General features: G+C 61.9%; 61 protein-coding genes and 2 pseudogenes (2 of these 63 cut by a window edge). 22 read left to right on the forward strand and 41 right to left on the reverse strand.

The window, feature by feature from the left end:
- From ACZ9BX_RS09855 to ACZ9BX_RS09865, 3 genes are all read right to left on the reverse strand, one after another.
- Positions 1-682 carry the 5' portion of a porin gene (locus tag ACZ9BX_RS09855; protein WP_476217495.1) on the reverse strand. It extends 416 nt beyond the left edge of the window, so the window shows 682 of its 1,098 coding nt (coding positions 1-682); the start codon lies at positions 680-682; its stop codon lies off the left edge, out of view.
- A 370-nt stretch (positions 683-1,052) separates the two neighbouring features.
- A complete protein-coding gene (locus ACZ9BX_RS09860; protein ID WP_476217497.1) occupies positions 1,053-1,814 on the reverse strand; it encodes a hypothetical protein in 762 nt (253 codons plus the stop codon).
- A gap of 333 nt (positions 1,815-2,147) precedes the next feature.
- Positions 2,148-2,759, reverse strand: a complete 612-nt coding sequence (locus tag ACZ9BX_RS09865) for a class I SAM-dependent methyltransferase (RefSeq protein WP_476219958.1) — start codon at positions 2,757-2,759, stop codon at positions 2,148-2,150.
- A gap of 176 nt (positions 2,760-2,935) precedes the next feature.
- Here ACZ9BX_RS09865 and ACZ9BX_RS09870 point away from each other — a divergent pair, with 176 nt between their 5' ends.
- Together ACZ9BX_RS09870 and ACZ9BX_RS09875 are read left to right on the forward strand one after the other, a co-directional pair.
- On the forward strand, positions 2,936-4,276 hold the full coding sequence (locus ACZ9BX_RS09870) for a calcium-binding protein (protein ID WP_476217498.1): 1,341 nt from the start codon (positions 2,936-2,938) through the stop codon (positions 4,274-4,276).
- A gap of 239 nt (positions 4,277-4,515) precedes the next feature.
- Positions 4,516-5,481 (forward strand): phytanoyl-CoA dioxygenase family protein, encoded by a 966-nt coding sequence (locus ACZ9BX_RS09875; protein ID WP_476217500.1) that lies wholly within the window; start codon positions 4,516-4,518, stop codon positions 5,479-5,481.
- 68 nt (positions 5,482-5,549) lie between these two features.
- Here the strand turns inward: ACZ9BX_RS09875 and ACZ9BX_RS09880 are convergent, their stop codons facing one another.
- Together ACZ9BX_RS09880 and ACZ9BX_RS09885 are read right to left on the reverse strand one after the other, a co-directional pair.
- A complete protein-coding gene (locus tag ACZ9BX_RS09880; RefSeq protein WP_476217502.1) occupies positions 5,550-5,783 on the reverse strand; it encodes a hypothetical protein in 234 nt (77 codons plus the stop codon).
- 90 nt (positions 5,784-5,873) lie between these two features.
- The gene (locus tag ACZ9BX_RS09885; protein ID WP_476217504.1) at positions 5,874-6,761 is read right to left on the reverse strand and encodes an NmrA/HSCARG family protein; all 888 of its coding nucleotides are present in this window, start codon (positions 6,759-6,761) and stop codon (positions 5,874-5,876) included.
- Between the two features lie 99 nt (positions 6,762-6,860).
- Here ACZ9BX_RS09885 and ACZ9BX_RS09890 point away from each other — a divergent pair, with 99 nt between their 5' ends.
- The gene (locus tag ACZ9BX_RS09890) at positions 6,861-7,790 is read left to right on the forward strand and encodes a LysR family transcriptional regulator (protein ID WP_476217506.1); all 930 of its coding nucleotides are present in this window, start codon (positions 6,861-6,863) and stop codon (positions 7,788-7,790) included.
- 7 nt (positions 7,791-7,797) lie between these two features.
- Here the strand turns inward: ACZ9BX_RS09890 and ACZ9BX_RS09895 are convergent.
- Positions 7,798-8,326 (reverse strand): annotated as a pseudogene (locus ACZ9BX_RS09895) (AAA family ATPase).
- Positions 8,327-8,383: 57 nt separating this feature from the next.
- Complete coding sequence (locus ACZ9BX_RS09900; RefSeq protein WP_476217508.1) at positions 8,384-9,901, reverse strand: carboxylesterase/lipase family protein; 1,518 nt, start codon at positions 9,899-9,901, stop codon at positions 8,384-8,386.
- Positions 9,902-10,186: 285 nt separating this feature from the next.
- Here ACZ9BX_RS09900 and ACZ9BX_RS09905 point away from each other — a divergent pair, with 285 nt between their 5' ends.
- Entirely contained in the window at positions 10,187-11,080 is an 894-nt protein-coding gene (locus tag ACZ9BX_RS09905) for a LysR family transcriptional regulator (RefSeq protein WP_476217510.1), read from the forward strand.
- Positions 11,081-11,152: 72 nt separating this feature from the next.
- Here the strand turns inward: ACZ9BX_RS09905 and ACZ9BX_RS09910 are convergent, their stop codons facing one another.
- Both ACZ9BX_RS09910 and ACZ9BX_RS09915 read right to left on the reverse strand, forming a co-directional pair.
- Positions 11,153-12,082: a peptidoglycan-binding protein gene (locus ACZ9BX_RS09910; protein ID WP_476217512.1), complete on the reverse strand. Its 930-nt coding sequence runs from the start codon at positions 12,080-12,082 to the stop codon at positions 11,153-11,155.
- A complete protein-coding gene (locus ACZ9BX_RS09915) occupies positions 12,054-13,598 on the reverse strand; it encodes a sensor histidine kinase (protein ID WP_476217514.1) in 1,545 nt (514 codons plus the stop codon). Before ACZ9BX_RS09915 ends, ACZ9BX_RS09910 begins: the two co-directional genes overlap by 29 nt.
- A 451-nt stretch (positions 13,599-14,049) precedes the next feature.
- Here ACZ9BX_RS09915 and ACZ9BX_RS09920 point away from each other — a divergent pair, with 451 nt between their 5' ends.
- Complete coding sequence (locus ACZ9BX_RS09920; RefSeq protein WP_476217516.1) at positions 14,050-14,532, forward strand: DUF5330 domain-containing protein; 483 nt, start codon at positions 14,050-14,052, stop codon at positions 14,530-14,532.
- A 211-nt stretch (positions 14,533-14,743) separates the two neighbouring features.
- Here the strand turns inward: ACZ9BX_RS09920 and ACZ9BX_RS09925 are convergent, their stop codons facing one another.
- A complete protein-coding gene (locus ACZ9BX_RS09925) occupies positions 14,744-15,112 on the reverse strand; it encodes an antibiotic biosynthesis monooxygenase family protein (RefSeq protein WP_132559904.1) in 369 nt (122 codons plus the stop codon).
- A gap of 53 nt (positions 15,113-15,165) precedes the next feature.
- Positions 15,166-15,795 (reverse strand): methyltransferase family protein, encoded by a 630-nt coding sequence (locus ACZ9BX_RS09930; protein ID WP_476217518.1) that lies wholly within the window; start codon positions 15,793-15,795, stop codon positions 15,166-15,168.
- Positions 15,796-16,010: 215 nt separating this feature from the next.
- Here ACZ9BX_RS09930 and ACZ9BX_RS09935 point away from each other — a divergent pair, with 215 nt between their 5' ends.
- A complete protein-coding gene (locus ACZ9BX_RS09935) occupies positions 16,011-16,487 on the forward strand; it encodes a MarR family winged helix-turn-helix transcriptional regulator (RefSeq protein ID WP_476217520.1) in 477 nt (158 codons plus the stop codon).
- 154 nt (positions 16,488-16,641) lie between these two features.
- Positions 16,642-17,064, forward strand: coding sequence for a SufE family protein (locus ACZ9BX_RS09940; RefSeq protein ID WP_476217522.1), 423 nt, complete (start codon positions 16,642-16,644; stop codon positions 17,062-17,064).
- Between the two features lie 8 nt (positions 17,065-17,072).
- Here ACZ9BX_RS09940 and ACZ9BX_RS09945 read toward each other — a convergent pair whose 3' ends face one another.
- Genes ACZ9BX_RS09945 through ACZ9BX_RS09955 form a run of 3 tightly spaced genes read right to left on the reverse strand, consistent with a single transcriptional unit; the run spans position 17,073 to position 17,993 of the window.
- Positions 17,073-17,429, reverse strand: a complete 357-nt coding sequence (locus ACZ9BX_RS09945; protein WP_476217523.1) for a hypothetical protein — start codon at positions 17,427-17,429, stop codon at positions 17,073-17,075.
- On the reverse strand, positions 17,426-17,668 hold the full coding sequence (locus ACZ9BX_RS09950) for a hypothetical protein (RefSeq protein ID WP_476217525.1): 243 nt from the start codon (positions 17,666-17,668) through the stop codon (positions 17,426-17,428). The genes ACZ9BX_RS09945 and ACZ9BX_RS09950 overlap by 4 nt, the downstream gene beginning before the upstream one ends.
- Positions 17,669-17,687: 19 nt before the next feature.
- On the reverse strand, positions 17,688-17,993 hold the full coding sequence (locus tag ACZ9BX_RS09955) for a hypothetical protein (protein WP_476217527.1): 306 nt from the start codon (positions 17,991-17,993) through the stop codon (positions 17,688-17,690).
- A gap of 457 nt (positions 17,994-18,450) precedes the next feature.
- Between ACZ9BX_RS09955 and ACZ9BX_RS09960 the strand changes: the two genes are divergently transcribed.
- Positions 18,451-18,843 carry an ArsR/SmtB family transcription factor gene (locus ACZ9BX_RS09960; RefSeq protein WP_476217529.1) on the forward strand — a complete coding sequence of 131 codons (393 nt, stop codon included), beginning with the start codon at positions 18,451-18,453 and terminating at the stop codon, positions 18,841-18,843.
- Positions 18,818-19,033: a hypothetical protein gene (locus tag ACZ9BX_RS09965; protein WP_476217531.1), complete on the forward strand. Its 216-nt coding sequence runs from the start codon at positions 18,818-18,820 to the stop codon at positions 19,031-19,033. Before ACZ9BX_RS09960 ends, ACZ9BX_RS09965 begins: the two co-directional genes overlap by 26 nt.
- 216 nt (positions 19,034-19,249) lie before the next feature.
- Here ACZ9BX_RS09965 and ACZ9BX_RS09970 read toward each other — a convergent pair whose 3' ends face one another.
- Positions 19,250-19,708: an Rrf2 family transcriptional regulator gene (locus ACZ9BX_RS09970; RefSeq protein WP_476219959.1), complete on the reverse strand. Its 459-nt coding sequence runs from the start codon at positions 19,706-19,708 to the stop codon at positions 19,250-19,252.
- A gap of 170 nt (positions 19,709-19,878) precedes the next feature.
- On the opposite strand from ACZ9BX_RS09970, the gene ACZ9BX_RS09975 reads away from it, so the two are divergent.
- On the forward strand, positions 19,879-20,772 hold the full coding sequence (locus tag ACZ9BX_RS09975) for an NAD(P)/FAD-dependent oxidoreductase (RefSeq protein ID WP_476217533.1): 894 nt from the start codon (positions 19,879-19,881) through the stop codon (positions 20,770-20,772).
- 186 nt (positions 20,773-20,958) lie between these two features.
- On the opposite strand, the gene ACZ9BX_RS09980 is transcribed toward ACZ9BX_RS09975, so the two are convergent.
- Positions 20,959-21,576, reverse strand: a complete 618-nt coding sequence (locus ACZ9BX_RS09980; RefSeq protein WP_476217535.1) for a TetR/AcrR family transcriptional regulator — start codon at positions 21,574-21,576, stop codon at positions 20,959-20,961.
- A 91-nt stretch (positions 21,577-21,667) separates the two neighbouring features.
- Between ACZ9BX_RS09980 and ACZ9BX_RS09985 the strand changes: the two genes are divergently transcribed.
- Both ACZ9BX_RS09985 and ACZ9BX_RS09990 read left to right on the forward strand, forming a co-directional pair.
- Complete coding sequence (locus ACZ9BX_RS09985; RefSeq protein ID WP_476217537.1) at positions 21,668-22,288, forward strand: NAD(P)H-dependent oxidoreductase; 621 nt, start codon at positions 21,668-21,670, stop codon at positions 22,286-22,288.
- Positions 22,289-22,360: 72 nt separating this feature from the next.
- Positions 22,361-22,939 carry a cysteine hydrolase family protein gene (locus ACZ9BX_RS09990; protein WP_476217539.1) on the forward strand — a complete coding sequence of 193 codons (579 nt, stop codon included), beginning with the start codon at positions 22,361-22,363 and terminating at the stop codon, positions 22,937-22,939.
- On the opposite strand, the gene ACZ9BX_RS09995 is transcribed toward ACZ9BX_RS09990, so the two are convergent.
- The 13 genes and pseudogenes from ACZ9BX_RS09995 to ACZ9BX_RS10055 form a co-directional block, all read right to left on the reverse strand.
- Positions 22,878-23,420, reverse strand: a complete 543-nt coding sequence (locus tag ACZ9BX_RS09995) for a hypothetical protein (RefSeq protein ID WP_476219960.1) — start codon at positions 23,418-23,420, stop codon at positions 22,878-22,880. The two genes, ACZ9BX_RS09990 and ACZ9BX_RS09995, sit on opposite strands and share 62 nt — an antisense overlap.
- Positions 23,395-23,646, reverse strand: coding sequence for a DUF6456 domain-containing protein (locus tag ACZ9BX_RS10000; protein ID WP_476219962.1), 252 nt, complete (start codon positions 23,644-23,646; stop codon positions 23,395-23,397). Before ACZ9BX_RS10000 ends, ACZ9BX_RS09995 begins: the two co-directional genes overlap by 26 nt.
- Positions 23,607-24,014 (reverse strand): hypothetical protein, encoded by a 408-nt coding sequence (locus tag ACZ9BX_RS10005; protein WP_476217541.1) that lies wholly within the window; start codon positions 24,012-24,014, stop codon positions 23,607-23,609. Before ACZ9BX_RS10005 ends, ACZ9BX_RS10000 begins: the two co-directional genes overlap by 40 nt.
- 8 nt (positions 24,015-24,022) lie before the next feature.
- Positions 24,023-24,460, reverse strand: coding sequence for a helix-turn-helix domain-containing protein (locus ACZ9BX_RS10010; protein WP_476217542.1), 438 nt, complete (start codon positions 24,458-24,460; stop codon positions 24,023-24,025).
- A gap of 216 nt (positions 24,461-24,676) precedes the next feature.
- Positions 24,677-25,108, reverse strand: a complete 432-nt coding sequence (locus ACZ9BX_RS10015; protein WP_132559880.1) for a Ros/MucR family transcriptional regulator — start codon at positions 25,106-25,108, stop codon at positions 24,677-24,679.
- 431 nt (positions 25,109-25,539) lie between these two features.
- Complete coding sequence (mnhG, locus tag ACZ9BX_RS10020; RefSeq protein WP_476217544.1) at positions 25,540-25,872, reverse strand: monovalent cation/H(+) antiporter subunit G; 333 nt, start codon at positions 25,870-25,872, stop codon at positions 25,540-25,542.
- Positions 25,869-26,225 carry a cation:proton antiporter gene (locus tag ACZ9BX_RS10025; RefSeq protein WP_476219963.1) on the reverse strand — a complete coding sequence of 119 codons (357 nt, stop codon included), beginning with the start codon at positions 26,223-26,225 and terminating at the stop codon, positions 25,869-25,871. The genes mnhG and ACZ9BX_RS10025 overlap by 4 nt, the downstream gene beginning before the upstream one ends.
- A complete protein-coding gene (locus ACZ9BX_RS10030; RefSeq protein ID WP_027507550.1) occupies positions 26,225-26,698 on the reverse strand; it encodes a Na+/H+ antiporter subunit E in 474 nt (157 codons plus the stop codon). Before ACZ9BX_RS10030 ends, ACZ9BX_RS10025 begins: the two co-directional genes overlap by 1 nt.
- Positions 26,695-28,245: a Na+/H+ antiporter subunit D gene (locus ACZ9BX_RS10035; protein ID WP_476217547.1), complete on the reverse strand. Its 1,551-nt coding sequence runs from the start codon at positions 28,243-28,245 to the stop codon at positions 26,695-26,697. The genes ACZ9BX_RS10030 and ACZ9BX_RS10035 overlap by 4 nt, the downstream gene beginning before the upstream one ends.
- A gap of 237 nt (positions 28,246-28,482) precedes the next feature.
- Positions 28,483-28,860: a Na+/H+ antiporter subunit C gene (locus ACZ9BX_RS10040; protein WP_476217548.1), complete on the reverse strand. Its 378-nt coding sequence runs from the start codon at positions 28,858-28,860 to the stop codon at positions 28,483-28,485.
- Positions 28,860-29,279: a Na(+)/H(+) antiporter subunit B gene (locus ACZ9BX_RS10045; RefSeq protein ID WP_027507553.1), complete on the reverse strand. Its 420-nt coding sequence runs from the start codon at positions 29,277-29,279 to the stop codon at positions 28,860-28,862. Before ACZ9BX_RS10045 ends, ACZ9BX_RS10040 begins: the two co-directional genes overlap by 1 nt.
- Positions 29,280-29,805: 526 nt before the next feature.
- A complete protein-coding gene (locus ACZ9BX_RS10050; protein ID WP_476217551.1) occupies positions 29,806-32,169 on the reverse strand; it encodes a putative monovalent cation/H+ antiporter subunit A in 2,364 nt (787 codons plus the stop codon).
- Positions 32,170-32,294: 125 nt separating this feature from the next.
- Positions 32,295-32,490, reverse strand: a pseudogene (locus tag ACZ9BX_RS10055) (hypothetical protein); the annotation flags it as partial.
- Positions 32,491-32,748: 258 nt separating this feature from the next.
- Here ACZ9BX_RS10055 and ACZ9BX_RS10060 point away from each other — a divergent pair.
- Both ACZ9BX_RS10060 and msrB read left to right on the forward strand, forming a co-directional pair.
- Positions 32,749-33,156, forward strand: a complete 408-nt coding sequence (locus tag ACZ9BX_RS10060; RefSeq protein WP_476217553.1) for a lysozyme inhibitor LprI family protein — start codon at positions 32,749-32,751, stop codon at positions 33,154-33,156.
- A 129-nt stretch (positions 33,157-33,285) separates the two neighbouring features.
- Positions 33,286-33,696, forward strand: a complete 411-nt coding sequence (gene msrB / locus ACZ9BX_RS10065; protein ID WP_476217555.1) for a peptide-methionine (R)-S-oxide reductase MsrB — start codon at positions 33,286-33,288, stop codon at positions 33,694-33,696.
- Between the two features lie 315 nt (positions 33,697-34,011).
- On the opposite strand, the gene ACZ9BX_RS10070 is transcribed toward msrB, so the two are convergent.
- The 3 genes from ACZ9BX_RS10070 to ACZ9BX_RS10080 form a co-directional block, all read right to left on the reverse strand.
- Complete coding sequence (locus tag ACZ9BX_RS10070; protein ID WP_476217557.1) at positions 34,012-34,518, reverse strand: N-acetyltransferase family protein; 507 nt, start codon at positions 34,516-34,518, stop codon at positions 34,012-34,014.
- A gap of 88 nt (positions 34,519-34,606) precedes the next feature.
- On the reverse strand, positions 34,607-35,275 hold the full coding sequence (gene trhA / locus ACZ9BX_RS10075; protein WP_027507559.1) for a PAQR family membrane homeostasis protein TrhA: 669 nt from the start codon (positions 35,273-35,275) through the stop codon (positions 34,607-34,609).
- Between the two features lie 105 nt (positions 35,276-35,380).
- Positions 35,381-35,791: a universal stress protein gene (locus ACZ9BX_RS10080; RefSeq protein ID WP_476217560.1), complete on the reverse strand. Its 411-nt coding sequence runs from the start codon at positions 35,789-35,791 to the stop codon at positions 35,381-35,383.
- 272 nt (positions 35,792-36,063) lie between these two features.
- Between ACZ9BX_RS10080 and ACZ9BX_RS10085 the strand changes: the two genes are divergently transcribed.
- Positions 36,064-36,924 carry a VOC family protein gene (locus ACZ9BX_RS10085; protein WP_476217562.1) on the forward strand — a complete coding sequence of 287 codons (861 nt, stop codon included), beginning with the start codon at positions 36,064-36,066 and terminating at the stop codon, positions 36,922-36,924.
- Positions 36,925-36,946: 22 nt separating this feature from the next.
- Here ACZ9BX_RS10085 and ACZ9BX_RS10090 read toward each other — a convergent pair whose 3' ends face one another.
- Positions 36,947-38,008 carry a class I SAM-dependent methyltransferase gene (locus ACZ9BX_RS10090; RefSeq protein WP_476217564.1) on the reverse strand — a complete coding sequence of 354 codons (1,062 nt, stop codon included), beginning with the start codon at positions 38,006-38,008 and terminating at the stop codon, positions 36,947-36,949.
- A gap of 175 nt (positions 38,009-38,183) precedes the next feature.
- Between ACZ9BX_RS10090 and ACZ9BX_RS10095 the strand changes: the two genes are divergently transcribed.
- The gene (locus tag ACZ9BX_RS10095; protein WP_476217565.1) at positions 38,184-39,350 is read left to right on the forward strand and encodes an AI-2E family transporter; all 1,167 of its coding nucleotides are present in this window, start codon (positions 38,184-38,186) and stop codon (positions 39,348-39,350) included.
- A gap of 302 nt (positions 39,351-39,652) precedes the next feature.
- Here the strand turns inward: ACZ9BX_RS10095 and ACZ9BX_RS10100 are convergent, their stop codons facing one another.
- Positions 39,653-40,042 (reverse strand): DUF930 domain-containing protein, encoded by a 390-nt coding sequence (locus tag ACZ9BX_RS10100; protein ID WP_027507564.1) that lies wholly within the window; start codon positions 40,040-40,042, stop codon positions 39,653-39,655.
- A gap of 246 nt (positions 40,043-40,288) precedes the next feature.
- Between ACZ9BX_RS10100 and ACZ9BX_RS10105 the strand changes: the two genes are divergently transcribed.
- The gene (locus ACZ9BX_RS10105) at positions 40,289-42,397 is read left to right on the forward strand and encodes a S9 family peptidase (RefSeq protein WP_476217567.1); all 2,109 of its coding nucleotides are present in this window, start codon (positions 40,289-40,291) and stop codon (positions 42,395-42,397) included.
- Positions 42,398-42,554: 157 nt separating this feature from the next.
- Complete coding sequence (locus ACZ9BX_RS10110; RefSeq protein ID WP_476217569.1) at positions 42,555-43,079, forward strand: DUF1697 domain-containing protein; 525 nt, start codon at positions 42,555-42,557, stop codon at positions 43,077-43,079.
- On the opposite strand, the gene ACZ9BX_RS10115 is transcribed toward ACZ9BX_RS10110, so the two are convergent.
- From ACZ9BX_RS10115 to ACZ9BX_RS10125, 3 genes are all read right to left on the reverse strand, one after another.
- Positions 43,076-43,201, reverse strand: coding sequence for a hypothetical protein (locus ACZ9BX_RS10115; protein ID WP_476217571.1), 126 nt, complete (start codon positions 43,199-43,201; stop codon positions 43,076-43,078). The genes ACZ9BX_RS10110 and ACZ9BX_RS10115 overlap by 4 nt on opposite strands.
- A gap of 123 nt (positions 43,202-43,324) precedes the next feature.
- Positions 43,325-43,537, reverse strand: a complete 213-nt coding sequence (locus tag ACZ9BX_RS10120) for a hypothetical protein (RefSeq protein WP_476217572.1) — start codon at positions 43,535-43,537, stop codon at positions 43,325-43,327.
- A gap of 56 nt (positions 43,538-43,593) precedes the next feature.
- Positions 43,594-44,223, reverse strand: a complete 630-nt coding sequence (locus tag ACZ9BX_RS10125) for a TetR/AcrR family transcriptional regulator (RefSeq protein ID WP_476217574.1) — start codon at positions 44,221-44,223, stop codon at positions 43,594-43,596.
- Between the two features lie 208 nt (positions 44,224-44,431).
- Here ACZ9BX_RS10125 and ACZ9BX_RS10130 point away from each other — a divergent pair, with 208 nt between their 5' ends.
- From ACZ9BX_RS10130 to ACZ9BX_RS10140, 3 genes are all read left to right on the forward strand, one after another.
- Positions 44,432-45,388 (forward strand): homocysteine S-methyltransferase family protein, encoded by a 957-nt coding sequence (locus ACZ9BX_RS10130; RefSeq protein WP_476217576.1) that lies wholly within the window; start codon positions 44,432-44,434, stop codon positions 45,386-45,388.
- Positions 45,389-45,396: 8 nt separating this feature from the next.
- The gene (locus tag ACZ9BX_RS10135) at positions 45,397-45,636 is read left to right on the forward strand and encodes a hypothetical protein (protein ID WP_476217578.1); all 240 of its coding nucleotides are present in this window, start codon (positions 45,397-45,399) and stop codon (positions 45,634-45,636) included.
- A gap of 69 nt (positions 45,637-45,705) precedes the next feature.
- A complete protein-coding gene (locus ACZ9BX_RS10140) occupies positions 45,706-47,208 on the forward strand; it encodes a protein adenylyltransferase SelO (protein WP_476219965.1) in 1,503 nt (500 codons plus the stop codon).
- A 6-nt stretch (positions 47,209-47,214) separates the two neighbouring features.
- Here ACZ9BX_RS10140 and ACZ9BX_RS10145 read toward each other — a convergent pair whose 3' ends face one another.
- The gene (locus tag ACZ9BX_RS10145) at positions 47,215-47,718 is read right to left on the reverse strand and encodes a GNAT family N-acetyltransferase (protein WP_476217580.1); all 504 of its coding nucleotides are present in this window, start codon (positions 47,716-47,718) and stop codon (positions 47,215-47,217) included.
- A gap of 479 nt (positions 47,719-48,197) precedes the next feature.
- Here ACZ9BX_RS10145 and ACZ9BX_RS10150 point away from each other — a divergent pair, with 479 nt between their 5' ends.
- Positions 48,198-50,537: a glucose/quinate/shikimate family membrane-bound PQQ-dependent dehydrogenase gene (locus tag ACZ9BX_RS10150; RefSeq protein ID WP_476217582.1), complete on the forward strand. Its 2,340-nt coding sequence runs from the start codon at positions 48,198-48,200 to the stop codon at positions 50,535-50,537.
- Positions 50,538-50,940: 403 nt separating this feature from the next.
- Here the strand turns inward: ACZ9BX_RS10150 and bla are convergent, their stop codons facing one another.
- The 3 genes from bla to dmeR form a co-directional block, all read right to left on the reverse strand.
- A complete protein-coding gene (bla, locus tag ACZ9BX_RS10155) occupies positions 50,941-51,831 on the reverse strand; it encodes a class A beta-lactamase (protein WP_476217584.1) in 891 nt (296 codons plus the stop codon).
- A 77-nt stretch (positions 51,832-51,908) separates the two neighbouring features.
- Entirely contained in the window at positions 51,909-52,871 is a 963-nt protein-coding gene (gene dmeF / locus ACZ9BX_RS10160) for a CDF family Co(II)/Ni(II) efflux transporter DmeF (protein ID WP_476217586.1), read from the reverse strand.
- A gap of 20 nt (positions 52,872-52,891) precedes the next feature.
- A protein-coding gene (gene dmeR, locus ACZ9BX_RS10165; RefSeq protein ID WP_039844305.1) for a Ni(II)/Co(II)-sensing transcriptional repressor DmeR crosses the window boundary here: on the reverse strand, positions 52,892-52,981 show its 3' portion. Its footprint extends 183 nt past the window's final position; only the last 90 of its 273 coding nucleotides appear in the window; its start codon lies beyond the right edge, outside the window; it ends in the stop codon at positions 52,892-52,894.

Genomic DNA, 52,981 nt, shown 5'->3' on the forward strand with positions numbered 1-52,981 from the left:
CGTAGGTGAAGCCGCCGAGCTTACCGCCGATGGAACCGTCGATACCGAGGTTGTTGGCGTTTCCACCGTCCGTCTGAACGAGTTCTTCGAGAGCGATACCGGCATAGAAGTCGCCAGCGTCGTACTGATATCGGATGGAGTTCTGCTTCGTCGAACCATCGAGGGTCGTCATGATGTCGGTTTCGCCCGAGAAGTCGTCATCCCACCAGTTGGCAAACTTACCAACGCGGAAGCCGGCGAGGTCGATGTAAGCTTCGTCGATGACCGTGCTGTTCTGAGAACCGCCGAACGTGGAAGATGCACCAGCCGTGCGAGCGTCGCTGTCTACACCGTTCGGACGGAAGTTGGATTCAAGAATGATCGCGCTCGTGAGAGTGCCGTATTCCGTATCGTTCTTTGCGACGACGTTGATGTGCGCACGCGTGCGGGCATCCCAGTCCTCGGAGGAATTGTTGTCGAGTGCATCGCCGAAGCCGAAGCCGACGTCGAAGCGGAGGTAGCCGCCGATCTGGAGGCAGGTTTCGGTGCCCGGAATGTAGAAGTAGCCGGTGCCGTAAGCGTCGCAGACGCGGACATACTCAACCGGTTCCGGTTCGGCAGCGACGATGGCGTCGGCGGCCTGAGCACCGGAAACTGCTGCGAGAGCAGCAGCGGAGCCGAGAAGAAGGCTCTTAATATTCATTTTTGTCTCCGTTCCAGAGGCCAACCCCAAGGTTGGCTCTTGCTAGCGCGATGGATGCGGTCCCCTGAAATTTCAGTCCGCCAGGAGTTACCGGCGATTTGCCCCGGCAACGCGACCTTTAGAACAGGCGATGCGCCAACCCGTCAATTATTTAATAAACGTCTTCGTACCAAAAATAAGCTCGAACCGACGGGCGTTGTATTTTTGCCACAATCAGGCCTGTCCGAGCCACGATTTCACCATCAAGATTGCCCGGCATGGGCAACTTCAAGATATCGCTGAGAGAGATTCCAACAGAGGAACGCCGAGCGCACGGCGGCTCACGAAAGAAGGTGAACGGCCGTCGGCAGCGCCATGTCCGGCTCATCGGTCAGGCGGCCTGCTTATAGCGACAACCTCTCACGAAGAGATGGATGCAGTCCTTGAGATAACCAATAAGGCTCGGTCTGTCCGGCAACCCGCCACCTGCGGTCATGCGGGATGCCATTCCCCCAAACATCATCGAGATGAGCATCGTTGCCGCGTGGTCCGGATCTTCGATGTCAAGCACGTGTTTTGCGTCCTGGAACGACAGCCAGTCCGCGAGCTGCGCTATCGCTTTCTGGCCGTTATAGTCGTCCCCCTGCAATCGCGGACCGGAGGGATAGAGTGCGCCGATGCATGCCATGATCTTTCGTTCAGCTTCGACCTGGTCGGCCTGATCAAGATGGAAGATCATCATCAGCACATCGTCGGGAGCCCGCGTTTCATCCAGCGGACGCGGAAGCTGAAGAAGCTCCCGTGGAGGCGGGATGCGCGAGGTGTTCCACTGAAGAGCAAAACCCTTGATGTATTTCTTTGCCCGTGAGTTCAACGATCGGGTGATCGAGGCAAACCGGGAAATGTCGGAATAGACAATCTCGAAGGTGATATCCTTCGACCCTCGAAGGAGCCGAAAAGTCTGATCGCCCCCCAAGTGAAACTCGGCCGCGCTCGATTTGGCGATTGCCGGGTAGAGGGACGAGAAATGGTCGAAAAGGACCTTGTAGAGTCGCGGGTTGTCCGCACTGCTCAGGGAGGCGATTGATTTATACATGACACGATCAGCAATATGTGTTTCGGGTGTGGCGTTGCCGGAATCTTCGAACAACATTCGAACTATCCCGACAGGCAAAATCTCCAGCCAGACCGGCAATGAGGCCGGCCCGGCGAGCGGTATCGAGCAAGAAAAGATACCATAAGTATGGTATCTTTCGAGCGGATTGACCGCCGTCTTTAGCGCGCCTTTTCGCCCCCGAAACCAGCGGCCACTGACAATCGAAATTACATTTCGATATTGCCCTAATGAATTTCAAGGCCCAGCAGGCACGTTGTCGCAGCATTTTTTTGCAGGTGCGAAGCCCGCACGCGAAGTGATCAAATCACCGAGCTTTCGCTATTTTCCGGCAGGCCGTTCGTGCTTGCGAAAACGGCGGGGTGCTGCGATCTAAGCAGTCTTCTCGAATGTGCTGAACTGGAACTGCTGCACCGATCGCCGTGGAGTCCTATGCTGATGCCGGCACGTTGCGGCGAGCTTGAACCCACTGCCGAGAACGGCCTGCAGGCCTTCGGCATCGTAGCGGGCAACCGGCAGGCCGCTGCACCTTTCCGGTCCGTCAGGTGCAAAGGTGCCAATCACGGCCTTGCCGCCGTTCCTGAGAGCTTGCGCCAGTACGCGAACATAGGCCTGCTGGTCGGCCGCCTCCGTCAGGAAGTGAAAGGTGGCGCGGTCGTGCCAGAAGTCATATTGGCGGGTGGGCATCCATTCAGTCACGTCCGCGATGATCCACTGCACCTGCTTGGCGCCCGGCAGCCGCGCCTTGGCCGTTTCGAGGGCTGCTGCGGAGAGATCGAGAACGCTGACATGGGCCTGGCCGGATGCCACGAGGGCATCGACCAGCCGCGAGGTCCCGCCGCCGATGTCGATGACGGACATGTCCGGCGTCAACCCGGCCTGGCGCAGCAGAACCATCGAGAGGTCCGGCGCATCCTCGTACCAGCTAACTTCGGTCTCCGCCTTTGTCGTGTAGACAGTCTGCCAATGGGCTTGCGCGGTCACTTGTGGACATATCCACTCCTTTCGAGGAAGAAAATTTACCAGATTTCGAGCGAGCGTGCCGAAGGAAGCGTCGGCGTGATCGCCGCGCTTGATCACCCTGTGCGTCGGGCTATCCTGCCTCTCCGTAAAGATGTCCACGGAACCGTTTCCCTTTCCCTGCAACGAAGGAAAATACGATGCCCACTTTGAGCAATGGCAGTGAGCTTAGCGTATGGGAAGACATCAACAACGAGAGCCCCGATGCGATCCTCTTCAGTATAGCGGAAACGGACGGCGACGTCCTTGGGCCGGGGACCGCGCATACGGATTACCCCTACGGCTGGGTCGATCTTGCTTCCGTCGACGTGTTCGACGGCTTCTTTACCGTGACCACCTTCACCAATGACGGCAGGACCGAGATCTTCACGACGGTGGAAACCTTCGTCTTCGACAACGAGGGCCGCTATATCCGCACGCTGTCCGATCAGGCGGCCTATCTTTCGACCGAGATCATCTCCATCACCGCCGAAAGCCCCGACGACATCGTGGTGACGTGGCAGGGCGCCAACGAATATTTCGGCGGCGAAAACACCCAGTACGGTCCGCACCAGATCATTCTGGAAGGCGGCGCGCTGCAGCCCGACACCTTCGTCAATCATGCGCCCGCCGCCGCCGACCTGAACTTCATGCTTTCGCCGGGGCAATCGCTCGACGACGTCAGGTTCAGCGCGTCGGACGCCGATTTCGACCTGTTGGGCTTCGTCGTCGTGGACGGGCCGGACCATGGCACGCTGCAGCAGGAGACGCTCTACGAAGCAGGCTACTATCCCTTTCACCAGGGCCAGTATGTGGGCAGCCTGCATTATCACCAGGACTACCTGAACGGTAACCTCTTCGATTATTCTCCAGCCGCCGGCTTCACGGGCACCGACAGTTTCACGGTCTACGCCACCGACGGCCAGGGCAACAGCAATCTGGCGACGATCACCATCACGGTCGTCCCGCCGGCCGAAGAGATCGCGCTCACCGACGCGAAAGACGTCGTTAGCTATGAAGCCTACGATCACTCGGTCCTCGTCGCCGCGATGGGCGGCAATGACCGGATCGCCGGCAGCCGGCTCGACGATTCGCTCAACGGCGGCGCGGGCGAGGACCGCCTGCGCGGCGGTGAAGGCGACGACACTCTTAACGGCGGAACCGGCCGCGACATCCTCTCCGGCGGGGCGGGCGACGACATCTTCGTCTTCGACACCAGGCCCGGCCGGGCGAACTGCGACAGGATCCTCGACTTCTCCTCCGCCGACGACACCTTGCGGCTGGACAGCTCCGTCTTTACCGGGGCCGCGGCCGGAACGCTCGACCCGGAGGCCTTCGTGAAAGGCAGAGCCGCGCTGGAAGACGACGACCGCATCCTCTACGACACGTGCTCCGGCCGCCTGCTCTTCGATTCCGACGGGAGCGGCGATGCGGCGGCCGTAGCGTTTGCGGCCGTGAGCCACGGCACATCGCTTGCCGCTGACGATTTTCATTTCTTCTAGGCGCCCCAACCGGCTTCGAAATCGGCACGCTGCCCAGATGTTGCCACATGCATAGTGGGCAGGATCGCTGTTTTCCAAAGACTCAGCGTCCTAAATTCGTTAACTTATTCAATTGGTTATAAAACATAGCACAGACTGCAATTGCCATGTTGCATTGCATCATGATCCAAATCCGTCTAGCGTAAGCTGGGGTGCCGCGGGGAAAACGCCATGGGAAACCGTTCGAATAAGGATGTCAGATGCTTGATACGCCCAAATCCAAGCCGAAAGACCTCGAAGCCATTGCCCGCACCGGCGGGCCCCTTCGCCGCATGGCGGCTCGCGTGCCAACCTATTTAACCGATCTCAAGGAAAATCCCGCCTGGCTGCCGATGTTCCTGCTCGCCCGCACGATGCCGTTCCGCCGGGCACATTGGCTCACCGCCCGACGTGTTCCGTCTTCGGCAACAGTAGCACCGTCGATGTTCGGCGACATCAGGGCGGATGAAGCGGCCGCGGAATTGCGACGAACGGGCATCTTCACAGGCCTCACGCTGCCGGCGGACGTCCAGGAGGAGATCTCCCGCTTTGGGCACGAGACGCCGTGTTTTGGCAATTTCGAGCGCAAGCTCGAGTTTCTCGCCGGAGAGCATGCCGAAGCCGAACGCCGCTTCGGGCGCACGATCCTGAGCGGCCATCACTTCGAACGGGTTCTGCAATGCGAGGCGGCGGTCGCCGTGCAGCAAGACCCCCTTCTCGTCGATATCGCCCGGCACTATCTCGGCGGCGAGGCGAAATTGATCACCACGCGGACATGGTGGAGCTTCCCGACGAAATCCGCCTCGGAAGCCGATCTCAGCCGCGCCTCGTTCAAATTCCACTTCGATCTCGACGACTGGCGGATGCTGAAGTTCTTCTTCTACCTCTCCGACGTCGATGCGGATGCCGGTCCGCATGTTTATGTTCGCGGCAGCCATAACCGCCGCCGGATGAAACACCAACTGACGCTGCTCGTCGGGCATTCGGCCGACGACGTGCTGAGCTTCTACGGCAAGGAGAGCGCCGTCACGCTGACCGGAAAGGCGGGCACCGGCTTCGTCGAGGACCCCTTCGGCTTCCATATGGGAACGCTCGCGAAGCATACGCCGCGCCTGATGATGGAAGTGGGATTCGGCGTATCGAAGCCGTCAAAGCGCCGTTATCACGGCGAGCCGGTGATCAGGTAACCGCTGCGGATCCCGAAGCCGGTCCGGTTGGGCCGGCTTTTGACTGATCGGATATCCGCCGCCGCGGCTCAGGCCGTCGGGCAGCCGTCGCGGAGTTTCCGCCAGGTCGTGACGTTCAGCTCCATTTCACAGCGTGCGAGATAGGACGCCCCACCCACCCTGATGCAGACGATCTCGCCAAGTTCGTACTTCATGCCGTCGCGGTTGCGGCAGGTGCAGCGCGAGTCCGGGTGCGCCGCGGCGATGCTGGCTGCAGCCACAAGCAATAGCGTTGCGATCCATTTGGCGTACCGGCGTTCCATCCAGTTAATATACCGCAAATCGCACGCGACGAAAACGAACGATGCCGATTGCTGTTGCAACCGGCATCGCCCGGCGATGTCTACGAGAACTCAGCCGGCAGCGGGCGTCCGTTCAAGAACACTCCAGTCGAACTCGCGCGCCCAATCTGCAAAACTGTGCCAGCGGACCTCGGGAAAATCCTTGCGCAGGGCGGCGATGTCGGCATCGTATCCGGCCTTGTCGAACCACTCGAACATGAGTGCAACATCCTCGCTTTGCTGGCGGGCGACGGCGATCGGGATTTCCTGATAGCTGATCGGACGGCCGATGGCTTGCGAGAGGATTTTCGCCTGCGCCTCGCCGGACAATTCGTCACCGGCGAAATCGAAACGCTTGCCGAATACCTCCTCGCGCCGCTCGACCAGCGCTGCGACGAAAGCCCCGATGTCCGCCAGCGCGACCAATTGAAGGACGCGCTTGGACGGCATCGCGAAAGCGTGCGTTCCCTGGCCGAGCGCGCCGATCGACCACGGCGCGACGAAATTCTCCATGAAGGCGACCGGCGCGCTGATCGTGTAGGGAATGCCGAGCCCGGCCACATGTTTTTCGACGAGATACTTGCTTTCGAAATGCGGGATGCCTGTCTTCTTGTCGGCATCGGCAACGGACGAATAGATCAGATGCCCTATGCCGGCGGCCTTCGCCGCATCGGCGGCAATGATGCCCTGGCGGGTCTCCTCCTCCACCCCGGCCTCGTAGCTGTTGCCCATCAGGAACATGGTGTCGACGCCGCTTGCAGCCTTCACGATGGAGGCGGCATCGCCGAGATCGCCCACCACGATCTCGGCACCGGCCGATGCCAGCCGCCGCGCCACATCGCTGTCCGCCCTGCGGGTCAGCGCCTTGACGCGATGTCCTCTCGAGAGGAGTGCGTGCGCAACCGCGCCTCCCTGCTGGCCGGTGGCGCCGGTAACCAGAACGCTTCGTTTGTTGTTCATGTGTCTGCTCCTTTTCGTTTCCGATCGAGCAAAGTTAGTGTCTGTCACATTGATCCATAATGGCCTACAATTGGAAAACATCATCCCAAAGTTGGCACAATGCTCGATCTCAACGATATCCTGGTGTTTGCCCGCGTCGTCGAAGCCGGCAGTTTCACCGGCGCCGCGCGCCTGCTCGGCATGCCCAAGACCACGGTCAGCCGCCGCATTGCCGCGCTCGAGCGCGAGCTGGGCATCCGTCTCATCCAGCGCACGACGCGCAGCCTCAGCGTGACGGATGCGGGACGTCTCTACTACGATCGGAGCAGCCAGGCGCTGCGGACGATCGAGGATGCGAACCTGCGCCTTGCGGAAGCGCGGGCGGAGCCATCGGGAACGATCCGGATATCCGCGCCCGTCGGCTTCGGCGGCTTCCTCTCCGGCACGGTGTCCAGCTTCCTTGCGATGTATCCGAAAACCATGGTCGAACTGCGCCTGACCGACGACAGGCTCAATCTCGTCGAGGACAGCATCGATCTCGCCTTCCGCACCGGCATCCTCCCGGACTCGACGCTGATCGCCCGCAAGCTCGGCTCGACGCATCGTATCCTGTGCGCCAGCCCGGATTATCTGGTGCGCCTTGGCGTGCCGGAAGCGCCGGCGGACCTTGCTTTCCACCACTGTGTCATCGCGGGCCTGTCGACGACCAATGCGCACTGGGTTCTGGAGGGGCCGCATGGCGAGGAAAGCGTCATGGTGTCCGGACGCTTCGCCGCCAATGAAATGCAGGCGGTGATTGCCGCTGCGATTGCTGGCTACGGCATCGCCCAGCTGCCCGACAGGATGGCCGAAGCGTCCATCACGGACGGGCGGCTCTGCCGCGTTCTCGGCGATTACACGACGCCGGCCGGCGGCCTTTATGCCGTCTACCCGAGCAGCCGGCACCTTTCGCCTGCGGTCAGGGCATTCATCGAGCTTGCGGCGGAGCGATTGAGTGCTGCCGGAGCCAGCGACAATGAGAATGGCAGGGGTACGGCCGTATCAAGCTAGGTCCGGCTCAGGGCGCCAGGCGGAATTCTCCGCTCTCCACCGCGCCGATCACCTGGCGCAGTACGTCCTCGCGGCTCAGCCCCTCTACCGGAAGAGCGTGCCGTTCCAGCTCTCCCAGCAAGGAGAGCTGCTGGTGCAGCTCCGCAATCGGCCCGGGATCGGCCAGCGTATCACCGCCGCGCGCCTTGCAGCGCCGGATCGCCTCGTCGAGCGCTGGACGCAGGACGAGGTAGGGAAAGCGCCCTGAAGGGCGCCAGGAACCAGGGCCCGACGATGCCGTCGAGGATGACGTAATAGCCGCCCCTGGCATAGCCTTCGGCCGCCTTGGCAAGAACATCGATCACGATCCTGTTCTGCTCACGCGCTTCCGGCAGATAGGGCGCGATTACGCCGTTCTTGATGAAACACCAGAAATCGTCCGACTGGAGATGCACCTTGGACGAGCCGGGCTGACTTGCGAGCGCCTGTGCCGTGGTAGTCTTTCCCGATCCGGGCGCACCGGTCAGGATCAGAACTTCGCCTGCGTGATCGATCATGCGCGCGGTGTAGCATGACGGGGTGATCGTTCAAAGGCCGGCAAGTGGGTCGAGGCGTCACGCCTCGTAGCGATAAAGCGCCGCGCGGTTGAACGGGTCGATTTTCAAATCCGCGACAGCAAGCCGCGCCGAGCCCCGGTAATCGTTCGCGGCCTCGCAGGTGGCATTGACCAGCATCGTCGTCCGCGTCTTGCTGTCGTAGGGACGCCATTCCGGCATCCGGGCGTTGTTGGGATTGCCGGAGCGGGCGAAACTGACGAAGGCCGCCATCATGTTGAGGGAGGTCTCAATCGGTGCGGCGCCCGGTCCGGCCATCGCGCCAGCCTTGTCGACGTTTCCGAATGCGAAGGGAATGTCGACCGCGTGTGGTGACCCGAGGACGTCGCCCTGGAACGGAATCGCCCAGTTGAAGCTGTACATGTAAACGGGGGACTGCCCCTCGGCGCCCGACTTCGTCTCGGCTGCGGTCGTAAGCGGCAGTCGGAACTGCACGTCGGAGGCGACCGCGACCAGGATGTCCGACGGCGTCATGTCCGGATCGGTCCTACGGTAGGCCGACATGATCGCGCCGATCTTCGCGTCATCGACATTGAAGACCTTGCGCATCCGCTCACGCATCTGCGATTCGGTCAGCTCGAAATTGCGCATGTCGCTCATGAAGAACAGGGTGGATTCGGTTTTGGTCGACCCCAGCAGCAGCGGCACCTTCGCATGCATCGCCAGGCCATCCGGGCTCATGGGCCGCGTAACGATGTGCCGGCCGTCGATCACGGGCCGCGCCCCTTCGAGGCCCGACTTGGACGCGGCCCGGGTCCGTGCCTCGAGCAGGGTTCCGAATGGGACATCCTGGATGGCCGAAAGGTTGTCCCTGCCGAGACCGAGTTGCGAGACCAGCGCGTTGACATAAGGCTCCATCATCGATGCCTCGTCGACATTGAGGCCAGCCGCGCCGCTCATGCTAATCGCGCGGTGGAAGAGACCCCGAGCCTCCGGCATCGAGAGAAGGATCATGATTTTCGATCCGCCGCCTGACTGCCCGAAAACGGTCACGTTGCCGGGATCGCCTCCAAAGACGCTGATATTGTCCCGCACCCACTTCAAGGCCGCGACGATGTCGAGATGGCCGGCATTGGCCGCGTCCCCGAAGCTCTCGCCATCCAGGTGGGAGAGATTGGTGTAGCCGAAGACATTCAGCCGGTGGTTGATCGTCACGACGACGACATCCCCGAAATTGGCAAGGTTCGTGCCGTCAAGGCCTGCACCGCCACCGCCCCCGTTGATGTAGCCGCCACCGTGAATGTAGAACATCACCGGCCTGCGCGCGCCTGCGTCGAGGCCGGGCGTGAAGACATTCAGAACGCAGCAGTTCTCGCCGAGCGGCTCGTTCTGGTCATACCATTCGAACATCGGACCCTTTCCCATAGTCGTTCGCACTTGCGGGCTGAGCGCGCCATAGCGTGTTGCATCAAATTCACCGCTCCAGTTCGGTACCGGCTGCGGGGCCTTGAACCGGTTGGCTCCGGACGTGTTGGCGGCGTATGGAACGCCTTTGAAACTGAAGACCCCCGTTGTCATACACACCGCGCAATATGCCATTCGCGATCCTTATAGCTGCCGGTTCGGCGGCTTTTGCGCGGCCCGCGGCAAACAGGGCCGGCGATGCAAGGGCCGCCGCCGCGGCCGAAAGGAACTGGCGTCTGCTCGGGTGAGGAAGGGAGTTCAAATTCATGGCGTCCTCCGTGACGAAGCCTTCTGCCCGAATGTCCGGACATGGATATTCCGCTTGTCCCGAAAGTAGAGCCTTCGATATACGTTGATTAGATCCTGCAATCGGCATGAACTTGTTAGGAATTCTAAACAATGGAAAACGGCGGTTATGACTCGCTAGCGGCCTTTGTGGCGGTCGCTCGAGAGCAAAGTTTCACCAGGGCAGCGGTCAAGCTGGGTGTCTCGCCGTCCGCGCTCAGCCAGACGATCCGCAACCTTGAAGATCGGCTCGCCATGCGCTTGCTGGCGCGCACGACACGCAACGTTTCCCCGACGGAGATCGGAGAACGCCTTCTGCAGACACTCGCGCCGCGGTTTCAGGAAATCGAGGCGGAGCTGGCGCGCTTGCATGACCTGCGGGATAAGCCCGCCGGTACCATTCGGATCACAACGAATGAACACGCAGCCGAAACAATCGTCTGGCCTGCCTTGGAAGGCCTGATGCAGGAATATCCCGATATACGGATCGAGATTACGTCCGATCCGTCGCTTGTCGACATTGTTGCAGACCGTTACGACGCGGGCATACGGCTCGGCGAGCAGGTGGCGAAAGACATGATCTCTGTGCCTATCGCGCCTGATATGCGCATGGCAGTGGTTGGATCGCCGTCCTACTTCGCCAGGCGTCCGCCTCCAGCCACGCCGCAGGATCTCACGGCGCATGAATGCATAAACATCCGGCTGCCGACTTCGAAAGGCCTTTCCATCTGGGAATTCGAGAAGGACGGCCGCGAGCTGAACGTTCGCGTCGAAGGCCGTCTCGTCTTCAACAGCGGTCGGCTCAGGCTGCGGGCAGCAATGAACGGATTCGGCCTTGCCTACATGCTCGAAGACCATGCGCGAGACTATATCGCCGACGGCCGGCTTGTCCGCGTGCTGTCCGACTGGTGCCCACCCTTCCCGGGTTACCACCTCTATTATCCGAGCCGCCGCCAACACTCGCCGGCCTTCGCACTGGTGGTGGAGGCCCTGCGGTATCCGAAGTGATTTGGTCCGCGTCGGCGACGGATTGGCGAACTACTAAGGCCGCCCTTGGCGCCGAACCGCCCTCACCCAGCCTCAAATCGCCCCAATCTCCTTGAGCTTCTTCAGCACCGCCTCGTTGGGCTCGCCGGTTTCGGGCAGGTTATAGTGCTTCTGGAAGCGGCGGATGGCGGTGCGGGTTTGTTCGCCGGCCACGCCGTCGACGCCGACATTGGCGTAGGCCATGTTGGAGAGGCCCTTCTGGATCTTCAGCACCAGGTCGGCATTGGTGAGTTCGGGCGGCGGCACCTGCTTCGGGGCGGCCGGCGCGGTCTTGATCTGCTTTTCGGCACTGCGGATGGCGGCCGCGACCGGGTCTTCGGCCGAGGCTTTCGAGGTCACGTCCTCGCGCGGCTTCTCGGCGGGAACGGCTAAGGGGCCGATGGAATCGGTCCTGAGGGCTGCAAGCACGTCGGGCGTCGGATTGCCGCTCTGCGGCATGCCGACGGTTTCCTCGAAGAACAAGATGGCGGCGCTGGTGCGCGGGCCGATGATGCCGTCGGCCGTGCCGTTATAGAGGCCGCGGCGGATGAGCTCCTGCTGGATGTCCATGACGAGCTGGCTCGGCTGTTCTCCGGTTGCTGCGGCCGGCGGCGTCGCATTGGTGGTCGCGGCAGCGCCCTCGTCGCCCGGACGCTCGATCTTGAAGGTCGTGACCTCGTTCGGGTGCGGTTCTTCGACGGTTGGACGGCCGATCGAGAACGGCGAGAGCACATCGCGGGTGCGGAAGAAGGGGTGCGGATGCGTGCCCGGCTGATACCAGAGCGCGTTGGCGGCGACGAAGCTGAAGATGACGATGAAGGCGGTGGTGCCGCCCGCCACCGACGGATTGCGCGCAATGACGCCGCCGAGCGCCGATGCACCCGTCATGCCCACGCCGCCTAAGGCGGCTGCCCCTGTGAGAAGCAGACCCGGCTGCTGCCGGCCTCTCCTTCCCTTAGGCGATTTTCGCTTGCGCGCGACCATCGAAAAGCCCCTCTTCCAGTCCGGCAACATTGGTCGCCGTAGCCTTCAGGCGCGGCGGGAAATCGGTGGCGGCCCCGTCCTTTGCCGCATGTGCGGCATCGGCGCCGGAGCCATCCGCCGCGATCGAAATGGTGATGATCGTGCCTTCGCCGGGGACGCTGGCGATCGCGAAGTGGCCGCCATGTAGCGCCACGAGGCCCTTGACCAGCGACAGGCCGAGGCCCGTGCCTTCATAATGACGCGTATAATCGTTCTGCACCTGCATGAAGGGCTGGCCGAGCGTTGCGAGCCTGTCGGCGGGAATGCCGATGCCGGTGTCACTGACGCTGATCTGCAGGATGCCGTCCCGAACCGCCGCGTCGACGGTGACGGCGCCGCCCGCATCGGTGAACTTCACGGCATTGCCGACGAGATTGATGAGTATCTGCTGGACGGCGCGCTGGTCGGCGACGACCTCGTCGAGGCCGCGCTGGATGCGGCTCGTCAGCGTCACGCCCTTGGCCTTGGCCTGCAGCGAGAGCATCGCCTCGCAGGAGCGGATCGAGGCGCCGATATCGAAAGGTTCTAGCAGCAGTTCGTAGCGGCCGGCCTCGATCTTACTCATGTCGAGCATGGTGTTGACGACGGAGAGCAGGTGCGCCCCGGATTCGCGCACGAGGGTCACGTATTCGCGCTGCCGCTCATTGTCGAACTTGCCGAAATATTCGCCGAGCAGGATATCGGAGAAGCCGAGGATAGCGTTCAGCGGCGTGCGCAGCTCGTGGCTGACGGCGGCGAGGAAGCGCGACTTGGCGTCGTTGGCCGATTCGGCGTCGTCAGCCCGGCTCCGGGCTTCCATGCGCAGCTGCTGTTCGACCGAGACGTCGCGGAGCTGGGCGACGACGGCCAGGAGTTCGCCGTCCTGATCGCGCCGCGCCGTCATGTCCATTCTGAGATGCGCGAACTGGCGGAGATCGCGGAAGACGCAGGGACGGTCGAGGCGAAGGTCGACGCTGGCGCTCTCCTCGCCCTGGCGCAAGCCGTCGAGCGCCTGCAGGAAGAGGATACGGTCGGAGACATGCACCTGCTCGATGAAGCCCCTGCCCTTCGGATCGCGCATCCAGGCGAGGAATTCGCGGCAGTCGCGGCCGCCGGCGGTGGTGACGCTCCCCTGTGGATCGAGGAAGAGGACGAGACCGGCGCTGGTTTCCAGGAAGAAATCTTCGGCGGGCGCTGCGGCGACGGTTGCCGCAGCGGCGCCCTGACGCGCAAGCGCGATGCTGCCGACGGCGGAAAAGAGGAAGGCAGCGCAGACGGTCGCGACGCCTGCGGGCAGAGCAACGGCCGGGCTGGTGACGAAGGAGAGGCCGGCCGGCGCGGCAACCAAGGCTGCGGAGGAGAGGAAGACGAGGCGGCGCAGGATCGCAAGCTCTCGCTCGGCAACTGCTTCGCCGCTTCCCGTGCGGGAAAGCCAGCCTGCCGCTGCCCGGTCCACGAGGGCTGCCGCCCGTCCGCCAATGTCACTCAATACTTGCACGCAATACCCGCCGAAATGGCTCTTTAGACACCCGGACAATAGGCCTCGGCGGCTTAAAGAAAGGATAAGGCAACGTGGCTCTCCACAGCCGAAAAACCGCAAAAATCCCATTTTGAGCCATCCGCAGAGCTCTTCGGGTTTTGTGGTTAATAGCGGGTAAGCGGCGGATTTCGCTCGCATTTCGGCTTTGCGTTAACCTTTGTGGCACGCTGCCCTTAGGGAATCCCTGCAATTACAGCGAGCCGCCCCGGCCATGCTTAACGCCGATGGCTACAATTTGACTGAAATGCGGTCCGAATGCCTTTATTTAAAATTCGAATTAAATTTGCCGCAAATGCCATCGAGTTTCGAAAAGTGGCATTCGCATTTCCCCGCTAGGGTGAAAGCACACCGGAAAACCGGGCCTGATTCGGCAAGAAGACCGGACGGGAAAACAGGATGGGCAACGACGATGTGGTTTCTGATCAAAGGATCGTTCTGGTTCGGCCTTGTGCTGGTAGCGCTGTCGCTCTTCAGCTCGGAGAGCTCGACACGGCTTGCCAGCGACCCGCAAATCCAATTCTCCGACGCCTTCACCGCCGCAAGCGGCGCCTATGACTATCTGACCGGCATGTGCAGCGAGAAGCCGGAGGTCTGCGCCAAGGGCGCCGAGACGCTGACGGCCCTCGGCTACCGGGCCCGCGAAGGCGCCCGCGTCGCCTACGAGCTGCTGGACAGCCAGTTCGCCGACGACAAGACGGCCGCGCCGAAACTTGCGGAGGCGACACCGGCCGCACCGCTTGCCCCGGCTGCCGCTGCTCCTTCCATAAAGGAAGAAAAGGCTACCGCGCTGAACCAGCCGATGCCCTACCGCCCGCCGGTCGATGACGAATCGGCTTCCGACCAGGTCGTGACTGGCGCCATTCCGCTGCCGACGCCGAAGCCGGTCCTTTAAGAATTCCGCGGAAGCTTTCCGCCCCAAGCTTGCACCGGCGGGTCCGCATGACGCGGAGACGCCCTGTGCCTGACGTGCCTGCCCTGTTTGATTTCAGCATTTGCTGCGCCGTGAGGATGCCCATCCTTCACGGCGTTTTTTTATGCATTCGAGGGATTACGCGGGCCGGCGGAGGCTTTTCCTTCCTGCCGCTCCTGCTGGTTCGTTTCGGCTATGCGACGCAAATGCCGGGCACCGCGACTTTCTGGAACAGGTGCGGGGAAGCGACGGCCGAAGACGGATACGCCGTAAGTTTCGCCCTGAACTCAGGATGGGCGAAGGCAGCCTTGAAGGCGGCAGTCGATTCCCAGACGGCATAGTTCAGGTAGGTCGGGCTTTCGCCGATCGCGCGGTGAAGCTGGGTCGAGATGAAGCCCGGCTGCTGCTTCATGAATGCAGCATCGTCCTGCCAGGCTCGGCAGAACGTCTGCTCGTCCGCCTTATCGAGCGTAAAGACGTTCACGAGCACGACGGGCGAAGCATCGACCGCAAGCTGCCGTTCGATCGGGAAAGTGGGATCCAAGGGGCGCATGAGAGGCATGATGACAGGCTCCATTGATGTCAATCGGGTTTGATGCCGACCTTCCCTTCGCTTTAAGGGACCGTGACAGCCATCGAAAGCAAGCCGCTTCCATGGAGATATTCCACGAACTCGGAAAGCGGGATGATGGCCAGAATGAAGAGAGCGTCCCGGGACGTCACCAGCAGTGCCTTTGGCGAAAAGGCACGCGCCTGCCCCCAGTCGAGCTTTGAAAAATCGGGCCAGAACAATGGCGTGCGACGGGCATATTCCTCATATCGCTCACCGAACAGGTGAGACAGATACCGTGCCTCCCGCTCCGCCGTGCATTCGAACACGAGATAGGCCAGCAGTGTAAAGATTGCCATGGCAAGCAAGCTTCCGAACACCAGGCAGACGCCGCTGATCGCAACGAGGGAGGAGACGTAGAGAGGATTACGGGTCACCGAATAGGGCCCATCGGTCACAAGCTCCGCATTTTTCAGTCCTCCCACATAGATGATCGACCAGATGCGCCCGATAATGCCAAACGCGATCAGCAATATTCCGAGCTGATCGAAAATGGTCAGAATGAGGCTTTCGACGGGAAGGCCAGACCGCGCAACGAGGTGGAAGGCGATAAACGCTGCGGTGAGCGCCCAAAGGACCTGGATTCGCCGCTTTTGCTGGAAGGGACGATCCGAGGAGGTGGTACAGCAGGTCATATATTGTCCGACTCCGTAAATGTTCGACTGTCAGAAAACCTGGCGCCGGCACCCTTGATCTGCGGACGATCGCGCCTGTGCAGGTCAGACCCGCCAACGCCTGAGCGGTAGAGCGGCATGACAGTTTTATTCATTATGGTTGTATGGTGTCGAATTGGTACGACGGACACATACATATTTGACATTACGATGTCAATACGGCAATATGGTGGCAAATGAACGGTGCAATACGAACGACAGCCGGAATCGCTTTGACTGACCTCATCCTCGACCTGTTCAGGGTCAGCGGCCAAATGCTTGCCGCCGGAGACCGGCTGGTCGCCGACCTGGGCCTGACGAGCGCGCGCTGGCAGATCCTCGGCACGATTGTCGCGGCGGATCGGCCGCAGCCGGTCGCCTGGCTCGCACGCGATCTGGGAGCCCACCGCCAGAACGTGCAGCGCATCGTCAACGATCTGGAGAAGGAAGGGCTCGTCGCCTTCACGGCCAACCCGCATCACCGGCGGGCGCAGCTCGTCGTCCTGACGGACAAGGGAAAGCAGATTTACCACGCGGCCATGCAGCTGCAGGCGCCCTGGATCAACGAGCTGGCGGAAGGGCTTCGGGTCGAGGACATTGAAACGACACGCAGCGTCATGTCGGCGCTGCGCGCAAAATTGGAAGGAAACGCCGAGGCTGAAGAGCAGGCCTGACCGCCATGGCGCGATCAGCGACGGGCTGCTCGGGCGGATGTGGTGCCGCGGCTGACGCCGTAGCATTCGCAGCCTGACCGGGCGTTTTTCTTTTTAATGGTTCAAAAGCAGTGGCAGTTCACCTATATCACTGATAACAGTGAAAGGCCCGCATATGGCATCTCTCGACGAGATCATCGACGATTTCTCCTTCCTCGACGACTGGGAAGACCGCTACCGCTTTGTCATCGAACTCGGCAAGGCGCTGCCGGACCTGCCGGAGGCGAAGAAGACGTCCGCGAACAAGGTGATGGGCTGCGCCAGCCAGGTCTGGCTGGTGACGCATCCCGAAGGGGATCCGGAAAATCCGGTGTTGATCTTCGAGGGCGATTCCGACGCGCATATCGTACGCGGCCTCGTCGCCATCGTGCTCGCCACCTATTCCGGCAAGAAGGCTTCGGAGATCGTCGGCCTCGATGCTTACGATATCTTTTCGAAAATCGGCCTGGTCGAGAACCTGTCGTCGCAGCGCTCCAACGGGCTGCGGTCGATGGTGAACCGGATCCGCGAAGAAGCGCGGGTGAGAGTTGCGGCTTAAGCGCGCCGTCATTCGTTCGGCAATGCGCTGGTCTCGCGCGGAAACAGCCTGATCAAATGCGTCCGCTCCATCTGCAGCCGTGAAGGGACGGACATGATATTCTCTTCGAGGCATAGCGTAATGTCGCTTGCCAGAGCCTCGGGAATCTCGATGCCACCGGCCTTGAGCAGTCGATGCTCCATCGCCGCAAGGGAGGCAACGGCACCATTGCAGCCGTCTGCGGAGAGTTCCGCCATACGGGTTCTGCGCTCGGCGGCATTGGCGGTCTGAATGCGCTCCCGCTCCCGATAGGCGGCGATCTGCCCCCATGCCAGATAAAGGGTCGCGGAGATGCAAAGGAACGCGACGAGAGGGCCGGTCCTCATGCTTCGCCCGCCCGAACGGTATTGCAGTTGGCCGCAACCGGCACCGCATGGGTGCCGGCCGCGATATGCATGACGTAGCGCTCGGCGGCGTCAGCGAGGGCCAATGCAACCTCGCCCTCCAGCCACCCCGCGTTTGCCGCTTCAATCGCGACCTGCTTTGTCAGATGGTCGAAGGCGCAAGCACATTCATTCGCGCGCCGGACATCGTCGATGTCGAAGGTGGGTGGGCTTATGTTCATGTGCGCCTCTGACGTCGCTTCAGTGAACGATCCCGGAAAGGGAGGACGGAAGGCCCTGAATGGCAAAACGGTGAAATGGCGAAACGGCCGGAGGCATGGCGGCGACACGCTTTGCCTTGCCGAAGTGACGGTCGAGTTCGCCTGCAAGCTTGGCGGGCGAGGTCGTGCCGTCCTGGAACAGCCGGACGAGTAGCAGTGCCGCAGCATTAAAAGTCGGAGGCTGCTCGAAAAGCATATCGCCGGTATAGCCAGCATCGCTCAGCACCTGCTGCAGCACGCCAAGGTCGTCGTTTGTCAGATATTTCATGGTGACTTCGGAAGACATGCAGTCCTCCTTTCGGTCGGGGCTAGGGCAGGACAGGCCCTTAAACAGCAGCGCCCGGGAAAATGGCTGCTGGAGCCGGGACAGTGCGCTTTCAGGAAAAACAAAGCAAATGATATCTTTCGCATTCTCTTATATATAGCCAGGCAGTTCGCGGCGGTGGAGCGGAACGCTGCGTCAGACTTGTTTTGAACACAATGGCCGCCTATATGAACCCGCGTCGGCATGGCTGATTGAGCGCTTGAACGAATTCGAAGCGCTCGCGATGCTGGCAGTCGCTTCAGACTTTTGACCACGGATGTACTGGCACTGGTGTGAGAAGCGATGATGAGGAAGGTCGGTGCGATTTCGCCCCGGCCTTTTTTATTGCCTCACTCTCCGGGCGCGAGAGCCTGCCGCCGCAGTGCCACGGGGGAGCAGCCGCCTTGACAAAAAAAGTTGTCAATGCGGTAAAAGCCACATGCTTGAACTTGACGTCATCGAGGCGCCCGCTGCACTGGTGCTGGATCCGATCAAAGCCCGGCTGCTGGCCGAGCTTGCGACACCCGCATCGGCTGCCTCGCTCGCCGATCGGGTGGGGCTCACGCGCCAGAAAGTGAACTATCATCTGAGGGTCCTGGAGGACCACAAGCTGGTCAAGCCGGCCGAGGAACGTAAATGGGGCGGCCTCACCGAACGCCTGATGATCGCGACCGCCTCGTCCTTTGTCGTCTCGCCGGCGGCGCCGGGGGGCCGATCGGAGCCGATCCGGCCCGCAACAACGACCGGCTTTCAGCCAGTTACTTCATCGCGCTGGCGGCACGCATCGTCCGCGACGTCGGCAACCTGTGGCGGACTGCCCGCAGGAGGATAAGCGTCTCACGACCCTTTCGATCGACACGACCATCCGCTTCGCATCGCCTGCCAAGCGCGCCGTCACGGCCGACCTCGCCGAAGCCATTGCAGCACTGACGGCCCGCTATCACGACGAAGGAGCGCCGGGCGGGCGGCCGCACCGGCTTGTGATCGCCTCCTATCCGGCGCCCGACGAGATCAAACCCTGAAAGGAAACCCCCATGCCCATCAAGAAGGATGACACCGGAAACCACTGGGTGGAGATGGAGCTGATTGTGCCTGGCACGCCTGAGGGAGGCCATCGCGACAGGCCCCGGCGCGCCAATAAAATCGAAGTCAGGTGGAGGACCTGGTCCGAGGGAACCTTCAGGCGGGCCTGAGGGCGGAAATGCGTCCGGTCCGGACAATAGCCTCGAAGGGCAACTCTAGGACTGCTCCGTTGCTAGAGAGCAGTTCGTCGTATCCGCCCATCGCTTGGAGGATTCCTCGGCGAGCGCAGCCAATGTGACCTCGCCAAATTTCGCCAGCAAAATGGCTTCCGCCTCATGCATCGCCCCGGCAAGCGAGGCGTTGACGGCCTGCTCGATGACGCAGTTCGGATTATCGCCCGCCAGGCCGATCGAGAAGAGTTGCGGCGCACCCAGGGCATTGTGGATGTCGAGCAGGGTGATCTCCCGCAAAGGGCGCGCAAGCACCCAACCGCCGCCGTGCCCCTTCTCGGAGCGGACATAGCCCTGATCCCGCAGGCCGGCCATCGTCCGGCGCACGACAACCGCATTGGTGCCCAGCATCGCTGCAATGGTTTCGGATGTCGCCGCACCTTCGTGGCGATCCATGTGAACAAGCACATGCAGCATGCGGGATAAGCGGGTGTCGTGTCTCATGGCTGATTCATCTCGTTTGCGGATCACAGATGTAACAGAGACATGATCATGTAACAATATTAGTTGCATGACCATTGACAAAGCTATTTCACGTAACTTAAAAAGTTTCATGATAAACGTCCGGCTGTCGCGCCGGGCGATGAAACGGAACGAGTGTGAAAGGATTGTTTATGCAGTTCGACGTCATCATCATCGGCGGCAGCTTTGCAGGCATTTCAGCGGCCCTGCCGCTCGCCCGTGCCAGACGGAAGATCCTGGTGATCGATGCCGGCGAGCGCCGCAATCGCTTTGCCGCTGCCTCGTACAATTTTCTAGCGCAGGACGGCCGTGAACCCGGCCTGATCGTATCCGAGGCGCGCGAACAGCTCGAACGCTATCCGACTGTCCACTGGCTGAATGCCAAGGCTCAAGCTGCAAAGAGGACCAGCAATGGATTTGCCATCGAAATCGATGGCGAGCCTATGAAGGAAGGAAAGCGTCTGATCCTGGCAGCAGGGGTTGCCGATCGGCTGCCCGCCATTCCGGGCCTTCAGGAGCGCTGGGGAAAATCCGTCTTCCATTGCCCCTATTGCCATGGTTACGAACTGAATCAGGGGCGGATCGGCGTCATCGCATCCGGGGAGCATTCCATGCATCATGCCCTGATGCTCCCCGACTGGGGCGAGACGACTTTTTTCACCAACGGTGTCTTTGTCCCGAATGCCGATCAGTCGGCGCAATTGCGCGGGCGCGGGGTCACGGTCGAGACGACACCAGTGCGCGAGATCGCAGGGGATCGTGCGGATGTTTGCCTGGAGGACGGCAGGATCGCCGCAATGGACGGTCTGTTCGCCCTGACGCAGACTTCGGTGCAAATTCCATGGGCTGAGCAACTGGGCTGCGCGCTCGAAGAGGGGCCGCTCGGCCAGTTCATCACGACGGATGCCGTAAAGCAGACAACCGCGAAGGGCATCTTCGCCTGCGGCGATGTCGCAAGAGCCGCAGGATCCGTGGCTCTCGCCGTCGGTGATGGGGCGCTCGCCGGAACGGCAGCGCACCAGTCGCTGATGTTCGGGAGCGATTGACGCCTTTTACTGTCCGCGCCTAGTCGGCTCAGGCGATATACGGCGAGACACGCAGCCGCCTTCGCGCCGGCAGGTGGCTACTGCCACACAAGCGCGTCCTTCATGTCCGGATCGTTTCTGGTCTCTTTTGCCTGAGTGCAGGCCTTGCTCACGTCTTTACCTATGGCACTGAGTTCACCAGGCCCTTCATCGGCTTCTGGCGACCATGGCGAGGATGATTTCGAAGAGTTCGTCCTGCGCCTGCCTGGCCGTGATCTCGCCGGCCGCGGCGGCATAGGACAGGGCCTCGGCGGCACCGAGCATCGCGCGAAGGCCGGCTGGAGCTATGGTGCCGGCGGCGGCGAAGGGCGCAAGGACGATGCGGCATTGCTCCATGAAAACCGCTTCGCATTCGCGCTTGACCTTTTCGAGCTCCGGGGAACTGGCCAGGGCAGCGATCACGCCGGGTATCTCGCGGCCTTGGGCAAGCACGCAATCGACATAAGAAGAGGCAATCACCGCCGCCCTGCCCGTCAAAGTCGGTTCACTCGCCCGAAGTGCTGTTTGCATGAGCGCCGTCTGGCGCGCGTCGAATTCCCGGTAGAGCGCTGCAAACAGTCCTGACCGCGTGCCGAAATGGTCGTAGACGACGGGTTTTGCAACGCCGGCCTGCTCGGCGAGCCGTCCGAGCGTCAGGGCTTCCGTTCCCTCCTCCCGAACCACCGCCCACGCGACATCCAGAAGCTGGCGATGCCGACTGTCCCTCGTCAGGCGGCGGCGCAGCCGGGGAGCGGGCGTCTGTTTTCTTGTCTCGGTGCTTGACACATTAACCTACCAAACGTAGCCTACTAAAAGTAGCTTACTAAAAGTATATAAGCTCTGACCTGCGTCCGCAATCAGCCTGGGAGCCTTCGACATGCACGCGCTCATCATTCTTGCGCATCCCGATCCCAAGTCACTCAGCCACAGCGTTGCCGCACATGTTGCCGAAGGTGTGGCACTCTCCGGTCCGGATAATAGCTTCGAAATCGCAGACCTTGCGGCGGAGGCTTTCGATCCCAGGTTCACCGCGGCCGATATCGCCGTCCATCGAAGGGAGGCGCTGCCGCCCGCCGATGTGATAGCCGAGCAGGCGAGGATCGATCGCGCCGATGCGCTTGTGCTGGTCTATCCCGTTTACTGGTGGTCCATGCCGGGACTTCTCAAGGGATGGATCGACCGCGTGTTCGCCAACGGCTGGGCTTACGACGAAGGCCAAGATACCAAGCTGGTGAAGAAACTCCGCCACCTCCGCATCCATCTCGTCGGCATCGGCGGCGCTGACGCCGGGACCTATGCGCGGCATGGCTATCTCAGCGCCATGAAGACGCAGATCGACCATGGCATCTTCGATTATTGCGGCGCATGCGTCGTGACGTCCGAGCTGCTGCTCGCATCCGATGGACGGTATCCCAAGGTTCATTTGGACACTGCACGCACGATCGGCCGCAATATCTTCAGCGCGGCCAAGCAATGCGAGGCGGCAGACGCGGCGTGAATAAGAAACGTTCCAAACCGGCATGCCGCCCGGCGTCACACCACCGCAACTGTTGTGACGTCTAATCGCATAATGACCAACCGCGCCCTTGTTATCATCGACCTCATCAATGACTACCTCGACCATTGGAGCGCAGACAAAGCAGCCCGGCTGATCGGCGAAACCAACACGTTGGCTATGGCCTTTAGAGAAGCCGGGTTACCCGTCATATGGGTGCGGCAGGAATTCCGGCCTGATCTCAGCGACGCCTTTCTCGAGATGCGGGACAAGAACCTCAAGATCGCGATTGAGGGAACTTCAGGCGCCCAGCTTCATGCCAGCCTCAATTGGGAGCCAGGCGATACGATCATCGTAAAGAAACGCTACAGTGCGTTCTTCCGGACCGAACTTGAAGAAATTCTGTCGGCGATGGGAGTTGGCGAGCTGGTATTGTGCGGCATCAACACGCACGCTTGTATTCGCATGGCCGCTATCGACGCCTACCAGCGCGACCTTCGCGTGGTCCTGGCGGAGGAATGCATCGATTCCTATGATGCCGAGCATGGACGGGTCTCGGTTGATTACATGAATGGTAAGATCGCCAAGGTGGCTACTGTTCCCGAGATAATCCAGGCTCTCCGCCCGCTTCAGGCCACGAAAGTCGTGCAGTGAAAGCCGTCAGCAGCTTCGATGCCACCAGGACTTCGGTGCCTGCGAGGCCTGCTGAGCAAAACAACGTCGTTTGATCGCGCGCCTGGCGGGCGGGCAGCTTGCCGCTGACGATCGCTGCAAAATCAACCAGGCGCCCGGCATCGGGTGATCCGTACAGGAAGAACGGGGCCTTATAGACCTCCGTCTGCTCCAGAGAGTCGGTCGCGATAAGGTGGGCGGCAGCGGCGATATCCAGGCCCAGTTCGCTCTCACCCAAAGTCTTCGGGCCGACGGTGTTGATGTGAACTCCGGGTTTCAGCCAAGCTGCCTCCATCACCGGCGTTCGGCTGGTCGTGGCACAGATGACGATATCGGCCTCCCGTACAGCCAGCTGCGGCAAATCCACGGGCTCCACCGGAATGCCTAAACGCTGCTCCATCTCCGCTGAGAATGTGCGGCGGTTCTGCTGGTGGCGGCTATAGACGCGAACAATAAACAGCAGACATGGAGGGCGGCGCCGGAAGGCTCCGGTCCCATGGCCTCGATCGCACGGTTGACGGCAGTGCGGGCGGCAACGGCGCTGTCGGTAAGCTCGGCCATGGCGCAGCGCTCGCCCTTGAGGCGTCCGGACAGCGCGGCCGCCAGGAGGAGGTGACGCGCGGCTGGAGCTGCGCCTGGGTGAAATCCGCTAACAGGCGCTCGCCGGCGGCAAACGCCTCCTTCGGCAGGAAGGGCGTGGCCCTTGTCCCTCAGCCGCGGCAGCGCGGCAAGCGGCGATTTGGCCTCGTTGATGCGTACCGATTGCTGAGGCCGCGATCTCCACGACACCGGCGTCGATGTCGCAGTGCTGCTCCAGAAAGGCTTCCTCGCGCTCGGCCGCTGCACGGCGCAGATAGGCGCTGGCCGGCGGTGCGAGGCTTGCGGTTCCGGCAGCGTCAACGACGAGGCCGAGCGAGAGGGCCTCGTCGAAAAGAACCGGCGGGACGGTACGGCGGCCTCCCACATGGCGGAGCAGCAGTCGCGCGCCCTCCCCGCTCTCCACCGCCGCCTCTCCCTTCGCCAGAAATTTCAGCAGCCGGACCATGGCTTGCGCCATCGCTTCCTTCAACCATGCACCGCACCTCCGGCGGAACAAAAAATTGAATTGGCGGTGCGTTCGACGGCGGCGACGAAGTCGTCGAACGCTGGATCCTCCCGCCTCTCCTCGACGGTCTGGCAGGCATGGCCGACCGTCGAACGGCAGCGCCCAAGGGCGCCGGCGATATCGTCAAAGGGAATCTGCAGCGCGACATGGCAGACATACATGGCGATCTGCCGGGCATGACAGAGCATGCGGCGGCGGTCGCGGCGTTCAAGAAGCCTGCCGCCGACAAGCATCACCATCTCTGCCGTGACTTCCATGGCAATCCGGCAGACGGCGCTTACCGGGAGCGTGGCGGAAGGCGGAGCATGACCTTTAAAAGAAAGAGCGGCATCATTGACGAAGGGCTGCAGGGCGTATTCGAGCCGCATGCGCGGCAAAGGCTGATTTTCGACAGGCATATATGAAACTCCCAACACGAATAGGAATTATTTCACATATCCTAGACGATGCGAGCCGCTCCGAAAAGCACCCAAGTGCGATTTTCTGTTGTTTCAATTTGCCTTTTTCGCCATCAGTCTGAATATGTTGGGATTATTTTCCTGCAGCTTTATACCAGCACACACAAAAGAGCCGGGCCTTGCGGTCCGGCTCTTGCGCTTCGTAGCGTGTCGGGTTTAGCCGCGGCCGCGTTTGCGGCGCTGGCCGAGGCCCATTTCCTTGGCGAGGCGCGAGCGCGCCTCGGCATAGGCGGGAGCGACCATCGGATAATCGGCGGGAAGATCCCATTTCTCGCGGTATTCTTCCGGCGAGAGACTGTGATGGGTCATCAGATGGCGCTTGAGAGACTTGAAGTTGCCGCCGCATTCCAGGCAGGTGATCTGATCGTCCTGTACTGACTTGCGTACCGAAACGGCGGGCTTCTGCTTTTCAATGGTGGCTGCGGCGGGTTGCGGTGCAGACGTGCTGCTCAGTGCGGAATGCACGTCGGAAATCAAATTGGCCAGGTCACTGACCGGGACCACATGATTGCTGACATAAGCCGCTACGATATCGGCCGTCAGTTCTACCAGCAATTCCGGCCCGTTGCCGGTCGCGGTATCCGTCATATTCTGTTTCTCCTGTTCGCATGCGTGGATGACCCTCTTTCGGAGGATCGCCTTCGTAGAGGCAAACAGTAAAAGGCCCAGACAGCGGCATCATGTCCTAAAACGCGAATCCACCCCTAGATTCTTGAGACCGAAACCTGCTCTAATACTGCCTGAATACGAATCACAATCGCCGCATTCTTCGACCACAGCCTTCATTAGACATTCGAAATCAAAGCTAGAGATGGAATAGGCGAAACGATTCTAATTCGAAATCAGAACTCTACTTACACTTCAATTATCACTGTTTTACCGAAAGTCCAATTCTTATTTGTAGTTTTTCTACTTAAAAAACCCAAATCCCCAAGATTTCGTAAGCAAGGGCAAGACTTTAGTTGAGCGCCGCATACGTAACTTGCGTAAAGCGGATCGAATCGCTGACATTTATACTCTCACCGGCCATCCATATCGTCGCGAACCGAGAATTCCCACAACCTATGCGCGGTATCATGCGCAGCCTTGGCCAGCAGGTGCGCGGCGACCGGGGCGGTCAGCAGCAGAAAGACGACGCCTGCAGCGGCGCGTGCAAAGATAGCAAGTTCGCCGGAATAAAGGCCCGCGGAGAGAAGCAACAGACCGGAGCCCACGGGACCCGCCTTGGAGGCTGCATGCATGCGCGAGTAAAGGTCCGGCAGGCGGACGACGCCGATCGCCGCCGCGAGCGCGAAGAAGGCGCCGGCAAGCATCGTGAGGGAGGTCGCGATGGCGAGCGCGTATTCCATCATCTTGGCTTTCTTGTTGTTTTGTCGGGCGTCGGCGCCGCTGCCTGTTCTTCCCCGGCCGGCGGCGGGCCGGTTCTCAGCGCGCCGCGAGACAGGACGAAGCGGGCGAAGGCAACCGTGGCGAGGAAGCCCACCAGCCCCAGCGCGATCGCGATATCGACGTAAAGCGCGAAGCCCGTCTTGACGGCAATCACCGCGATGAAGCCGATGGCGATGCCGGTCAGCGTGTCGAGGCCAAGGATGCGGTCCGGCAGCGTCGGTCCGGTGATCACGCGATAGGCGGTGAGCACGAAGGCAATCCCGAGGATAGCCAGCGTGACTGCAGCGGCAGCCGAGACGATAGCAAGCGGCGCGATCACCGGAAGGCCTCCATGATCTTGCGTTCGAAGCCACTCGCAATGGCGCGCTTCGTCGCCTCAGGGTCGGAGCAGTCGAGCGCGTGCACGTAAAGCGTCCTGCGGTCCTCGGAGACATCGACGGAAAGCGTGCCCGGCGTCAGCGTGATGAGATTGGCGAGCAGCGTGATTTCGAGATCGCGTTCGACCGTCAGGGGGAAGGCGAAGATGCCTGGCCGGATCTCCATCTTCGGCCGCAACACCGTCCTGGCGACGGTCCAGGCCGAGAGCGCCAGTTCCTTCAGGAAAAGCAACGCGAGCGACAGGACGCGGCGCGCGCGGCGAAGATAGCCCTTGCTACCGAAAGGCTCGCGCACGATCGCCAAAGCGATGGCCCCGAGGACGAAGCCGAGGACGAGATTGTGCAGCGAGGCGCTGCCGGAAACAGCGACCCAGGCAATGGCGAGTAGCAGATTGAAGAGGAAGGCGATCAAGGTGCTGCTCCTTCCGGGAAGACGGAATGAATGTAGGCCCCCGGATCGGCAAGGCTCCCGGCGGCTGCCTGCGCCAGCGACAGCAGCTGCTCCGGCAGGATGCCGAAACCGGTGACGAGTGCAGTCAGTGCCAGCAAGGGCAGCGCCGATTGCCAGCCGATCGCGACGGTCTCCGCCGGTGCCGGCGCCGGGCGCCAATAGGCGAGCAGGAAGACGCGGCCGAAGCAGATAGTTGTGAGAAACCCGCCGGTCAAAAGGGCGGCGGCAAGCCACCATGCGCCGATATCGAGCGAGGCCTTGACGAGGATGACCTTCGGCCAGAAGCCGGAAAACGGTGGCAGGCCGCAGGCGGCGAGGAAGAGGATCAGCGAGACGGCGGCAAACCAGCCGCGTTCGCGATAGAGCCCGCCGAGTGCGGTGAGCTGGAAGCTGCCGCCGAGGCGCGCCGCCTGCCCCGCCAAGAGATAGAGCGCCATCATCAGCACGACGGAATGCAGCGCGTAGAAGACCGCACCGCTGACGCCGCCCGGTGTACCGATCGCGATGCCAGCGAGCATGCTGCCTATGCCGGAGATGACGACATAGCCGAGCAAGCGGCGGATATCGGTCTGCGCCAGCGCGCCGAGCGCGCCCAGGATGACGGTTGCGGCGCCGGCGAGCGCGATCATCAGGCTCAGCGCCTCGCGCTCGACGGGCAGCAGCATCACCATAACCCGGATCAGCGCATAGATGCCGACCTTGGTGAGCAGGCCGGCAAAGAGCGCGGAGACGACGATGCGCGGCGTATGATAGGAGGCCGGCAGCCAGAAGTTCACGGGGAAGGCAGCGGCCTTCATGGCGAAGGCGAGCAGGAAGAGGGCCGCCAGCGTCATCAGCGGCGCCGTATCGCGCAGGCCGGCGGCCTGCAGGGCGATATCAGCCATATTGAGCGTGCCGAAGATCGCGTAGAGATAGCCGACGGCGATCAGGAAGAGCGTCGTGCCGATCAGGTTCAGGACAGCATATTTCATCGCGCCGTCGATCTGCTCGCGCTCAGAGCCGAGGATCAGCAGGCCGAAGGACGAGATCAGCAGCACCTCGAACCAGACATAAAGGTTGAAGATGTCGCCGGTGAGAAATGCGCCAGTGACGCCTGCCATAAGGAGCATCAGGAAGGGGAAAAAGCCAAAGCGCCGCCCGCCCGGATCGATGTCGGAGAGCGCATAAAGGCTGCCCGCAAGAGCCGCAATCGCCGCTGCAAGCGCCATCAGCGCGCCGAAGAGATCGACGGTAAAGGCAATGCCGAAGGGCGGCAGCCAGCGCCCCATCACCATCGTGACCGGGCCGCCGTCGATCACCCGTTTGAGGAGCACCGCGTCGATCAGCACGAGGGCCGCAAGGCCGAGAACGGCGATCAGCGCATGCACGCGTACATGGGCGCGCAGCATCAGCATCAGCGCGCCAAGCACGATACAATGCGCAACCGGCAGGATCACAAGCCAGTTGCCCGGGGGGACGGGTGCGGTGAGGAGCGCGGCGGAAAGGTCGGTGGTGATGGGGGCGGCCATTTTAGGGCGCCCCGACTTTTGAACGGAAAACAGCGGCCGCTGTGCCCGCAAAGCCGCCCTCTGCCCTGCCGGGCACCTCCCCCACAGGTGGGGAGATGACAAGCGACGCGCTCCCCATTCCAATGATCGAACTGGCGTTTGCCACCAGCCGATCTCTCCCCTTGTGGGAGAGGTGCCCGGCAGGGCAGAGGGGGCGTATCATCCGCACCATTGTCTTCATCCGCACCATTGTCATCCTCAATATCCCAGCGGCGGAAGCGGCGGATCGTCGGGTTCGGCGATGCGCATCTCGTCGGTATTGTCGGTGCCGATGTCCTGATAGGCGCGGTAGGTCAGCACCAATAGGAAGGCAAAGAAAGAGAAGGAAATGACGATCGCCGTCAGGATGAGGGCCTGCGGCAGCGGGTTGGCGGCATCGGCGGGCAGCGTGTCGAACCCGGCCGGAATGATCGGCGGCACTTCGCGCGTCACGCGGCCGGCGGTGAAGAGCAAGAGGTTCACGGCGTTTCCGAGGATCGCGATGCCGAGCATGATGCGGATGGAGAATTTCGACAGCATCAGGTAGACGGCGGCGGAAAAGAACAGGCCGACGAGGATCGCAAAAAGCGGCTCCATCACTCCACCTCCCTTTCCTCGAGGGCCAGAGCAATGGCGGTGATCGCGCCGACGACGACGAAATAGACGCCGATATCGAAAAGCATGACGGTCGAAAGCGGCACCTCGACGCCGAAGATTGAGGGATAGACCCACAGGCCGGTCATGAAGGGTACGGCAGCGGCAATCGAGATCAGGCCGGCGGCGGTCGACATCATCAGCCCGGCACCGGCGATCGACAGCGGATGAAAGAGGATCGCCCGCCGCACGGCCGGCACGCCGCCCGCGATGCCCAAGATCGCCAGCGCCGAGGCCGCGATCAGCCCGCCAATGAAGCCCCCGCCCGGCTCGTTGTGGCCGCGTAGCAGGATGAAGACCGAAAAGAGCAGCATCAGCGCGACGAGGAAGGGGGCGATGGTGCGGAAGACGAGGGTGTTCATCGGGTGGGCACTCCGCTTGGCGGCGACTGGCGGGCTGGGTTACCTTCTTCCCTCATCAACTCAGTTGATGGGGGACGCAAGGAAAACCGCACCTCATCACCAGCCCTCGCCCTTCGAGGCTGCGCCCTGCGGGCTTGCACCTCAAGATGAGGGTTGATCACCAGCGCCCGCGGCACGGCGCTCATCCCGAGGTGCCCGAAGGCGAAGCTGTAGGGCCTCGAAGGATCACCTCCTCGGACGCCGCCTTGGCGATATGAATGCTGCTGATTGCGTGGCCTTTGCCACCAGCGCCCATCCCATACTCCCCTCATTCCTGTGCTTGTCACAGGAATCCAGCCACGGCGCGTCTGCGCGGTGAATGAATTGCTTTTTGAAGGAGTCTTCCGCGCCCAAGGACTTGGGCGCGCTGGATTCCTGTGACAAACACAGGAATGAGGGCGGTTGAGGGGATGCCGTCTCCAGACAACAGCACTCGGCACAGCAAGCCTGCCGGAATGGAAACCTACGAGGTGGAGACAAAACCTGTTCATTCCGCCTCCACCTTATCCGGATCATGCGCGACCAGTTTCCGCTCGCCGCCGGCCCGCATGCGGATCAGCGCGATGATGGCGAGGCCGGTGATGGCGACAACGGCGATTTCGCCGAGGGTGTCGGTGCCGCGGAAATCGACGATGATGACGTTTACGACATTGGCGCCGTGGGCGATGGTTTTCGAATAGGTGTTGAAGAAATCCGTCAGCGCCGCGTTGAACGGCCCTTCTGTGGCCCTCATCAGCAACAGCGCAAAACCGAGGCCGCAGGCGAGCGCGATGACGCTGTCGCCGAGCCGCTGGCGCAGCGGCCGGGGATCGGTCGGCGACAGGCGAAGCCGCGTCATGACGAGCGCCAGGATGACGACGGACAGCGTCTCGACCATGAACTGGGTGAAGGAGAGATCGGGCGCGCCGAAGAGCAGGAAGATCAGCGCCACGGAAAAACCCTGGATGCCGAGCGAGACGATCGCCGTCAGCCGGTCGCGGGCGGCAAGCACCGCCGCAAGACCGATCACGGCGAGCAGGAAGACCGCCCATTCATGGAGCTGCACGCCGCGCGGCCAGACCGGAAACGATGGCAGTTCGCCGTAAAGCAGCGGCGGCACGAGGAGGATCAAGGCGACGCAGAGGAAGGTAGAGGTCACGTAGATTTCCAGCCGCCCGGGCTGGACGATGCGGGTGACGCGCCAGGCAAGGCGGACGAGCCCGGCAATGAAGCCGTCGAAGGCCCGGTCCGGCCCCGGCCCTGCCGCCTGCAGGAAAGACACCATCAGCGCCCGGGCCTGCTCTATCTTCCAATAGACCGCAATGCCAAAGATCACGGTCAATACGGAAAGCGCAAGCGGAAGGCCGAGATGCGGCATCGGCGTGATCGCAACCGCGATTGCATCGCTCTGGACGGCCGAAGCCATCGGCGACGAGATGTAGTTATGCGTGAAGCCGGAAAAGAGCGCGCCGGCAAGGCCCAGCACCGCCAGAACGCCGGGACCGAGCCAGAGCAGGACGGGCGCCTCGTGCGCATGCTTCGGGGTTTCGGTCGCCCGACCGGTGAAGGGTTTCAGGCCGACCGAAAAGGCGATCGCAAACATCAGCGCATTGCCGAAGATCGCGACTGCGGTGAACACCAGCGAACGCACGTTGCCACCGGCGAGCGCGGCATAGATCTCCTCCTTGGCGAGGAAGCCGAAAAAGGGCGGAAGCCCCCCCATCGAAATCGCCGCGAGGATCGCGATCGCGAATGTCAGCGGCATCGCGCTCATCAGGCCGCCGAGCCTGGTAATGTCGCGGGTGCCCGTCTCATGGTCGAGGATGCCGGCAACCATGAAGAGCGCGCCCTTGAAGAGCGAGTGGGCCACCAGATAAAGCACCGCCGCTTCCACGGCATATTCCGAACCGAAGCCGGTGAGCAGGACGAGAAGGCCGAGCGAGGACACCGTCGTGTAGGCGAGCTTCAGCTTCAGGTCGGCATGGGCAATCGCCAGCGCCGAACCGGCAACGAGCGTCATGCCGCCGAAGAAGGGCAGCAGGATTTCCCAGGCGGATGTCGCGCCCATCACCGGGTTCAGCCGCATCAGGAGATAGACACCGGCCTTCACCATCGTTGCGGAATGCAGGTAGGCGGAAACCGGTGTCGGCGCCTCCATGGCGTTCGGCAGCCAGAAGTGAAACGGAAACTGCGCCGATTTGGTAAAGGCGCCGCACAGCACCAGACCGAGCGCCGCAAGATAGAACGGGCTGCCGCGGACGACGTCGCCGAACGGCGACAGCAGCGACATCTGCGTGACGCCGGTGATGTTCCAGAGAAAGAGCAGACCAGCCAGCAGGCATAGCCCGCCGCCGCCGGTCACCACCAGCGCCTGGAGGGCCGCCCTTCGCGCCGCCCCCCGCTCATGGTCGAAGCCGATCAGCAGGAAGGAGGTGATGGAGGTCAGCTCCCAGAAGATGAAGAGCATCAGGAAACTGTCCGAGACGACGACGCCGAGCATCGCGCCCATGAACAGGAAGATGAAGGAGAAGAAACGGCCCTGCTGCGGATGCCCCCTCAGGTAGCCGCCGGAATAAAGCACGATCAGCGTGCCGATGCCGGTGATCAGCAGCGCGAAAGTGAGCGACAGGCCGTCGAGAAACCAGGAGAAGCTCAGATTGTAGCTCGGCACCCAGATATATCCGCCGGTCACCACCTCGCCGCGGGCGACCTCAGGTGCGAAGTGGAGGAAATGCAGGAACGATAGGAACGGCACGGCCGCCAGCAGCCAGGCGCCGTTCGCGCCGAGCCGGCGAATGACGAAAGGGGAAATAAAGGCGCCGAGAAGCGGCAGGCACAAGGCCAAAAATGTCAGACCAGTGACACCGGCCATGTCCCCTCCTCATTGCCAGAAAATGATGCGTTGGCGCGAACTTAGGGTAATCGGCAAGCGCCCTCAAGCAATTTCGGAGGAGGTTTGGATGAATGATCGGAGGCGGCCCGGTCAGGCCCGGCTGGACTTAGCAGCCGAGGCAAGCATGTGCAGCAGCAGGAACACCACCGTCAGCGGCCAGAGAATGCAGGCGACCGCGCCCGCGAGGCGGGCCAACGTCCAGCCGTCGTGGTTGGCCCAGCCTTCCAGCAAAGTCATCGTCATAAAGAGCGCAGCCACAAGACCATAGGCCCAGGGCAGAACACCGATGAACACGTCCATATCCCCCGCCGGCATCAGCCGCCATGGTTAAGAGTACGTTAACGGCACGGTCGGGGTCAAACCGCCCTTTCGGATTAGCTCTGCCGGCAATTGCGTGCTCAAACGCAAAGCACGACACAGGGCGGGCGCCGCATTCACCGTTCGCTAACCGATTGTTGCGGAAAACTGTGGAGAAAGGCGATCCCTTGTGGCGCATCCGGTTAAGAGATCTATTTCGCCTCAAACACGGCAAAGTTGTTCTAAACGGAGAGGAAAATCATGAAAATCTCATTGGTGACCGTTGCCCTGATTTTGACCACGTCAGCCTTTGCACATGCCGAACAAGTTTGCGGAGACCTGACGAATCAAACGGACATGAACATCTGTGCCGGCAAGGCCTATCAGAAATCGGACACCGAACTGAATGTTCTTTACAAGCAGATCGAGGCGCGGCTGAAGGACGATGCGGATACCAAGAAACTGCTGGTAGCGGCGCAGAAGGCCTGGGTCCGCTTTCGCGATGCGGAGTGCAATTTCTCAAGCTCGACGGTCGCAGGCGGCACTGCATATCCATTTATTTCCAGTACTTGCCTGGACACGATGACCAAAAGCCGCATCGACGATCTCAAGGGGTACTTGAAATGCGAGGAGGGCGACTTGGATTGCCCCGTTCCGGCGGCGAACTGACGAGCGGACCTGTGGCCTGTTCCAGACCAGCGGCAGCGCTCTAACCTGCCTGCCTTGATCCCGCGTGTCCTGCGCCCCACATTCTGGCCAAGACGGGATCGCCTCTCCGGCGCGAAAGGAGCATGCCTGATGTCCGAGACCACGACCGCCAAAGTCCGTAAGACCGATGCAGAATGGAAAGAACAGCTGACGCCGGAGCAATACCGCATCACGCGCCAACACGGCACGGAACGCGCCTTTACCGGCCCCTACTGGGATACTTTCGAGGCCGGCCTCTACCGCTGCGTCGGCTGCAACGCGCCGCTCTTCCGCTCCGATACCAAATTTGACGCCGGCTGCGGCTGGCCGAGCTATTTCGAGCCGGTGTCGCCTGATGCCGTGACCGAGCACCGCGACAGCTCCTACGGCATGGTCCGCACGGAGATCCGCTGCGGCGGATGCGACGCGCATCTCGGCCACGTCTTCCCCGACGGCCCGCCGCCGACCGGCCTGCGCTACTGCATCAACGGCCATTCGATGGTGTTCGAGCCGGGGAAATAGGCGAGGATGCAGGAGGGGGTTACCGCCTGCGTCGACCCTGCTCGCTCTCATCTCTGTGCCTGTGACAGATATCTGGCGGCGGCGCTTCCGCGCCGTTTATGACTCATTTGCCTTGAAGGAAGTCTCCCGCGCCGAAGGACTTGGGCGCGCTGGGTTCCTGTGGCAGGCACAGGAATGAGGGAAGAGTATACGACAGCGCCAGAAGGAAACCTCGTATTTGCCGCAGCCTTCCCTGAGATCCAAGCGCTTGGAATGTTTCCATCAACTGACTTTATGGGGCGGCCGCTCAACACTTTAGATAGCGGACGACGAGCCTCACTTCGGAACCCTGAGTTCCATGCAGGTGAGATCGAGCCAGCGGCCGAACTTGGTGCCGACTTCGGAAAAAGTGCCGGCGGTGCGGAAGCCGAGCTTTTCGTGCAGGCGGATCGAGGCGACGTTTTCCGACTCGATGCCGGCGATCATGACGTGGATGCCGTTCTCTTTGGCCTTCTCGATCAGCGCGTGCATCAGGAGCTTGCCGATGCCGCCGCCGCGGCAGTCCTTGTCGACATAGACCGAGTGCTCGACCGTGTGGCGATAACCGTCGAAGGGCCGCCAATCGCCATAGGAGGCGTAGCCCGCGACCCGCCCTCCCTTTTCCGCGACCAGAATCGGAAAGCCCTTCGCCTTGCGTGCCCTGAACCATTCGGCGCGGTTCTCGAGGTCGACGAGGGTTTCGTTCCAGATCGCCGTCGTATGTTCGACGGCGTCGTTGTAGATGTCGCGGATCGTCGCAAGGTCGGCTTCGGTGGCGTCGCGCACGAGGACGGCGTCGGTCATGTCATGTCCATTCCGGTTCGTTCCGGCTCAAGCGCATACGCCCGGCATCCGGCGATGTAAACCGTGAATTGGTCCGACGAAAGAGCGATCAGAGCCTGGCGGCGCTCATGCTGAAGCAGGTGAGCACTGCCGAGTAATGCACCGCGGCGGCGGCAACCACGAAACCGTGCCAGATGGCGTTCTGGAAGCGCAGCTTTTCCCAGACGTGGAAGATCACGCCCGCCGAATAGATAAACCCGCCTATGAGGATCAGAAGCATCGAGGCGAAGGGAATGCGCGACGAGACCGGTTCGGCAACCAGAATGCCGCTCCAGCCCATGGCGAGATAGAGGAGGATCGCAAGCCTGTCGTAGCGCCCCGGAAAGGCGCATTTCAGGAAAATGCCGGCGGCCGCCATCACCCAGATGGCGATCAGCATGCCGAAGAGCAGCGGGTCGTCGGCACCGCGTTGAAGGAAAGGCGTATAGGTCGCGGCGATCAGGAGGAAGATCGCCGAATGATCGAACCGGCGCAGGTACCATTTGGTGCGCGAGACCGGCCAGGCATTGTAGGAAAAGGAGATGCCGAGCGTCAGCACGAGGCCGACGCCGTAAATCCATGCGGCCGCGATCTCGCCGTAGGAGCTCCAGACCGTCGCATAGAAGATCAGCACGGTCGCGCCGACGAGGGCGAACACCAGGCCGACACCATGCACGATGCCGTCGGCGATCAACTCGTATTTGTCATAAGCCCAGCGAATGCCGTTGAACTCGCCCATCAATGCGTACCCATTCCTCAACAGTGCCAATGCTCTCATCGAACGGGCGGCGGCGCAACAGGCGGCAGCACCGTGCGCGGTAAAACTTCGTAAAACGCTTTAATCCTATCGATCGACTAGCACCGAGCACTTCGCGTGGCGCACCACCCGGTCGGCGGTCGCGCCGATGAAATAGTTCGAGAAATCCGGAACATGCGAGGCGACGATGATGAGGTCGGCGCGGTGCGCCTCTGCGGCGGCGAGGATGCCGTGCGCCGCCGGGCCGCGGCCGATCTCTACCCTTGCCGAGATGCCGGTCCTCAGCCGCAGCTGCTCCAGCTGCGCCCGCCCATCATCGATCGCATTGTCGATCAACTCGGCCGGAAGGTCGACCGCGATATAGGTCGGCACGTCCTGCACGACGTTGAGCAGGATAATCTCGCCGCCGGCATCGAGCAGCGTCGCGGCCTTGCGGAATGCTCTCTCTCCCCTCTCGATCGTGCCCATTTCGACAGGGACGATGATCTTCTTGTACATGCTTTTCCTCCACAGCGGGCTTACCTACCTAAGAAGATAACGCACGCCAGACAGGTTCAAGTGGGCACAAGCGGTCGTCAACATCTGCTCAACGCATTATCTTCAAAAACCGCTCTTCTGTGAACAATCGGAATCCGCCATATAGTATGGAAGTACAGCGGCCCGAAGGGACCTGGAGGCGACATGGACCGGCGACGATTCTCGGGCTTGCTACAGGCAGCGCTTTCACTGCCGCCCATAAGCCTTTCCCATCCATGGCGGGAGATCAATTGATGACGACGGAAACCTCCTATGCGCTGACGCGGCCCGCCTATGTCGACCAGTCGCATCTGGTCGTCACCGACCTGCCGCTGGTCTCGGGCTTCTATCAGTCGATGCTCGGCCTCAAGGTGATCGAGAAGGCGCCAAGCGGCGACGTGCTCGGCGTGAACGGCCTGCCGCTGCTGATGTTGACGACCGACAGCAAAGCGCAGATCGCGCCGCGCAATGCCGCCGGCCTCTTCCACACCGCCTTCCTGATGCCGAACCGCACGGAACTTGCCTGCTGGCTGCGCCATGCGGCGCACAACAATGTCGTGCTCGACGGGGCTTCCGACCATCTCGTCAGCGAGGCCATCTATCTCTCCGATCCCGAAGGCAACGGCATCGAGATCTATGCCGACCGGCCGCACGAGGCTTGGAAATTTCACCAGGACGGACAGGTGGAAATGGCGACGATCCGCCTCGACCTGCAGGCGCTGTACGACAGCGCGCCGGAGGATGCATGGGGCGGCATGGCCGACGGCACCGCGATCGGCCACATCCATCTGCAGGTCGGCGACATTCCGGAAGCCGACGCCTTCTATCGCGACGTCCTCGGCCTGACGCTGATGGCGCGCTACCCCGGCGCAAGCTTCTTTGCGACCGGCGGCTACCATCACCATGTCGCCGCGAACATCTGGAACAGCCGCGGCGCCGGCGCCCGCACCGACGGCATGACCGGCCTTTCCGGCTACACGCTGCACTTCAACGACAAAGCCGCGCTCGACAATGCGGTGGCGGCGCTCGAGCGGCTGGAGATCAAGAACGACAAGCGCGACGGCGGTGTGTTCCTCAAGGATCCCTGGGGCATCGGGCTGACGCTTTCGGCTTGAGGCGACGGTCTCGGCAGTCCCGTTACGCTCGCGCTTCGAACACCATGTTGAACGGCGTTTCCGTCGCGCGGCGGAAATGCGAGAAGCCGGCATCGAGCGCCACTTTCCTGAGCCTCATCTCGCCCGCCTGGGCTCCGAGGCCGAGACCGACCTCCTGCGACAGCGACGCCGGGGTGCAGATCATCGTCGAAGCACCGTAATAAACGCGGCCGATCGGATTGAGGTTGTCCTTCAGATTGTCGTGGGCAAACGGCTCGACGATCAGCCAGGTCCCGCCGGACGCCAGCGTTTCCTTGACATGACGGCCGGCGCCGACGGGGTCTCCCATGTCGTGCAGGCAGTCAAACATCGCGACCATGTCATAACCCTGCGGGGCGAATTCGGCCGCAGTGCCCTGCTGGAAGGCGACACGGTCGGCGACGCCTGCCTCTTCGGCCGTGGCCCTGGCTCGTTCGATCGAGGGCACGTGATAATCGAAACCGAAGAAACGCGAGGCGGGATAGGCTTGCGCCATCAGGATCGTCGAAGCGCCGTGGCCGCAGCCGACATCGGCGACCTTGGCTCCCGCGATGAGTTTGGCTTCAACGCCGTCCAGCGCCGGTATCCAGCTCGAAATCAGATGGGTGTTGTAGCCGGGCCGGAAGAAGCGTTCAGTGCCGCGGAAGAGGCAGGCACTGTGTTCATGCCAGCCGACACCCTGTCCGTTGCGGAAGGCTTCGGCGATCTTCGGCTCGTCCATCCACATGGACTGTGTCACCTGGAAGGCGCCGGCGAAGAAGGCGGGGCTATCCTCCTGCGCAAACACCATCGCCTGCTCGGGCGTGAGATGGAAGCGGTCCGTCCCGTCGTCATAGGTTATGTAATCGGCCGCGGCCATTGCCGAGAGCCATTCGCGGAGATAGCGCTCCTTCAGTCCGGTCTCCTTCGCGAGGCGCGCCACATCCCGCGGCTCGCCGTCCGCTAAAGCCTTGAACAAGCCGAGATCATCGCCGAGCACAACGAGCGCGCCGGAAACCGCGGCTCCGACATCGCCGACCAGCCGTTCGACGAGTCCATCGAGCTTCTTCATATCGGGACCGCGCATGTCACCCTCCATTGCGACGAGGAAAGACCAGCCTCGAGAACTATTCGGAGCCTACCTCGCGGTTGTCAATTTGCCCAAACTGAGTAGCCGTCAGGCAACCTGGCGCCGCCGGAACCAACACGCATTCCGTGCGTTTTCGTTTCGAGTTAATGGGGCTTTCGGGAACATTCCATAAATGCGCTTCGCCAATGGCATCCGGAAACGTGCGAAGAAGATCGCAATCGGCGAGCGGCCGACGAGCGCATGGGAAGAAACGCTGACCACCGCGACGGAAGAAATGCCGCAGGCGCCGGCGCACCGCGTCGAGAAGGACGCGCTCGACGTGAGCATGGCCTGGGCGGTCATCGGCATCTTCGCAATCCTCAGCCTTACCGCCGTCTACCAGATGTCGCTGATCCTCATCCCCGTGACGCTCGCCGTCGTCGTCGGCATGATCCTCGGCATGGCGGCGGAGAAACTGGGCAAGCTCGGCGTGCCGCCGGTCACCAATGCCGTCATCCTTTCCAGCGCCGTTGCGCTGGTGATTCTCCTACTCGCCAATTCGCTTGCCCAACCCTTGACGACGCTGGCCAACGAGGCTCCGGCATTCATCGAACGAACGATCAACCGGATCATGCCCTATCTGGAGCAGATACGCTGGCTGCGCATTACGCCGGCGACCTTTGCGAGCGGGCCGGTGTCGATCGACGCGCTGCTCGAAAACACCGGCAATGTGCTGCATCTGGTGACAACGAACCTGACGCCGGCGCTGGTGCAGGCGCTGATCTTCTTTGCGGCGCTGCTGCTCTTCCTTTCGGGACGCGTCAAGCTGCGCCGGACGATCATCCTGGCCTTCCGGACGCGGCGGCAGCGGCTCGCGGCCATCCGCGTCATCAGCTCCGTCGAGCAGGTGCTCGGTTTCTATTTCGCGACTGCCTCGGTCATCTATGCGGGGCTCGGCGTCGTCATGGCGATGATCGCCTGGGCGGGCGGACTTTCGGCCCCGGTGCTCTGGGGCTTCTTCGCCTTCCTTTCGAGCTTCGTTCCCTATCTCGGCATCACCATGATGACCTTTGCAATCGCGGTCGCGGGCATCCTTACCCATGACGGCATCATCCTCGGCCTTCTGCCATCAGCCGCCTTCTTCGTCGTTCACCTCGTCATGGAAAACCTGGTCTTCCCCGCCGTCATGGGGCGGCGGCTGGAGATCAATCCCTTCATCGTCTTCGTCGCCATCATCTTTTGGACATGGATGTGGGGCGCGGTCGGCGCCATGCTCGCCTTGCCGCTGTCGCTGATCGTCATGACGATCATCGAGGAACTCTTCATCGGGGAAAGGGTGCAGCCGCAATTGCCGAAGTAGTTGGGGGCGGGACGCGTCTCTCCTACTCCTCATTCGTGTGCCTGTCACAGGAATCCAGTGCGCCCAAGTCCTTGGGCACATGGAGACTCATTTGATGTGGGAAGAGAGTTATTCACCGCGCGGACGCGCGGTGGCTGGCATTGGCACAGAGATGAGGGAAAAGGGCAGCGCCCAACAGAGACGTCGTGTTTGCCGCCCCCTCACTGCTATGGAAGTGCCGAGAGTGCTGCCTTCCGATCCCCTCGCTGACTTGATGAGGGGAGCAAGGGGCGCAGGCAGCGCATCAAGCCACGCCCCGGCCCTCAATCATACAAATAATACGTGCTCCACTTTTCCCGCGGCACTTTCTCTCCAATCTCGTACTGCAATTCGCGCACGTTGATGTGCTGCGGGCCGGTGATGCAGGTGTAAGAGAGGTGATACCAGTCGCCGTGGCTGCGGAAAACGGCGCCCGGGGCTTCGAGCTTGTCGTCGCCGGGAATCGGGTCTTTGAAGGTGTAGGCGATCACCTTGTCCGGCTTGAAGCCGGTCTTGTCCTTGTTGATGCGGCTCATCGCCTCGGTGTCGCAGCTCTGTTCGAGGCGGGTGGCGGGATCGAGTTTTTCCAGCTGCTTCTTGATGGCCGGATCGACCGCGAAGGCGGAAGAGGCAAGGCTGACGAGAGACAAAGACAGGACCAGGCATTTCGGCATTACGGGCAAATTCCTCTGCATGCTCATGGCGGAATCCGGCCGGTCCTGGTCCTCAGCCCAAGCCAGAACGAAGCGTAAATTCCGCGCGACGGTAGCGGACTTTGTTAAATAATGTGGTGACATCAAGGCACATGAGGAAAGTTTCGATTTTGCCGCAGGCGTCCCGAGACCTGCCTTGGCGCTTGATCCGGGCCGCCCGCACCTCTATCTCTTTTCCACCCCGCAATTCCGATCCGGAGCTTTTCCTTGTCTGTTTTCAAGAACCTGCCGACCCCGCCTGCCGCCGCCAAGAAGCCCGTTGCAGATACCCGCCACGGCATTACCCGGACGGACGACTATGCCTGGTTGCGCGCCGGCAACTGGCAGGCGATGTTCAAGGATCCGTCGATCCTCGACCCCGAAATCCGCAGGCACCTGGAGGCGGAAAACGCCTATATGAACACGGCGATGGAAGACACCAAGCCGCTGCAGAAGACGCTCTTTGCCGAGATGCGCGGCCGCATCAAGGAAGACGACAGCTCGGTGCCGATGAAGGACGGCGCTCACGCCTACGGCACCTTCTTCGTAACCGGCGGCGAACAGCCGCGCTATTTCCGCATCCCGCGCGACGGCGACGTCAAGGACGAGACGATCCGCACCGTTCTGCTCGACGGCGATGAGGAGGCGATCGGCAAATCCTATTTCCGGCTCGCCGGCCTCGACCACTCCACCGACCACAGCCGCGGCATCTGGGGCTATGACGACAAGGGATCGGAATTCTTCACGCTCAAGGTGCGCAATCTTTCGACCGGCGAGGACATGGCCGACGTGATCGAGAACACCGGCGGCGGCGGAGTCTTCGCACCGGACGGCAGGAGCTTCTTCTATTCGGCGCTCGACGAGAACCACCGGCCCTCCAAGGTGTTCCACCACATCCTCGGCACGCCGCAGAGCGAAGACCGGCTGGTCTACGAGGAACAGGATGCCGGCTTCTTCATGAGCGTCGGCGGCTCGCTGCTCGACGACTTCATCTACATCGACATCCACGACCACGAAACCAGCGAATACCGGCTGCTCTCGACCAAGGACCTGACGGCCCAGCCGAAGCTCGTGGCGAAGCGCGAGACCGGCATCGAGTATACGCTGACGGAAGGCGGCGATGTCTTCTACATCCTCACCAACGACGGCGGCGCCAAGGATTTCAAGATCATGGAAGCGCCGGTTGACAATCCCGGCAAGGAAAACTGGCGCGAGGTCGTATCGCACAAGCCGGGCACGCTGATCATCAATCATATGGCCTATGCCCGCCACCTGCTGTGGCTGGAGCGCAAGGACGGCCTGCCGCAGATCATCGTCCGCGACCGCAAGACCGGCGAGGAACATGCGATCGCCTTTGCCGAGGAAGCCTATTCGCTCGGGCTGCAAGGCGCTGCGGAATACGACACCGACGTCATCCGCTTTTCCTATTCGTCGATGACGACGCCCTCGCAGCTCTACGACTACAACATGGTGACGCGCGAGCGGACGCTGTTGAAGACGCAGGAAGTGCCGTCGGGCCACAATCCGGACGACTACGTCACCCGCCGGGTCTTTGCGCCGGCATGGGACGGCGAAAAGGTGCCGGTTACCCTGCTTTACCGCAAGGACACGCCGCTCGACGGTTCGGCGCCCTGCCTTCTCTATGGCTACGGCGCTTACGGGATCAGCATTCCGGCCGGCTTCAATACCAACTGCCTGTCGCTCGCCGACCGCGGTTTCATCTATGCCATCGCCCATATCCGCGGCGGCAAGGACAAGGGTTTCGCCTGGTACGAGAACGGCAAGATGGCCTTCAAGACCAATACGTTCAAGGACTTCATCGCCGCCGCTGACTATCTGAATCAGCAGAAGTTCACCTCCTACGCGAAGATCGTCGCCGAGGGCGGATCGGCGGGCGGCATGCTGATGGGCGCCATCGCCAACATGGCGCCGGAGAAGTTCGCGGGCATCATCGCCGCCGTTCCCTTCGTCGACGTGCTGAACACCATGCTCGACGACACTCTGCCGCTGACGCCGCCGGAGTGGCCGGAATGGGGCAATCCGATCGAGAGCAAGGAACACTACGAGCAGATCGCCTCCTATTCCCCCTACGACAATATCGGCGAAAAAGCCTATCCGCCGATCCTGGCGCTCGGCGGCCTGACCGACCCGCGCGTCACCTACTGGGAGCCGGCAAAGTGGGTCGCCATGCTCCGCGACAAGACCACAAGCGCGGCGCCGGTCCTGCTCAAGACCAACATGGATGCCGGCCACGGCGGCGCCGCCGGCCGCTTCCAGCGGCTGGAGGAGATCGCGTTTGAGTATGCGTTCGCGATCAAGGTGGCGGGGAAGGTCTGAATTTGCCGCGTGGCGCCCCCTCTGCCCTGCCGGGCATCTCCCCCGCTGAACCGTTTAATGTTTGAGGAAGCCGGCGCAGCCAGCCGATCTCCCCACCTGTGGGGGAGATGCCCGGCAGGGCAGAGGGGCTTGATACAGGCACTTTGAGGAGGACAAAATGCCAGTCTACGTCGCCTTGCTTCGAGCCGTGAATGTCGGCGGCACCGGCACGCTGCCGATGGCGGAGTTGAAGGGCATTTGCGAAGGGCTCGGCTTCGAGCCTGTCCAGACCTACATCCAGAGCGGCAACGTTGTGTTTCTTTCGGATGAAAGCGAAAAGGTAGTCGGCGAAAAGCTCGACGAGGCTCTGGCCAAGAAGTTCGGCAAGAAGCCGGGCGTGATGATCCGCAACCGTAACGAATTGCAGAAGATCGTCGACGAGGCGCCCTTCCCCGATGCCAAGCCGAATTTCCTGCTGGTCAACTTCTTACCCGACATGGCGCCTGCCGACGCTCTGGAGCAGATGGTAGCGCCGGATGGCGAGGAAGCTGTGATTTCCGGCCACGAAATCTACGTGCACTATCCAATCGGCTCCGGCAAATCGAAGCTCAAGCTGCCGGCGCTCAAGGCGGGAACGTCACGGAACCTCAATACCGTGCGCAAGCTCGCCGAGATGGCAGCGGCGATGGAGGATGGCAGTTAGCGCTGCAGCAATCTTTCAAGATCGCGGCGACCATCAAGGACGCGGACGATTTCGATATAGTCAACGGCGTCGCCGTCAGCCACCAGCCTATAAAGAAGAATATAGGGCGCCTCGACCAGCATCCGCGCATCTTCCTGAAGATCGGGACGCCGAGGTCATCACCCGCTGTGGTGTCCATCTGACGTCAACGACCACGGTTGGCCGCTTCCAGTCGATTGCGCGCTTCCTCACGCAGCTTACCGAAATCAAGTGGTTCGCCAGTTTGCGCTTGCTATTTCCTGATCCCACAGCTTTTTCAGAACGGCGGCGTCGCCGAATTCGGCGCCATGCCGCAGCAGCCATTCGTCAAGCGCTTCGGCAAGAATTTCATCGGGCTTTTCATATTCGCCAGATGCAATGAGCCGGCACAGGCTCTCTGCCTGTCGCGAGGTCAGCTCGATATTCAGTTTCTCGTTCAAAGCGTCTGCATCGCCGGTGCCTAAGCCACGCCGTCATCTTCGTTCCGATCCCTAACCTACGCCCTCGACACCTCCGCTGCTGGCTGGAACAGCAGCTTGATGAAGGTTCTGAGCATCAGGATCTGCTCGGCAAGCGTATTCGGTTCCTTGAGCGTCTTCGACAGCACGATGCCGCCCTCCAGGACGGAGGAGACCATGTCGGCGAGTTGGTCGATCTGCACCGGCTCGCGCGGCGTGTAGACGGCCACGATATCTTCGAACATGCCGCGGAAGCGGCGGCGCCAGGCGAGCACCGCGTTCCGGTTCGTCTCCCGGATCTCGCGATCGAAGAGCCGTTCGTAATAGCAGACGGTCGCGACGAGGCAGCCGGGATGGCCGTTCGGCAGATCGGAGAGCAGCTCGGACAGGAGCTTGAGGCCGAGCAAGAAGGATTGCAGCGGATCGTCCACCAGGTCGCGGGCGCGGCTGAAGATTTCGTCGTAGATCCGCTCGTCGTTTTCGATGTAGCGGTTGAGCAGCGCTTTCGCGAGCTCGTTTTTGTCCTTGAAATGATAAAAGAACCCGCTCTTGGTGATGCCGGTCTCGGCAATCAGCTCCTCGATGGAGGTGCCGCCGAAACCTTTCTGGAGCACGGCCGCCTCCGCCACGTCGAGAATGCGGGTTCTCGTTTCCTCGCCCTTGCGCATAAGCCCCTCCTGTACCGCCGGTACAGTTTTCATCGCGGCCCAACGCATCACTCATGCCGCCTCATCCTCCCAACCGATTGATTCAAATCGGCAACCCGGGAAATCGCCACCAGTATACCGCAAGCAGGCTAGTTTAGCAGGCTCTAAAGGAGGAGAAATTTCACCCGGCCGATCGATCCGACCGGTCAAACGAGGGCGGACCCCACAGATGAGCAAATACAGAGACAGACTGCCGCAGTTGAGCGGCGGAACATTCATCACCGACGGCGGCATGGAAACCACGCTGATCTTCCACGAGGGCATGGAGCTTCCGCATTTTGCTTCCTTCGTTCTTCTCGCCTCGCCGGAAGGGCGGCGGAAAATGGCGGAATACTATAGGCGCTATCTCGACATCGCCCGGCGGCACGGCATCGGTTTCGTGCTCGACACGGCGACATGGCGGGCCAATGCCGATTGGGGCAACAGGCTCGGCTATTCGCCGCAAGCGCTGAAGGCTGCAAACGAGGCGGCCGTGGACCTGCTTGTTGAGCTCAGGCGCGAATACGAGCGGCCGCAGATGCCGATCGTCATAAGCGGCGCGATCGGCCCGCGCGGCGACGGCTACAAGGCAGGCGCGACGAGCGCGTCGGAAGCCGAGGACTACCACGGCGAGCAGATTGCGGTTTTCGCCGGGTCGGAAGCCGACATGGTGGCGGCCTTCACGCTCACCAATATCGACGAGGCGATCGGGATTGCCCGCGCGGCCAAGGCGCATCGCATGCCGTCTGCGATCTCCTTCACGGTGGAAACCGATGGCAGGCTGGTGACCGGCCGCAGCATCCAGGATGCGATCGAAACGACGGACACAGCGACCGGCGGCGCGCCGGCCTATTACATGATCAACTGCGCCCACCCGATGCATTTCGAGGCGGCGCTCGATCACGGCAGCGGATGGGTGAAGCGTATTTACGGCATCCGCGCCAATGCCTCGATGATGAGCCATGCCGAGCTCGACGACAGCGAGACGCTGGATGCCGGCGATCCGATCGATCTCGGCAACCGCTACCGGAGGCTGTTGTCGCGGATGCCGCAGCTGCGCGTGCTCGGCGGCTGCTGCGGAACCGATCACCGGCATGTCGCGGCCATCTGCGAAGCATGCCTGCCGCCGCAGGCTGCGAGTGCCTGAGGTGTGTCATGATTACGATTCAGAAATGGCGGCCGAGCCATCTGTTTCATGAAGCAGTTCGCTATGCCTTCAGGCATCACAGGCACAAGCACGAAGCCTTCGACCTGTTCGATGCCGGACTGATGCCTTTCGAGGGTCTCGACGGTCATCTGCTGCGGGACATCGGCATCGGCCCGAACGGGTACCATGCGCATGTCGCAGATCAGCCAGCCGGTCCCGACAAATCGGGGCCGGTGCATGCTCCGTGACCGATGGCGACAGATGTGTCCGCTGCCGTGCGGCTTGCATGCGCAGCGGCGCGGCCCTACCTATGGGCCATGACCTCCGTTCTTGAAAAAACCGCGCCCGTGCGCACCTTTCCATTCGACAACAGCTATGCGCGGTTGCCGCAGCGCTTCTTTGCGCGGCAGGAGCCGTCGCGGGCGGCGGAGCCTTGGCTGATCAAGCTGAACGAGGACCTCGCCACCGAGCTGGGCCTCGACGTCGACTTGCTGAGGCGCGACGGCGCTGCGATTTTTTCCGGCAATCTCCTGCCGGAAGGCGCCGAGCCGCTGGCGATGGCCTATGCCGGGCACCAGTTCGGCGGTTTCGTACCGCTGCTCGGCGATGGGCGGGCAATCCTGCTCGGCGAGGTGATCGACAGGAACGGCAAGCGGCGGGACATCCAGCTGAAGGGCGCCGGACAGACGCCGTTCTCGCGCCGCGGCGACGGGCGCGCCGCACTCGGGCCGGTGCTTCGCGAATATATTGTCAGCGAGGCGATGCATGCGCTCGGCATTCCGGCGACGCGAGCGCTGGCGGCGGCTTCGACCGGGCAGCCGGTCTACCGCGAGGAAGTGCTGCCGGGTGCCGTTTTCACCCGCGTCGCGGCAAGCCATATCCGCGTCGGCACCTTTCAGTTCTTCGCCGCCCGCGGCGACGCAGAAGGCATCAAGGCGCTCGCCGACTACGTGCTCGAGCGGCATTATCCGGAGCTGAGGACCGCAGAAAACCCCTATCTCGCACTCTACGAGACGGTCTGCGAACGGCAGGCGGCGCTGATTGCCCGCTGGCTGCATGTCGGCTTCATCCACGGCGTGATGAATACCGACAACATGTCGGTTTCCGGCGAGACGATCGATTTTGGGCCTTGCGCCTTCATGGATGCCTATGATCCGGCAACCGTGTTCTCCTCGATCGACCATCACGGCCGCTATGCCTATGCCAACCAGCCCGGCATCGGCCAGTGGAATCTCGCCCGCCTCGGCGAGACGCTGCTGCCGCTCTTCGATGCTGATCAGGACAAGGCTGTCGAGCGCGCGAACGACGTCATTACGGGCTATGGAAAGCGGTTCCAGGCGCATTGGCTTGCCGGCATGCGGCGCAAGATCGGGCTTGCCTCGGAGGAAGACGGCGATCTGGAACTGATCCAATCGCTACTGGCGCTGATGGAGGCCGGAAAAGCCGACTTCACGCTGGCCTTCCGGCGCCTCTCAGCGCTCGCGGGCGACGCGATGGAGGAAGCGGCCTTTACCGCAAGCTTCCGCGAGCCGGAGGCCTGCGGCGAATGGCTCACGCGCTGGCGGGAACGGCTTTCGCGCGATCCACAATCGCCAGCCGAGCGTGCTGACGCGATGCGCAAGGTCAATCCCGCCTTCATCCCGCGCAATCACCGCATCGAACAGGCAATCATTGCCGCGACCGAGGACGGAGACTTCTCCTTGTTCGAAGCGCTGCTGACGGTTCTTTCCAAGCCTTACGAGGACCAACCGATGTTTGCGGCCCACATGGAGCCGCCGAAGCCGGAAGAGCGGGTGCTGCAGACGTTTTGCGGGACGTGATACTCGTCAGATCGGCCGCGACATGAAGACCTCGGTGTGTGCAATGCTGTCCGGCATCTGGCGGAACGGCGGGCAGCGGGTGAAGCCGAAGGCCTCGTAGACCGAGATCGCGTTTCCCATATAAACCGTCGTGTGAGCCACGATTGCGCGGCGATGGCCTTTTTCAACTTCAGCCAGGACCGCTCGCATCAGCGCACTGCCGATGCCCTTGCCGCGGAATTCGGGATCGACATAGAACTTGCGAATCTCAATGGTTGCGTCATCGAATGGAGCAAAGGCCAGGCATCCCGCAGGCGCGCCTTCGCATCTGGCGATAAACATCATGGCATCCGCCACACTGTATTTTGCTGCCAGGCTACTGTTGGTTTCGCCGTGGTACATGGCCAGCACTTCTTCCGGAGCAACGCCGTAGGCCTGCACCTCGGCTGCATCCCATGCCGCGAGCGCATCGCAGAATCCCGCGGCAATCTCAAAATCGGCCGCGCCAACCGCCTTGGAAACAGAAATCATCCCGTGATCCCCAGCATCCGATGATGCGATTGCGTATCACGGCTGTATATTTCTTGCGAGCGGGGTCGCGCGCTTCACGCTGAACGGAAGGTGCCGAAGAAGCGATACGACAGGCGTTTTTGAGAAACGTGAGTGCCACTCATCTTCCTCATCGAGTCGGCTGATGGGGGACGCGTGGAAACCGTACACCTTCATCACCCGCCCTCGCCCTTCGAGGCGGCGCCCACGGGCTTGCACCTCAGGGTGAGGGCTGATCGCCAGCGCCCGCGGCACCTCGCTCATCCTGAGCTGCCAGAAGGCGAAGCCGCAGCGCCTCGAAGGATCATCCCACTCGCGCGACGTTTACCGCAACATGGCATCCACGCCATCCTGCGCCAATTGTGGCCATTGAACGGTAGCCCCTTCGCCCTAAGTCGCTGATTCGGCGGAATTGTCCGAATCCCCCCATGCCCAGCTCATCTCAGCGGGAGACCGGCCTTATGGCGATCGTCATTACTTCCATCCTTTTTCTCATCATCGGACTGGCACTCGGCGGCGGCGGGCTTTGGCTCGTGGTGCTCGGCGGCAGCGTTTTTTATCTGTTTGCAGGCTTGATGTTTCTCATTACCGCAGCGCTGCTTTTCATGCGCAGGGCCGCGGCGCTCTGGGTCTACGCGGTGCTGGTGCTCGTGGCGCTGATCTGGGCCGTATGGGAAGCCGGTTTCGACTGGTGGCAGCTCGGGCCGCGCGGCGGCTTGATCATTCTGCTCGGGCTTTGGCTATTGACGCCGTGGATCCGAAGGCCGCTCGGGTTTTCGAGCCCGAGCGGCCTTCCGTACCCCGCCAATCCCTGGCCGCTTGCCGTGCCGGTGATCATCGCCATTCTCGTTGCCGGCTATTCAATGACGACCGATCCGCATGATCTTGCCGGCGAGTTGCCCGATGAGGTCGTGGCGGCTGCGCCGCCCTTCGGCGGCAATGTGCCAGACGGCGAGTGGCATCAATATGGCCGCACGCCTTTCGGCCAGCGCTATTCGCCGCTCGACCAGATCAACAAGGACAACGTGAAGGATTTGAAGGTCGCCTGGGAGTACCAGACCGGCGACGTCAAGCGGCCCGACGATATCGGCGAGACGACCTATCAGGTGACGCCGCTCAAGGTCGGCGACACGCTCTACCTCTGCACGCCGCACAACTGGGCGATCGCGCTCGACGCCAAGACAGGCCAGGAGAAATGGAAATACGACGCCAATTCCGGCATGAACCCGGACCGGCAGCACCAGACCTGCCGTGGCGTGACCTATTATGCCGATCCAGCGACCCCAGCCGCACAGCCCTGCGCCGCGCGGGTCTATCTGCCGACGTCCGATGCGCGGCTGATAGCGCTCGATGCCGCCGACGGAAAAGTCTGCGAGAGCTTCGCCGACAAGGGCGTCCTGCATCTCGAAACCGGCATGAAATATAATCCCGCCGGCTATTACTACTCCACCTCGCCGCCGGTCGCCGTCGCGGGCAAGCTCATCATCGGTGGGGCGGTCAACGACAACTATTCGACGCAGGAGCAATCCGGCGTCATCCGCGCCTTCGACATCAATACGGGCGCGCTCATCTGGAACTGGGATTCGGGCAATCCTGACCAGACCGCACCCCTGCCCGAAGGTCAGACCTATGTCACCAACTCGCCGAACAGCTGGTCCGTCTTCAGCGTCGATGAAGGGTTGGGGGCGGTCTATATCCCGCTCGGCAATCAGGTGCCGGACCAGCTCGGCATGAACCGCAGCGCCAATGTCGAGAAGTTCTCCTCCTCGGTCATCGCGCTCGACATCAATACTGGCCAGCTGAAATGGGTGCAGCAATTCGTCCATCACGACCTCTGGGACATGGACGTGCCGGCGCAGCCCGTGCTTTTCGACATGACGAAACCCGACGGTAGTGTCGTTCCGGCTCTCGTCGCCCCGACGAAGCAGGGCGATATCTACGTTCTCGACCGGCGCACCGGCCAGGCGATCATTCCCTTCAAGGAAATCCCGGCACCGGGCGGTGCGATCGCCGAGGACCATGCGGCGCCGACCCAGCCGATCTCCGACCTCACCTTCTCGCCCGATCCGCTGCAGGAGAAGGACATGTGGGGGGTCACGCTCATCGACCAGCTCGCCTGCCGCATCGCCCTGCACCGCTACAAATACGAGGGCCGCTATACGCCTCCCTCGGTGGAGGGCACGATAGTCTTTCCGGGCAATTTCGGCACCTTCAACTGGGGCAGCGTCGCGGTCGATCCGGAGCGGCAGATCATGTTTGGCATGCCGACCTATCTCGCCTTTACCTCGAGGCTCGTTCCCGCGGCCGAAATCCCGCCGAAGGGGCAGGATGAAAAAGGCAGCGAACAAGGCCTGAACCGCAATGACGGAGCGCCCTACGGCGTCTTCATGGGGCCGTTCCTCGGCCCGCTGCAAATCCCTTGCCAGGCGCCACCATGGGGCTATGTCGCGGGCGTCGATCTCAGGACCGGCAAGATCGCCTTTATGCACAAGAACGGCACCGTGCGCGACATGACGCCGTTGCCGCTGCCCTTCAAGCTCGGCGTGCCGGGCATCGGCGGGCCGATACTCACCAAGGGCGGGGTCGCCTTCCTGGGCGCTGCCGTCGACAACTACCTGCGCGCCTATGACGCCACCAACGGCAACCAGCTGTGGGAAGCGCGGCTTCCGGCCGGCGGTCAGGCGACGCCGATGACCTATACAACCAGCGACAACAAGCAATATGTCGTCATGGTTGCCGGCGGACACGGGTCGGTGGGGACGAAGCCGGGGGATTACGTGATCGCCTATACGCTGCCGTAGGCGTTATGGGCGGCCGCTGGAGAGCAGTCGTCATAGAGACTGTCGATGAATTCTTTTCCGGCAGGCTTTGCCAAACCCGGGTTGCCGCGCTCCCGAAGCTTGCGGCAAAAGTCCGCTCCACGCTCCACCAGCGAGAGAACAGCGCCTTCCTACTCAAGCTCGCGCAGCAGTCTTGCTTTTCTTATTCAAGCCGGCGAGTCGTTCTGCCAGTTCGTCCACTTCACGATCTTCGACGTGGAGAGCCAATGGGAAGTCCTCTTCCAATACCCCAATATTATAAGTGGGATATCCCTTCGTCACGCTACTGCGCCAATTCGCTAACCAGCCGGTGCAAGTTCGCAAAATGATTCAAGACGATGCGGCGTAGATTCATATCTTCGCCGTATGCTTTTGAATTTTCTGGTTATCCCGCCATGCCCGCGACGATCTTCGCAACTTCGGCGAAGACGGGGTTCAACTCCTTCACCGGCGCCGTCGCCTCGGCGATATAGGTCGTCACGAGGATTGGGCCGCGGCCCTTCGGCCAGGTGATGGCGATGTCTGCGGCGGTGCCGTTATTGCCGGTGCCGGTCTTGTCGCCCACCTTCCAGCTTCCCGGCAGACCGGCGCGGAGGCGCGCGCCGCCGGTGGTGTTCGCCACCATCCACCCGATCAGCGTGTTGCGCGAGGGCTCGGACAGCACTGAGCCGAGCGCAACATTGCCGAGCGTGTCCAGCATCGCATCTGGCGTCGTCGTGTCGCGCGGATCGTCCTTCTTGCCTTCGTTCAACGCCGTCTCCCAGCGGTCGAGGCGTGTCGAGCGGTCGCCAATCGAGCGCAGCCATTTGGTCAGCGCCTCCGGGCCGCCGAAGCTTTCGAGCAGCAGATTGCCGGCGGTGTTGTCGCTGAGCGTAATCGCCGCCTTGCAGAGTTCGGCAACGCTCATCCCCTCACCGCCGACGTGTTTTTCCGTTTCGGGCGAATAGGAGACGAGCTTGCTCTCATCATAGATCACGCGGCGCTCAAGATTTTCCTCGCCCTTGTCGACGCGCGAGAGCACCATGGCCGAGGCAAGCACCTTGAAGGTGCTGCACATCGGGAAGCGCTCGGTTTCGCGATAGCCGAGCGTGACCTTCGTCTCGGTGTCGATGACCGAAACGCCGAGCCGGCCGCCGGTGCGCTTTTCAAGCTCCGCCAACCGGCGCTCAATGTCGTCGTCGGTTCCGGAGGCGCGGGCGAAAGGGGCAAGGCAAAGTGCGGGAAAAAGCATCGCCGTCTTCAAGATCATGCGGCGATGGATTGAAAAGTCATTCATGAAATCACTCCGGCTGAATCAACAGACAAAGAGCTAAGCCGCGATTGTGGCGCCTTGCCGTCACGTTTGCGGCTTCATCAAACCGCCTGTCGTTGCGTGACCTCGACGGTTACATGCGACAGCTCGTACAGCGCTTCGAGCTTCGCCTTGTAGAAGGCGGGCTCGCGCGGCTCGGACGTCGCGACGGCAACGATCGCGGCGTGATGGCCCGGGCCGACCTGCCAGACGTGCAGGTCGGTGATGCGGTCACTGCCGGTTTCGATCACTTTGCGGATTTCGCCGGGCAGTTCTTCTCCATCGGCAATCGCATCCAATAATACGCGGCCGGAAGACTTCATCAGACCCCAGGACCATTGCGCGATGATGAGGCCGCCGGCGATGCCCATCAGCGGATCAAGCCAGAGCCAGCCGTAAAGGCTGCCGAAGGAAAGGGCCGCGATTGCGAGCACCGAGGTCAGCGCATCGGCAAGGACGTGTGTGTAGGCGGCGCGCATATTGTTGTCGGTGGTCCCGCCGGCGTGGGCGTGGTCGCCGTGATCATCATGCGCATGGTCGCCGTGGCGATGATGGTGGCCACGCCCGTGATGATCGTTGTCGTCCTTGAGCAGCCAGGCGCTGACGAGATTGACGGCAAGGCCGATGACGGCGACGCCGATCGCCTGTGCGAAGCTGATCGGCACCGGATTGACGATGCGCAGGACGCTTTCCCAAGCCATCAGCAGCGCGATCATCGCGAGAATGATGGCGCTTGCGAAACCCGCCAGCTCGCCGAGCTTGCCGGTGCCGAAGGTAAAGCGCGGATTGCGGGCCTCTTTGCGGGCATAGAGATAGGCGACGGCGGAGATCAAAAGCGCACTTGCATGCGTCGACATATGCCAGCCGTCGGCGACGAGCGCCATGGAGCCGAAAATTGTGCCAGCGCTGATTTCCACAACCATCATTACCGCCGTCAGCGCGATCACGAACCAGACGCGGCGCTCGTTGCGCGCGTGGTCGACGCCCAGGAAGACATGGTCATGTTCCAGCGTTTGTGTGCTCATCACGCGCTCCTTCGATGTCGTCAGCGGATGTAGGTCCGCAGTACTTGCGAAATTTCCTCGACCGCCTCGGCGCGGGCCTTCTCGTCGGCAGCGTGCAATACGTGCTCGTG

The organism is Rhizobium sp. USDA 3886, from assembly GCF_056279785.1.

Coding starts and splice junctions, on each gene's coding strand:
- ACZ9BX_RS09860 (WP_476217497.1), bottom strand. CDS start 1,814: ATGTTGTTCGAAGATTCCGGCAACGCCACACCCGAAACACATATTGCT.
- ACZ9BX_RS09870 (WP_476217498.1), top strand. CDS start 2,936: ATGCCCACTTTGAGCAATGGCAGTGAGCTTAGCGTATGGGAAGACATC.
- ACZ9BX_RS09875 (WP_476217500.1), top strand. CDS start 4,516: ATGCTTGATACGCCCAAATCCAAGCCGAAAGACCTCGAAGCCATTGCC.
- ACZ9BX_RS09880 (WP_476217502.1), bottom strand. CDS start 5,783: ATGGAACGCCGGTACGCCAAATGGATCGCAACGCTATTGCTTGTGGCT.
- ACZ9BX_RS09885 (WP_476217504.1), bottom strand. CDS start 6,761: ATGAACAACAAACGAAGCGTTCTGGTTACCGGCGCCACCGGCCAGCAG.
- ACZ9BX_RS09890 (WP_476217506.1), top strand. CDS start 6,861: ATGCTCGATCTCAACGATATCCTGGTGTTTGCCCGCGTCGTCGAAGCC.
- ACZ9BX_RS09900 (WP_476217508.1), bottom strand. CDS start 9,901: ATGACAACGGGGGTCTTCAGTTTCAAAGGCGTTCCATACGCCGCCAAC.
- ACZ9BX_RS09905 (WP_476217510.1), top strand. CDS start 10,187: ATGGAAAACGGCGGTTATGACTCGCTAGCGGCCTTTGTGGCGGTCGCT.
- ACZ9BX_RS09910 (WP_476217512.1), bottom strand. CDS start 12,082: ATGGTCGCGCGCAAGCGAAAATCGCCTAAGGGAAGGAGAGGCCGGCAG.
- ACZ9BX_RS09920 (WP_476217516.1), top strand. CDS start 14,050: ATGTGGTTTCTGATCAAAGGATCGTTCTGGTTCGGCCTTGTGCTGGTA.
- ACZ9BX_RS09925 (WP_132559904.1), bottom strand. CDS start 15,112: ATGCCTCTCATGCGCCCCTTGGATCCCACTTTCCCGATCGAACGGCAG.
- ACZ9BX_RS09930 (WP_476217518.1), bottom strand. CDS start 15,795: ATGACCTGCTGTACCACCTCCTCGGATCGTCCCTTCCAGCAAAAGCGG.
- ACZ9BX_RS09935 (WP_476217520.1), top strand. CDS start 16,011: ATGAACGGTGCAATACGAACGACAGCCGGAATCGCTTTGACTGACCTC.
- ACZ9BX_RS09940 (WP_476217522.1), top strand. CDS start 16,642: ATGGCATCTCTCGACGAGATCATCGACGATTTCTCCTTCCTCGACGAC.
- ACZ9BX_RS09945 (WP_476217523.1), bottom strand. CDS start 17,429: ATGAGGACCGGCCCTCTCGTCGCGTTCCTTTGCATCTCCGCGACCCTT.
- ACZ9BX_RS09950 (WP_476217525.1), bottom strand. CDS start 17,668: ATGAACATAAGCCCACCCACCTTCGACATCGACGATGTCCGGCGCGCG.
- ACZ9BX_RS09955 (WP_476217527.1), bottom strand. CDS start 17,993: ATGTCTTCCGAAGTCACCATGAAATATCTGACAAACGACGACCTTGGC.
- ACZ9BX_RS09960 (WP_476217529.1), top strand. CDS start 18,451: ATGCTTGAACTTGACGTCATCGAGGCGCCCGCTGCACTGGTGCTGGAT.
- ACZ9BX_RS09970 (WP_476219959.1), bottom strand. CDS start 19,708: ATGAGACACGACACCCGCTTATCCCGCATGCTGCATGTGCTTGTTCAC.
- ACZ9BX_RS09975 (WP_476217533.1), top strand. CDS start 19,879: ATGCAGTTCGACGTCATCATCATCGGCGGCAGCTTTGCAGGCATTTCA.
- ACZ9BX_RS09985 (WP_476217537.1), top strand. CDS start 21,668: ATGCACGCGCTCATCATTCTTGCGCATCCCGATCCCAAGTCACTCAGC.
- ACZ9BX_RS09990 (WP_476217539.1), top strand. CDS start 22,361: ATGACCAACCGCGCCCTTGTTATCATCGACCTCATCAATGACTACCTC.
- ACZ9BX_RS10005 (WP_476217541.1), bottom strand. CDS start 24,014: ATGGCGCAAGCCATGGTCCGGCTGCTGAAATTTCTGGCGAAGGGAGAG.
- ACZ9BX_RS10010 (WP_476217542.1), bottom strand. CDS start 24,460: ATGCCTGTCGAAAATCAGCCTTTGCCGCGCATGCGGCTCGAATACGCC.
- ACZ9BX_RS10015 (WP_132559880.1), bottom strand. CDS start 25,108: ATGACGGATACCGCGACCGGCAACGGGCCGGAATTGCTGGTAGAACTG.
- mnhG (WP_476217544.1), bottom strand. CDS start 25,872: ATGATGGAATACGCGCTCGCCATCGCGACCTCCCTCACGATGCTTGCC.
- ACZ9BX_RS10035 (WP_476217547.1), bottom strand. CDS start 28,245: ATGGCCGCCCCCATCACCACCGACCTTTCCGCCGCGCTCCTCACCGCA.
- ACZ9BX_RS10040 (WP_476217548.1), bottom strand. CDS start 28,860: ATGGAGCCGCTTTTTGCGATCCTCGTCGGCCTGTTCTTTTCCGCCGCC.
- ACZ9BX_RS10045 (WP_027507553.1), bottom strand. CDS start 29,279: ATGAACACCCTCGTCTTCCGCACCATCGCCCCCTTCCTCGTCGCGCTG.
- ACZ9BX_RS10050 (WP_476217551.1), bottom strand. CDS start 32,169: ATGGCCGGTGTCACTGGTCTGACATTTTTGGCCTTGTGCCTGCCGCTT.
- ACZ9BX_RS10060 (WP_476217553.1), top strand. CDS start 32,749: ATGAAAATCTCATTGGTGACCGTTGCCCTGATTTTGACCACGTCAGCC.
- msrB (WP_476217555.1), top strand. CDS start 33,286: ATGTCCGAGACCACGACCGCCAAAGTCCGTAAGACCGATGCAGAATGG.
- ACZ9BX_RS10070 (WP_476217557.1), bottom strand. CDS start 34,518: ATGACCGACGCCGTCCTCGTGCGCGACGCCACCGAAGCCGACCTTGCG.
- trhA (WP_027507559.1), bottom strand. CDS start 35,275: ATGGGCGAGTTCAACGGCATTCGCTGGGCTTATGACAAATACGAGTTG.
- ACZ9BX_RS10080 (WP_476217560.1), bottom strand. CDS start 35,791: ATGTACAAGAAGATCATCGTCCCTGTCGAAATGGGCACGATCGAGAGG.
- ACZ9BX_RS10085 (WP_476217562.1), top strand. CDS start 36,064: ATGACGACGGAAACCTCCTATGCGCTGACGCGGCCCGCCTATGTCGAC.
- ACZ9BX_RS10090 (WP_476217564.1), bottom strand. CDS start 38,008: ATGCGCGGTCCCGATATGAAGAAGCTCGATGGACTCGTCGAACGGCTG.
- ACZ9BX_RS10095 (WP_476217565.1), top strand. CDS start 38,184: ATGCGCTTCGCCAATGGCATCCGGAAACGTGCGAAGAAGATCGCAATC.
- ACZ9BX_RS10100 (WP_027507564.1), bottom strand. CDS start 40,042: ATGCCGAAATGCCTGGTCCTGTCTTTGTCTCTCGTCAGCCTTGCCTCT.
- ACZ9BX_RS10110 (WP_476217569.1), top strand. CDS start 42,555: ATGCCAGTCTACGTCGCCTTGCTTCGAGCCGTGAATGTCGGCGGCACC.
- ACZ9BX_RS10115 (WP_476217571.1), bottom strand. CDS start 43,201: ATGCTGGTCGAGGCGCCCTATATTCTTCTTTATAGGCTGGTGGCTGAC.
- ACZ9BX_RS10125 (WP_476217574.1), bottom strand. CDS start 44,223: ATGCGCAAGGGCGAGGAAACGAGAACCCGCATTCTCGACGTGGCGGAG.
- ACZ9BX_RS10130 (WP_476217576.1), top strand. CDS start 44,432: ATGAGCAAATACAGAGACAGACTGCCGCAGTTGAGCGGCGGAACATTC.
- ACZ9BX_RS10135 (WP_476217578.1), top strand. CDS start 45,397: ATGATTACGATTCAGAAATGGCGGCCGAGCCATCTGTTTCATGAAGCA.
- ACZ9BX_RS10140 (WP_476219965.1), top strand. CDS start 45,706: ATGACCTCCGTTCTTGAAAAAACCGCGCCCGTGCGCACCTTTCCATTC.
- ACZ9BX_RS10145 (WP_476217580.1), bottom strand. CDS start 47,718: ATGATTTCTGTTTCCAAGGCGGTTGGCGCGGCCGATTTTGAGATTGCC.
- ACZ9BX_RS10150 (WP_476217582.1), top strand. CDS start 48,198: ATGGCGATCGTCATTACTTCCATCCTTTTTCTCATCATCGGACTGGCA.
- bla (WP_476217584.1), bottom strand. CDS start 51,831: ATGAATGACTTTTCAATCCATCGCCGCATGATCTTGAAGACGGCGATG.
- dmeF (WP_476217586.1), bottom strand. CDS start 52,871: ATGAGCACACAAACGCTGGAACATGACCATGTCTTCCTGGGCGTCGAC.